At 58.6% G+C, this 57,671-nt stretch carries 45 protein-coding genes (1 of these 45 only partly in view); 27 read left to right on the top strand and 18 right to left on the bottom strand.

All coding sequences use genetic code 11. The features are described 5' to 3' along the window. Positions 1 to 512: 512 nt before the first annotated feature. Positions 513 to 2,315, bottom strand: a complete 1,803-nt coding sequence (locus AC2D8U_RS16385) for a flavocytochrome c (RefSeq protein ID WP_484620152.1) — start codon at positions 2,313 to 2,315, stop codon at positions 513 to 515. A gap of 351 nt (positions 2,316 to 2,666) precedes the next feature. Between AC2D8U_RS16385 and AC2D8U_RS16380 the strand changes: the two genes are divergently transcribed. From AC2D8U_RS16380 to AC2D8U_RS16365, 4 genes are all read left to right on the top strand, one after another. Next, positions 2,667 to 3,710, top strand: coding sequence for a porin (locus tag AC2D8U_RS16380; protein ID WP_484620151.1), 1,044 nt, complete (start codon positions 2,667 to 2,669; stop codon positions 3,708 to 3,710). Positions 3,711 to 3,842: 132 nt separating this feature from the next. Continuing rightward, positions 3,843 to 5,225: a sigma-54-dependent transcriptional regulator gene (locus AC2D8U_RS16375; protein ID WP_484620150.1), complete on the top strand. Its 1,383-nt coding sequence runs from the start codon at positions 3,843 to 3,845 to the stop codon at positions 5,223 to 5,225. A gap of 113 nt (positions 5,226 to 5,338) precedes the next feature. Further along, positions 5,339 to 5,809: an Mpo1 family 2-hydroxy fatty acid dioxygenase gene (locus tag AC2D8U_RS16370; RefSeq protein ID WP_484620149.1), complete on the top strand. Its 471-nt coding sequence runs from the start codon at positions 5,339 to 5,341 to the stop codon at positions 5,807 to 5,809. Between the two features lie 186 nt (positions 5,810 to 5,995). Further along, on the top strand, positions 5,996 to 6,475 hold the full coding sequence (locus AC2D8U_RS16365) for a DUF1097 domain-containing protein (protein ID WP_484620148.1): 480 nt from the start codon (positions 5,996 to 5,998) through the stop codon (positions 6,473 to 6,475). A gap of 76 nt (positions 6,476 to 6,551) precedes the next feature. Here the strand turns inward: AC2D8U_RS16365 and AC2D8U_RS16360 are convergent, their stop codons facing one another. Both AC2D8U_RS16360 and AC2D8U_RS16355 read right to left on the bottom strand, forming a co-directional pair. Continuing rightward, positions 6,552 to 7,346, bottom strand: coding sequence for a phosphotransferase family protein (locus AC2D8U_RS16360; protein ID WP_484620147.1), 795 nt, complete (start codon positions 7,344 to 7,346; stop codon positions 6,552 to 6,554). Positions 7,347 to 7,429: 83 nt separating this feature from the next. Next, a complete protein-coding gene (locus AC2D8U_RS16355; protein WP_484620146.1) occupies positions 7,430 to 7,966 on the bottom strand; it encodes a lipocalin family protein in 537 nt (178 codons plus the stop codon). A 172-nt stretch (positions 7,967 to 8,138) separates the two neighbouring features. On the opposite strand from AC2D8U_RS16355, the gene AC2D8U_RS16350 reads away from it, so the two are divergent. The 7 genes from AC2D8U_RS16350 (at position 8,139) to AC2D8U_RS16320 (ending at position 17,828) form a co-directional block, all read left to right on the top strand. After that, positions 8,139 to 8,987: an endonuclease/exonuclease/phosphatase family protein gene (locus tag AC2D8U_RS16350; RefSeq protein WP_484620145.1), complete on the top strand. Its 849-nt coding sequence runs from the start codon at positions 8,139 to 8,141 to the stop codon at positions 8,985 to 8,987. 50 nt (positions 8,988 to 9,037) lie between these two features. Continuing rightward, complete coding sequence (gene cls / locus AC2D8U_RS16345) at positions 9,038 to 10,498, top strand: cardiolipin synthase (RefSeq protein ID WP_484620144.1); 1,461 nt, start codon at positions 9,038 to 9,040, stop codon at positions 10,496 to 10,498. Positions 10,499 to 10,576: 78 nt separating this feature from the next. Beyond that, positions 10,577 to 11,779, top strand: coding sequence for a histidine kinase (locus tag AC2D8U_RS16340; protein ID WP_484620143.1), 1,203 nt, complete (start codon positions 10,577 to 10,579; stop codon positions 11,777 to 11,779). Between the two features lie 13 nt (positions 11,780 to 11,792). Then, a complete protein-coding gene (locus tag AC2D8U_RS16335; RefSeq protein WP_484620142.1) occupies positions 11,793 to 12,332 on the top strand; it encodes a response regulator transcription factor in 540 nt (179 codons plus the stop codon). An 864-nt stretch (positions 12,333 to 13,196) separates the two neighbouring features. Further along, complete coding sequence (locus AC2D8U_RS16330; protein ID WP_484620141.1) at positions 13,197 to 13,886, top strand: zinc metallopeptidase; 690 nt, start codon at positions 13,197 to 13,199, stop codon at positions 13,884 to 13,886. A 532-nt stretch (positions 13,887 to 14,418) separates the two neighbouring features. Continuing rightward, on the top strand, positions 14,419 to 15,942 hold the full coding sequence (locus tag AC2D8U_RS16325; protein ID WP_484620140.1) for a phospholipase D family protein: 1,524 nt from the start codon (positions 14,419 to 14,421) through the stop codon (positions 15,940 to 15,942). 428 nt (positions 15,943 to 16,370) lie between these two features. Next, the gene (locus AC2D8U_RS16320) at positions 16,371 to 17,828 is read left to right on the top strand and encodes a hypothetical protein (RefSeq protein WP_484620139.1); all 1,458 of its coding nucleotides are present in this window, start codon (positions 16,371 to 16,373) and stop codon (positions 17,826 to 17,828) included. A 126-nt stretch (positions 17,829 to 17,954) separates the two neighbouring features. Here the strand turns inward: AC2D8U_RS16320 and AC2D8U_RS16315 are convergent, their stop codons facing one another. Together AC2D8U_RS16315 and AC2D8U_RS16310 are read right to left on the bottom strand one after the other, a co-directional pair. Next, on the bottom strand, positions 17,955 to 20,018 hold the full coding sequence (locus AC2D8U_RS16315; RefSeq protein WP_484620138.1) for a TonB-dependent receptor: 2,064 nt from the start codon (positions 20,016 to 20,018) through the stop codon (positions 17,955 to 17,957). Positions 20,019 to 20,193: 175 nt separating this feature from the next. Beyond that, positions 20,194 to 20,541 (bottom strand): zinc ribbon domain-containing protein YjdM, encoded by a 348-nt coding sequence (locus tag AC2D8U_RS16310; RefSeq protein WP_484620137.1) that lies wholly within the window; start codon positions 20,539 to 20,541, stop codon positions 20,194 to 20,196. A 622-nt stretch (positions 20,542 to 21,163) separates the two neighbouring features. Here AC2D8U_RS16310 and AC2D8U_RS16305 point away from each other — a divergent pair. Next, complete coding sequence (locus AC2D8U_RS16305; RefSeq protein WP_484620136.1) at positions 21,164 to 22,360, top strand: alginate export family protein; 1,197 nt, start codon at positions 21,164 to 21,166, stop codon at positions 22,358 to 22,360. Positions 22,361 to 22,612: 252 nt separating this feature from the next. On the opposite strand, the gene AC2D8U_RS16300 is transcribed toward AC2D8U_RS16305, so the two are convergent. After that, positions 22,613 to 22,954: a hypothetical protein gene (locus tag AC2D8U_RS16300; RefSeq protein ID WP_484620135.1), complete on the bottom strand. Its 342-nt coding sequence runs from the start codon at positions 22,952 to 22,954 to the stop codon at positions 22,613 to 22,615. A gap of 585 nt (positions 22,955 to 23,539) precedes the next feature. Here AC2D8U_RS16300 and AC2D8U_RS16295 point away from each other — a divergent pair. Continuing rightward, entirely contained in the window at positions 23,540 to 24,682 is a 1,143-nt protein-coding gene (locus tag AC2D8U_RS16295) for an iron-containing alcohol dehydrogenase (protein WP_484620134.1), read from the top strand. An 88-nt stretch (positions 24,683 to 24,770) separates the two neighbouring features. Here AC2D8U_RS16295 and focA read toward each other — a convergent pair whose 3' ends face one another. Then, complete coding sequence (gene focA, locus AC2D8U_RS16290; RefSeq protein ID WP_484620133.1) at positions 24,771 to 26,195, bottom strand: formate transporter FocA; 1,425 nt, start codon at positions 26,193 to 26,195, stop codon at positions 24,771 to 24,773. Positions 26,196 to 26,461: 266 nt separating this feature from the next. On the opposite strand from focA, the gene AC2D8U_RS16285 reads away from it, so the two are divergent. After that, entirely contained in the window at positions 26,462 to 27,376 is a 915-nt protein-coding gene (locus AC2D8U_RS16285; protein ID WP_484620132.1) for a LysR substrate-binding domain-containing protein, read from the top strand. Between the two features lie 216 nt (positions 27,377 to 27,592). Here AC2D8U_RS16285 and AC2D8U_RS16280 read toward each other — a convergent pair whose 3' ends face one another. Next, on the bottom strand, positions 27,593 to 28,066 hold the full coding sequence (locus AC2D8U_RS16280) for a hotdog fold domain-containing protein (RefSeq protein ID WP_484620131.1): 474 nt from the start codon (positions 28,064 to 28,066) through the stop codon (positions 27,593 to 27,595). A gap of 278 nt (positions 28,067 to 28,344) precedes the next feature. Next, positions 28,345 to 29,184 carry a hypothetical protein gene (locus AC2D8U_RS16275; protein ID WP_484620130.1) on the bottom strand — a complete coding sequence of 280 codons (840 nt, stop codon included), beginning with the start codon at positions 29,182 to 29,184 and terminating at the stop codon, positions 28,345 to 28,347. A 248-nt stretch (positions 29,185 to 29,432) separates the two neighbouring features. On the opposite strand from AC2D8U_RS16275, the gene AC2D8U_RS16270 reads away from it, so the two are divergent. Beyond that, a complete protein-coding gene (locus AC2D8U_RS16270; protein ID WP_484620129.1) occupies positions 29,433 to 30,233 on the top strand; it encodes a DODA-type extradiol aromatic ring-opening family dioxygenase in 801 nt (266 codons plus the stop codon). Positions 30,234 to 30,276: 43 nt separating this feature from the next. Here the strand turns inward: AC2D8U_RS16270 and AC2D8U_RS16265 are convergent, their stop codons facing one another. Continuing rightward, on the bottom strand, positions 30,277 to 32,157 hold the full coding sequence (locus tag AC2D8U_RS16265) for a methyl-accepting chemotaxis protein (RefSeq protein ID WP_484620128.1): 1,881 nt from the start codon (positions 32,155 to 32,157) through the stop codon (positions 30,277 to 30,279). A 418-nt stretch (positions 32,158 to 32,575) separates the two neighbouring features. On the opposite strand from AC2D8U_RS16265, the gene AC2D8U_RS16260 reads away from it, so the two are divergent. From AC2D8U_RS16260 to AC2D8U_RS16250, 3 genes are all read left to right on the top strand, one after another. Continuing rightward, on the top strand, positions 32,576 to 33,058 hold the full coding sequence (locus tag AC2D8U_RS16260; RefSeq protein ID WP_484620127.1) for an HU family DNA-binding protein: 483 nt from the start codon (positions 32,576 to 32,578) through the stop codon (positions 33,056 to 33,058). Positions 33,059 to 33,184: 126 nt separating this feature from the next. Further along, positions 33,185 to 35,170, top strand: a complete 1,986-nt coding sequence (locus AC2D8U_RS16255) for a bifunctional 2',3'-cyclic-nucleotide 2'-phosphodiesterase/3'-nucleotidase (RefSeq protein WP_484620126.1) — start codon at positions 33,185 to 33,187, stop codon at positions 35,168 to 35,170. Positions 35,171 to 35,354: 184 nt separating this feature from the next. Continuing rightward, the gene (locus tag AC2D8U_RS16250; protein ID WP_484620125.1) at positions 35,355 to 36,047 is read left to right on the top strand and encodes a hypothetical protein; all 693 of its coding nucleotides are present in this window, start codon (positions 35,355 to 35,357) and stop codon (positions 36,045 to 36,047) included. Positions 36,048 to 36,150: 103 nt separating this feature from the next. Here AC2D8U_RS16250 and AC2D8U_RS16245 read toward each other — a convergent pair whose 3' ends face one another. The 3 genes from AC2D8U_RS16245 to AC2D8U_RS16235 form a co-directional block, all read right to left on the bottom strand. Beyond that, a complete protein-coding gene (locus AC2D8U_RS16245) occupies positions 36,151 to 37,911 on the bottom strand; it encodes a DUF885 domain-containing protein (protein WP_484620124.1) in 1,761 nt (586 codons plus the stop codon). Between the two features lie 169 nt (positions 37,912 to 38,080). Continuing rightward, entirely contained in the window at positions 38,081 to 40,174 is a 2,094-nt protein-coding gene (locus AC2D8U_RS16240; RefSeq protein ID WP_484620123.1) for a glycoside hydrolase family 97 protein, read from the bottom strand. A gap of 278 nt (positions 40,175 to 40,452) precedes the next feature. Next, positions 40,453 to 41,400, bottom strand: coding sequence for a LysR family transcriptional regulator (locus tag AC2D8U_RS16235; protein ID WP_484620122.1), 948 nt, complete (start codon positions 41,398 to 41,400; stop codon positions 40,453 to 40,455). A 230-nt stretch (positions 41,401 to 41,630) separates the two neighbouring features. Between AC2D8U_RS16235 and AC2D8U_RS16230 the strand changes: the two genes are divergently transcribed. Continuing rightward, positions 41,631 to 42,308 (top strand): NAD(P)H-dependent oxidoreductase, encoded by a 678-nt coding sequence (locus tag AC2D8U_RS16230; protein WP_484620121.1) that lies wholly within the window; start codon positions 41,631 to 41,633, stop codon positions 42,306 to 42,308. Between the two features lie 62 nt (positions 42,309 to 42,370). Here AC2D8U_RS16230 and AC2D8U_RS16225 read toward each other — a convergent pair whose 3' ends face one another. The 3 genes from AC2D8U_RS16225 to msrP form a co-directional block, all read right to left on the bottom strand. Continuing rightward, positions 42,371 to 43,828, bottom strand: a complete 1,458-nt coding sequence (locus AC2D8U_RS16225; protein WP_484620120.1) for a sulfatase-like hydrolase/transferase — start codon at positions 43,826 to 43,828, stop codon at positions 42,371 to 42,373. Positions 43,829 to 43,953: 125 nt separating this feature from the next. Beyond that, positions 43,954 to 44,595, bottom strand: a complete 642-nt coding sequence (msrQ, locus tag AC2D8U_RS16220; protein WP_484620119.1) for a protein-methionine-sulfoxide reductase heme-binding subunit MsrQ — start codon at positions 44,593 to 44,595, stop codon at positions 43,954 to 43,956. An 11-nt stretch (positions 44,596 to 44,606) separates the two neighbouring features. Beyond that, positions 44,607 to 45,617 (bottom strand): protein-methionine-sulfoxide reductase catalytic subunit MsrP, encoded by a 1,011-nt coding sequence (gene msrP / locus AC2D8U_RS16215; protein ID WP_484620118.1) that lies wholly within the window; start codon positions 45,615 to 45,617, stop codon positions 44,607 to 44,609. A gap of 256 nt (positions 45,618 to 45,873) precedes the next feature. Here msrP and rmuC point away from each other — a divergent pair, with 256 nt between their 5' ends. The 7 genes from rmuC (at position 45,874) to AC2D8U_RS16180 (ending at position 55,303) form a co-directional block, all read left to right on the top strand. Further along, positions 45,874 to 47,163 carry a DNA recombination protein RmuC gene (rmuC, locus tag AC2D8U_RS16210; RefSeq protein ID WP_484620117.1) on the top strand — a complete coding sequence of 430 codons (1,290 nt, stop codon included), beginning with the start codon at positions 45,874 to 45,876 and terminating at the stop codon, positions 47,161 to 47,163. Between the two features lie 116 nt (positions 47,164 to 47,279). Then, entirely contained in the window at positions 47,280 to 49,193 is a 1,914-nt protein-coding gene (locus tag AC2D8U_RS16205; RefSeq protein WP_484620116.1) for a transglycosylase SLT domain-containing protein, read from the top strand. 66 nt (positions 49,194 to 49,259) lie between these two features. After that, positions 49,260 to 50,627, top strand: coding sequence for an NfeD family protein (locus tag AC2D8U_RS16200; protein ID WP_484620115.1), 1,368 nt, complete (start codon positions 49,260 to 49,262; stop codon positions 50,625 to 50,627). Next, complete coding sequence (locus AC2D8U_RS16195; RefSeq protein WP_484620114.1) at positions 50,624 to 51,391, top strand: slipin family protein; 768 nt, start codon at positions 50,624 to 50,626, stop codon at positions 51,389 to 51,391. The genes AC2D8U_RS16200 and AC2D8U_RS16195 overlap by 4 nt, the downstream gene beginning before the upstream one ends. A 62-nt stretch (positions 51,392 to 51,453) precedes the next feature. Beyond that, positions 51,454 to 52,368, top strand: coding sequence for an AAA family ATPase (locus AC2D8U_RS16190; RefSeq protein WP_484620113.1), 915 nt, complete (start codon positions 51,454 to 51,456; stop codon positions 52,366 to 52,368). Continuing rightward, positions 52,365 to 53,321, top strand: a complete 957-nt coding sequence (locus AC2D8U_RS16185; RefSeq protein ID WP_484620112.1) for a DUF58 domain-containing protein — start codon at positions 52,365 to 52,367, stop codon at positions 53,319 to 53,321. Before AC2D8U_RS16190 ends, AC2D8U_RS16185 begins: the two co-directional genes overlap by 4 nt. Further along, on the top strand, positions 53,315 to 55,303 hold the full coding sequence (locus tag AC2D8U_RS16180; RefSeq protein WP_484620111.1) for a transglutaminase TgpA family protein: 1,989 nt from the start codon (positions 53,315 to 53,317) through the stop codon (positions 55,301 to 55,303). The genes AC2D8U_RS16185 and AC2D8U_RS16180 overlap by 7 nt, the downstream gene beginning before the upstream one ends. Here AC2D8U_RS16180 and AC2D8U_RS16175 read toward each other — a convergent pair. Next, the gene (locus AC2D8U_RS16175) at positions 55,239 to 56,780 is read right to left on the bottom strand and encodes an MltF family protein (RefSeq protein ID WP_484620110.1); all 1,542 of its coding nucleotides are present in this window, start codon (positions 56,778 to 56,780) and stop codon (positions 55,239 to 55,241) included. The two genes, AC2D8U_RS16180 and AC2D8U_RS16175, sit on opposite strands and share 65 nt — an antisense overlap. 203 nt (positions 56,781 to 56,983) lie before the next feature. Here AC2D8U_RS16175 and AC2D8U_RS16170 point away from each other — a divergent pair, with 203 nt between their 5' ends. After that, positions 56,984 to 57,340, top strand: coding sequence for a MaoP family protein (locus AC2D8U_RS16170; protein WP_484620109.1), 357 nt, complete (start codon positions 56,984 to 56,986; stop codon positions 57,338 to 57,340). Positions 57,341 to 57,387: 47 nt separating this feature from the next. On the opposite strand, the gene pgm is transcribed toward AC2D8U_RS16170, so the two are convergent. Continuing rightward, positions 57,388 to 57,671, bottom strand: partial view of a phosphoglucomutase (alpha-D-glucose-1,6-bisphosphate-dependent) gene (gene pgm / locus AC2D8U_RS16165; RefSeq protein WP_484620108.1) — the end only. It continues 1,354 nt past the right edge of the window; the window shows 284 of its 1,638 coding nt (coding positions 1,355-1,638); its start codon lies beyond the right edge, outside the window — the gene reads right to left on this strand; its stop codon occupies positions 57,388 to 57,390.

The following is a 57,671-nucleotide window of genomic DNA, read 5'->3' as shown; positions in this document are numbered from 1 at the left end:
TGATCTCAATGTCAGGTTACGCGAAAAAAGCGCTCGCTAACCTAACCTACAACAAGCGGCTTCTTTATTGGCACGGACCTATCGGTTCGATGGGTGATCTCAATGTCAGGTTACGCGAAAAGAGCGCTCGCTAACCTAACCTACAACAAGCGGCCTCTTTATTGGCACGGACTTATCGGATCGATGGGTGATCTCAATGTCAGGTTACGCGAAAAGAGCGCTCGCTAACCTAACCTACAACAAACGGCTTCTTTATTGGCACGGACCTATCGGTTCGATGGGTGATCTCAATGTCAGGTTACGCGAAAAGAGCGCTCGCTAACCTGATCTACGGCAAGCATTTTTCTCGAACCCAACGACGGCTCCTGGCCCGCCCTCAAGCACGGGCAGATCGCCGAAGAGAAAATAAAAAAGGCAGCCTCTTCAATGAAGAGGCTGCCTTGGGCCGGGGGATCCGGTGGGTACCACCGGACGATTCAGTTGGCTAACTCGCCCCCAACAAAGCGATTGGCTTACTTGCCTTGCTCGGCCACATACTCTGCGGCGCTGGCACCGGCGATACGACCAAAGGTGACGATGTCGGAGATAGCGTTACCCCCCAGGCGGTTGGCGCCGTGTACGCCGCCGGTCACTTCACCCGCAGCAAACAGGCCTGGAATGTCCTTGCCCTGTTCATCTTTCACTTCGGCCTCGGTATCGATCTTCACACCGCCCATGGTGTGGTGCACCGCCGGGGTGATCTCGATCACGTGATACTTGCCGGTATTGAGGGAGCGCGGCAGATCGGGACGGTTAAAGTCGCTGTCCTGACCGGCGGCGACCAGCTCATTGTAACGGGCAAGGGTCGCAGCCAGGTTGGCGCCGTTGAGGCCCGCTGCCTCGGCGGCGGCTTGCGGCGTGTCACCGCTGATCACCACGCCCAGGTTGACATACTTCTTGATGGCCGACAGGGAGTTCTTCACAGAGTCATCAAACACCAGGTAAGCCACATCGCCGGTCTGCTCCAGGATGGCGGCCGCCGCCTTGTCCCGTGTGGTGATCTCGTTGACGAAACGCTTGCCCTCTTTATTCACCAGGATGGCGCCATTACCGCGCACCGCTTCGGTGATCATGACACCGCCCTTGGTGGACAGGGTTGGGTGCGCCTGGACGTACTGCATATCAACCAGATCCGCACCGGCCGCCTGGGCCACATCCAGACCATCACCGGTCGCCCCCGGGTGGTTGGTCGCGGCAAAGCCCTGCAGGGACGGATCCCACTGGGAAACCCGGGCGTTGTTGCGGGCAAAACCGCCGGTGGCCAGGACCACGGACTTGGCCTGGATCACGTAGTAGCCGGTGTGCTCGCCTTTCACCAGAACACCACTGATGGCACCGCTTTGATCTTTGAGGATCTCAACCGCACGGCTGTTAAGGCGCACGTCGACATCACGCTCCTGAACGTTATTCCACAAGACGGTGACCACGTGGTTACCCACAGGCGCGCCCCCGGTCGGACGGTGAGCACGGTTCTGAGAAGCGCCCCCCATACGACCCACATCCCGAGTATCGGCACCCAGCTCAATCAGCCAGTCGATGGAGTCGGAGGAGTTGCCCGCCAGCACCTTCACCAGCTCAGGGTTATTGATGTTGCGACCCCCTTTCATGGTGTCCTCGATCATGCTCTCGACGCTGTCCTCAATGCCCAGTGCGGCCTGAGGCTTGGTTTCGGCGGCATTCATACCACCGGCAGCCAGCTTGGAGTTACCGCCAATTACCGGCTCCTTCTCCAATACAATCACATTGGCACCGGCATCCACGGCGGAGAGGGTGGTGGCCAGGCCTGCGCCCCCGGAGCCGATCACAACGATATCGGTCACTGCACGAGGCGCTGCGGCCAGCGCCTTCTCCCGCTCTGCTTTTTCCAGGGCCAGCTCGGCGATCGTCTTTTCCTTGCGCTGCCACTTGGCGCCGTAGGGCAGATCGTATTCGAAGCTGTGGCAGGCATCACAGTAGTTAACGGACTTGGTGTGGCCCTGGTGACAGCTGGTACAGGCGATCTCCCCCACCAGGTGGGACGCATGGGGGTCTACGTCCAGTGCCGTCACCTCGGCGACATCGGCCAGGGTGCCGTGACAGCTTTGACAACTCTCGTTTTCCTGGCTCAGGTTGTCATCCTGGGGCTTCATGCCCTGGGTGTGACAGGTTTTACAGTTGCCCATTTCACCGTGTTTCTCGGCCAGATTGTCCGGGCCCCCAGCGGCACTCGCATGGGGCACGGCCAGGATGGCGGTAACGGTGACGGCAGCCAGCGTCAGGCGCAGTGAATGTTTCATCGGGATCCTCTCCTTGCATGAATAACTTGGCAGCCATTACAGATCGCCACCTTATACGTTGCCCCAAAGTGTGCGCCGCCCTGCGCCGAGAGAAACGATTTTCCCAGCGAAAAAGGCGGCAGGATCACAAAGCCAATAACTCCTATGCCCGCATGCATGTGGCTATGCAACCGCCATGCATTTTTGCATGGCCGGGAAAAAAGTTTCCCTCACCAAAGAGCAAAAACCGAGACCGTGCGCACCGCTTTGGCACGACAGCTCCACCACAAAAACAAAAGGTTACCGAGATCACACTGAGCCAGACTCTTCGCCTCTAACCTCCTGTTTACAAATCCGAGCATCGAGGTAATGATGAAAAAGACTCTGCTTTGCGCCACTTTGGCCGCACTGACCACGGTTCCAGCCCAAGCCGAAGTGGCTGACTTCTACGGCGCCCTGCGCCTGAGCCTGACCAACGCCGACACCAAATTTGCCTCCAACCCGGGTGGCGGCGCGGGCACTACGGTGGAAAACGATTTCTCCGTGATTGGCGTGCGTGGCAGCTACGCCATTGCTGACAGTGTCGATCTGATCTATCAGGTTGAAGCACGGATCGATGCCTGGGATGCGGGCTCCACCGCCTTCAGCTCACGCCCCACCTTTATCGGTGTCGATACCGAGTATGGTAAGGCCACCTTTGGCCGCCAGTTCCACGCCTTTATGCTGGCCGAAGGCTCGGTGGATCAGTTCAACCTGACCAACACAGATATGAACCGCGTGCTCGCCGGTAACGAGATGGAGAGCGACCAGTTCATGTACTTCAGTCCCAAGCTCGCCGGCTTCCAGGTGATCGGCTCCTACGTGCTGGAGGACGATCTCTATGGTGAAGGCAATGCGCCAGACAATGCGGATCCCTATGCTCTTTCCGTGCTGTACGGAGACAAAACCTTCAAAAACAGCCCGGTGTTCTTTGCCCTGGCCTACAACGCCGGCCTCAAACAGCACGAATCCGTACGCCTGACCGGTCAGACCAAGCTGGGCAAAGTGCGTCTGGGTGCGGTCTACCAGAACACTCAGAGCACTCAGTGGGACAACCTGGATGGCGACGGCTTTATCGTCGATGCCGCCTATGAGCTGACCGACAGCCTCAGCCTCAAGGCCCGTTACGGTCAGGATGACTCCGGCATGGGCGGTTACATCAATAAGGTGGTGGGCTCGTTGGATGAGGTCGCCAAGAGCGATATCAGCGACTCCAAGATCACCAACTACGCCTTCGGTGCGGACTATAAGCTGTCCAAACAGATCAAACTCTTTGCCTTCTACAGCCGCTTCGACACAGAGATCGAAACCGGTGCCGTCACCGCCTATGATGCCGGTGACAACCTCTACACCCTGGGAATGCACTACCGCTTCTGATCCGTCCCCACTCACCGCGTGCTCCCTTGAGGGGGCACGCGCCATCCTCGCGAAATTTGATCGGCCCGACACTTTGTTAACCCTGTGTTGGCTAACATACCCTTTCAACCTTGCCCACTTGTTCGCGAGCCCATGTCGACACAACGCAAAATTCTTCTGGTTGATGACGAGATCAGCTGGTTGCGCAGCATGACCATGACCCTCAACCGCCTGATCAGCACTGCGCATATCGAGACCTGCAGCGACAGCCGCCAGGTGATGGCCCTGCTCGCCTCCACCCCCATCGATCTGGTGCTGCTGGATCTCACCATGCCGCACCTGAGCGGTGAACTCCTGCTGTCCCAGATCCGCCAGTACCATCCCCAGATCCGGGTGATCATCGTTACCGGCGTCAACGAGGTGGACACCGCAGTACGCTGCATGCGCAACGGCGCCTACGACTTCTTTATCAAGACCAGTGAAGTCGAGCAGTTGGCCGCCAGCGTCAGGCGCGCCCTGGAAGTCACCAACCTGGAGCAGGCCTATCTGGATCTCAATGCCCGTTTCCTGGATCAGATGCTGGGCCATCCCGAGGCCTTTGGTGAACTGCTTACCTGCAGCGAATCGATGATGGCGATCTTCCGCTACCTGGAAGCGATCAGCACCAGCCGGGCGCCCATCGCCATCTGTGGCGCCAGCGGCACTGGCAAGGAGCTGTTGGCCCGGGCGATCCACAAACTCACCGCACCCGAAGCGCCACTGGTGATCGCCGATCTGGCCACGGTCCGCAGTGAGCAGATCGATGCCTGCCTGCTGGGCTACCTGCGGGGGGCCTTTCCCCTGGCCGACGCCCCCCGGGCCGGCTGGATCCGCAATGCCGGAGAAGGCACCCTGGTGCTCGATGAGATCGACAAACTCGATCCCCAATCCCAGCTCAAGCTTTTGCGCCTGCTGCAAAATGGCGAGTACACCCCCTTAGGTTCGGATCGCAGCCAGATGGCCCGCTGCCGCATCGTGGTCACCAGCCAGCGCCCCCTGGCCGAGTTGGTCAAGGCCGGCACCCTGCGTCAGGAGCTCTACTACCGGCTGCAGACCCACCAGGTGCAATTGCCTCCCCTGCATCAAAGGCGCGCCGATCTGCCGCTGCTGGCCACCCACTTTATTCACCAGGCTTGTCAGCAGATGGACAAGGCCCCCCTGCCCATCAGCGAGTCCTTGCTATCCCTGCTGGCCCGCCACACCTTTCCCGGCAACGTGCGTGAGCTGCAGGCCCTGTGCACCAATGCCGTCACTCACTCCCACGGTGATGAGCTGTGCCTGCAGCCGTTTTCCGACGCCCTTAAACTCAACGAAGCCCCCGCCGATGCATCAATGCCTGACCGGCTCACCTTCCCGGCCCAATTGCCCAGCCTGGCCCAGACCAATGAAGCATTGATCCTCGAAGCGATGCGCCGTACCGGCGGCAACCAGACCGCCGCCGCCGCCCTGCTGGGCCTCAGTCAGCCCAGCCTGAGCCGACGCCTGGCCAAGCTGTAGCAACGGCTCGGCGTCGTGCGCATGCCTGGCCAGCAAAAGTGTCATTGGATTATTTGCTCTAGCTGCTTTAGGTTGTGATCACCATCACCCATTGGCCTGCAGGGAGCGCGCCCATGATGCACAACACCATTGAACAGTGGCTCGATGCCTACAGCGTCAGCCATCAACACCCGATCAATAAGCTGATCCATTGGATCTGTGTCCCCGCCATCATGTGGACGGTGCTGGCCCTGCTGTGGGGCGTCGCCCTGCCCCAGGCGCCCTACGCCAACCTGGCGATGGTGCTGATCCTGGTGAGTCTGGCCTTCTACTGGCACCTCTCCCCCAGGCTGGCCCTGGGGATGCTGGCCGTAACGGCGATCCAGCTGACGCTGATCCTCTGGCACCAAAGCAGCCTGTCCCTGCCCCTGTGGCAAACGGCCCTGGCCATCTTCCTCCTGGCCTGGATATTCCAGTTTATTGGCCACATGCTCGAGGGCGCCAAGCCCAGCTTCTTCGAAGATGTGCAATTTCTGCTGATCGGCCCTATCTGGCTGCTGAGTTTCCTCTATCAAAAGCTGGGGATCGCCTATCGGCGAGACTAACCGGGCACGGTTCATGGACCGATCGAGTGCCTTTCAGGAGGGTGTGATCTTTGCCTCACTCCGCCCCTGCCCTGCGCCACCACCACTGCTTCCACTCATGAGTTTGTGAGCCACTTCACGCCATCGGCCACCGCAAGTCGTTAGAGTGCGTTCTTTCGCAAGATCGCCAAACGAAGGAAGTTCATCATGAGTACGCTGTTTGCCATCGCATTAACCACGGGGATCCTCTCCGGCGTCTGGGGCTGGCTCTCGGTTTCCCTGGGACTGCTGACCTGGGCGGGCTTCCTCGGCTGTACCAGCTACTTTGCCTCACCCGTTAGCGGGGCCAAGGGCCTGGGACTCAGCCTGGCGGCCAACCTCTCCGGCGTGTTCTGGGCGATGATGATCCTGGCTGGCTCCGGCTTCCTGTCCGGCGAGTTTGATAACTACCTCTTTACCGCCCTCGCCGGTTTCCTGATGTGCATCCAGTCCCGGCAAAAGCTACTGGCCTTTATCCCCGGCACCTTTATCGGCTGTTGTGCCACCTTTGCGGCCAATGGCGACTGGGCCGTGGTGATCCCCTCCCTGCTGATCGGCGGCGTCTTCGGCTACCTGATGCAGACTTCAGGCCTCAAACTCAAACAGTGGAGCCAGCGCCCTGCGGCTCTGAACTCCGCCACCTCCTGAGCACCACCCAGCTCCCGGCGGGATCCGGACCCAAGCGATCCCGCCAGCCCCACGCGCAACCCTGCTCTGGCTTGCCCTAATCCACCCAGTCGGCATTCGCCTTCAACCAGGGCAGATACTCCCTCTCGAAGTACGCCATATACAGCGCCACCCGGCCATTGCCACGACGGTGCAGCAGGTTGACCACCTCGAGTACCAGATAAGCGATCCCCACCAGCACCTGGCGGGTCAGGACGTCCAGGGAGAGTCGAGGCTGAGTCACACACTCCAGGTAACCGGCGCAAAAGTCGCGGATCTCCTGGCCAGGGGGAAAGCCGATGATCAAGGAGGCCAGATCCATGGCCGGCGACGCCAGGCCGAAGCGCTCCCAGTCAAACAGCACCCACTGGCCATCGGCGCGCCGACCCCAGTTGCCGATATTGCTGTCACCGGAAACCGCAGCCAGGGGGGCAAACAGGCCGTGTCGCGCCCGCCAGTAGGGCGCGATAGCCTGGCGCAGCGCGGCGCGCTGGCGGCGGGGAAAATGCCCGATGGCCGCCTCCCGATCCGGTGCGCTCCAGTGAAACGGAAACACTCGACCGGGATCGAGCCGCACCGGGTGCTGATGCAAGGCAGCCAGCGCCCGGCGCAACGCCGGGTCCCGCCACTCCTCCCTGTGCGCTAACTGGGGCAATCGCTCTATCACCAGAGTGTGCGCGTCACAGTGCAGCAGTTTGGGGATCGCCAGGCCACTGTCGTCCAACTGGGGGGCGATCTGCTGGTAGAAGTAGCGCTCCACCGTATCCACCGGCAATTTGCTGATCGCCGCCTGCTGTCCCCATTGCCGGGCCTGTACCACGGCATTGCCCATCTGGGCCAGATCCTCGTCCATGAACTTACCCTTAACAGACTGATAAGATTCACGCTAAAGGCAAAGTGTTGCAGGCACAAGCACCGCAGCACTCGAGGCCAGCGTCAGGGCTCAAGCCAGATCAGCGCCTGGGTATCGAACCCCAGCTCGTCGGCTCGCTCGAGGAAGCGCGCCTTGACCGAGTCGGGGATCTCCGGCGTCCGGGCCAGCAGCCAGAGATAGTCGGTGCTGTTGCCGCTGATAAAGGCGTACTGATAGTGCTCATCCAGTTCAAAAATAATGTAGCTGCCATAGAAGGGACCGAAGAAGGAGACCTTGAGGTGGGCGGTATCCGGCTCGCCAACGAAATAGGCCCGCCCCTCGGCCTCACTCGAGGTGCCTTCGGTGGCATTCAGTCCTCGATTGATCACCCTGACGCCACCGTCCTGCCTCATGCTGTAGGTGGCCGTCACCGAGGTGAGGCCCCGCTCAAAGCTGTGATCCAGCCGGGCCACCTCGTGCCACTGGCCCAGGTAGCGTGCCAACTCAAACCCCTCCACCGGCCGGATCCCATCCGGGATACCGGTACAGCCCGACAGGAGGATCAGGGCAAAACCTATCGCCCCGTTTTGCCTGCCCTTCCAATTTCGGATCCACCCCATCCTGGCCTCCCACTCATTTTGAAATCCTTGACTTCTCAAGCTTAACCATACGAGCCACCAGGAAAAAAGATCAACTCAATCCATGGGCTCAACCTGTCCCCCCTGGGGCGTCGCTTGCGCCGCTCCCCCGGCCAGCGTAATCTGGCTCCCTATCTTCCTGGGAGAGTGCACTATGAGCATTGGCAAGTATTGGCGCCTGATCGTCCCGACCATCATGGTCTCGATGCTCACTGCCTGTCCCAAACCGGTGGCCAGCCCCCAGGTGCAGCAGTTAGGGGATTACGCCCACGACGCGATGGCCAGCCAGCAACTGGTGCTGCTCAACTGGAACATCTACAAACAAACCGATTCCCAGCATTGGCAACAGGAACTGGCCGAGATCCAGGCGCAGTATGCCCCCAACCTGCTCACCCTTCAGGAACTCAACCTCGGCAGCACGCCGCCTTCCCTGGGAGAGGGCTTCGGTATCCAGTTCTCCCCCAACCTCAGGCTGGCCAATAACGAGTACGCCGGGGTCGCCACCGCCAGCCTCAGCATGCCGAGCAACAGCCAGGCCTACCTTTCGGTCGTCAAGGAGCCGGTACTGGGCAGCAGCAAGGTGTTTCTGCTGTCCGAGTTTCCCCTGGACGGTCGGGACGAGACCCTGATGCTCATTAACATCCACGCCATCAACTTCGTGGGTAACAACAACTACCAGATCCAACTGGCCCAGCTAAGAGACAGCGTGCTCGCCCATGATGGCCCCCTGCTGCTGGCCGGTGACTTCAACAGCTGGAATCCAGGTCGGGTATCCCGCTTGCTGCAAGTCGCCGAGCAACTGGGCCTGCGCAGCGTTGACTTCCCTCAGCCCGTTTCGACCTTTATGGGCCAGCCCCTGGATCATGTGCTCTACAGCCCCCACTTCCGGGTCGATGAGGCGCTGACACTGACGGATTACACGGCATCAGATCACCACCCCATGCTGGTGCGCTTTACACTTTCCCTTCCAGAGCACGATTTTCCCCATCGCCCCTTGTCCTAAGCTAAGACATGACTTTAAATTACTGAGCTTTCGGTTTTTCTAAGGTTGAGATGGACAAGTTTTATCAGCTGGCTGGCCTGATCGGTGTCGCCCTGTACTGGCTGGTCGTGGCCGGTGTCTCCCTGCGCGTGATGCTTAAACGCCGAACCGTTGGGGTGTCCGCAGCCTGGCTACTGGTGATCTATATCCTGCCCCTGTTCGGTGTCGGGCTCTACCTGCTGATCGGTGAGCGCAATATCGGCCGGGCCCGGCAGGCACGGGCCGAGTCCATGAGCCCCGATTATCGCCAGTGGTTTGCCGAGTTGGAGCGGCGTCATCGCCAACATCAGGGCAACATGGGCCCCCATGCGCACCCCATCCACAACCTCTGCTTCAAACAACTGGGGATCCCCAGCACCCTGGGGAACGATCTGACACTTCTGCAAACCCCAGAGGCGATCTTCGCCAGCCTGATCGACGATATTCGCCACGCCCAATCCACCATCCAGATGGAGTTCTACATCTGGCACCCAGGCGGACACGCCGATGAGGTGGCCCACCACCTCATCGCCGCGGCACAGCGTGGCATATCGGTCCATGTATTGCTGGATGCCGCCGGCAGCCGGGAGTTTTTTAACAGCCATTGGCCCAAACGCTTCACCGACGTGGGCATCGAACTGCGTCAAGCCCTGTCGGTCAACCCCCTGCGGATGTTCTTCCGCCGTATGGATCTGCGCCAGCATCGCAAGATCCTGGTGATCGATCACCAGATCGGCTACAGCGGCTCCATGAACCTGGTGGATCCCAGCTGTTTCAAGGTCACTGCAGGTGTGGGCCAGTGGGTCGACGTCATGATCCGCCTCACCGGACCGGCCGTCACCTCACTGGCGGCCATCCATGCCTGGGACTGGGAGCTTGAAGGCGGGCAACGGGTCCTGCCCCCGCTTCCCGAAGAGGACCGCCTGCCCGACGAAGCCCATATGCACGATACCCTGCAGGTGATCCCCTCGGGCCCAACTCAACGGGAAGGGGTGATCCAGAAAGTGCTACTGCTGGGGATCTACCACGCCCGGGAGCAGATCACCCTGTGTGCCCCTTACTTCGTCCCCAGTGAGCACCTGCTCGAAGCCTTGATCACCGCGGCAGAGCGTGGGGTGCGGGTGGAGCTGATCCTGCCGGATAAGAACGACTCCTTGATGGTGGGCTGGGCCAGCCGCTCTTTCTTTACCGAGCTGCTGCGCGCCGGCGTGACGATCCACCGCTTCCAGGGCGGGCTGCTCCATACCAAGGCGGTGTTGATCGATGACGATCATTGCCTGGTCGGCTCGGTCAACCTGGATATCCGCAGCCTGCTGCTGAATGACGAGATCACCCTGGCCCTGGACGACGAACAGTTCTGTGGTGAGCTGGCCACCCTGCTGACCCAATACCGCAATGACTCCTATTCACTGGATCTCACCCTGTGGCAACAACGCTCCTTGCGCAAAAAACTCACCGAGCAGTTCTTCTACATGTTCGCCCCACTGCTTTGAAAACATTAGAGTATTTGTACTCATCCGAAGGTCAACAAGGTGTTATGATCGAGTCAACGCACTGAAAAGGAGCCTTCCGTGCCTGTCGATCCAACCCTCGCACCAGCCCACCACCCCCTGTGGTGGCTACGTCTGCTTGGCCTTACGTTTAAGATCCTGCTGATCGCCGGCAGCGGCGTATCCCTGGGCCTGACCCTGACACCGCTTCCCCTGTGGATCTTCATGGGCCTCGAAGCCCTGATGCTGTTGCTGATCTTCCGCAGGGAGCGGGCCGACAGACCCAGCCTTCCGCTGTTTGGCCAACTGGTGATGGACACCCTGCTATGGAGTGGCTGGATCTACTTCTCCGGCGGCGCGACCAATGCCTTTGTCTCCCTGTTGCTGATCCCCGTCACCATCGCCGCCGTCACCCTAAAACCCCGCCCCGCCGTGGTGATCGCCCTGCTGGCCTGCGGCGCCTACAGCCTGATGCTGCTGGCGGTGCCAAGCCAAGGGCATATGCATAGCGACCAAATGACCGCCCACTTCATCGGCATGTGGCTGAACTTTCTGATCAGTTGCCTTGCGGTACTCACGGTCGTGGCCCTGATGGCCCGGCGCCTTCGGCAACAGGAGCGGGAGTTGTCACACCTGCGTGAAGCCCAGTTGCGGCATGAGCAGTTACTGGCACTGGGGACCACCTCGGCCCAGCTGAGTCATCAACTGGCCACCCCACTGGCCACCCTGCAACTGCTGCACGAAGAACTGCACGAGCAGCAGCCGAACGACCCCCTCGTCGCTCAGATGCAGGCCCCACTGCAACTGTGCCAACAAAGCCTGGATGGCCTCAGGGAGACCGCCAGTGCCATCCACTCCCCCATTCAAGAGGGCTCCTTTAGCGCACTGCTGACTCAACTTGGGGATCAGCTTCAACTGCTTCGCCCACAGATCGAACTGGAGCTGGAGCTGCCCGCCATCGACAGCCGATGCAGCCACAATGTGGCGCTCAAGGCCGCCTTGCTGGCAATCGCCGATAATGGCGCCATCGCCACCCTGAAAAACCAACAGACCCGAATGCAGATCCGGGGCGAACAAGCCAACGAGGGGCTGGCCATCGAGATCGAAGATCGAGGCATAGGGCTGGCCAACACCGAACCGGCATCCCAGGGACTGGGGATCGGCCTGATGCTCAGCCAGGCCAGCCTGGAACGCTTCGGCGCCACCCTGGCTCTGCTCCCAGCCGAGCGGGGCGGTGTGATGGCGCGCATCGAACTGCCCTCCCCCATCCCACAACCGGTTTAACAAGGAGATCAGTATGTCTTTAGGCTCAGTGCTACTGATTGAGGATGATCCCCTGTTTTCCCAGGTGCTCAGCCGACGCCTTGCCCGCCAAGGCTTCGACGTCAATCACAGTGACAACGCCAGCGACGCTCTGCTGCTGGCCCGGCGACTTCAGCCCTCCCACCTGCTGATCGACATGAAACTGGGCCAGGACAGTGGCCTGAACCTGATCGCTCCATTACGCCAACTTCTCCCCTCGGCCCGCATCGTCCTGCTCACCGGCTATGCCAGCATCGCCACCGCGGTAGAAGCGATGCGCCACGGCGCCGATAACTACCTGGCCAAACCTGCCGATACCCCGACCCTGATGGCCGCCCTGACCGATAACGCCAACCCCACGGCACAGGAGGCGATCCCCATGCACCCCAAACGGCTGGAGTGGGAACATATCCACCAGGTGCTCCATGCCAATCAGGGCAATGTCTCCGCCACCGCTCGCCAGCTCGGCATGCATCGCCGTACCCTGCAGCGCAAACTGCAGAAGAAACCGGTGGCCGAAAGCCTGTGTCAGTAAAGCGATAACCAGCGCCAGGGAAGCAGACGCAGCTTCCCAGGAGTACGTGAGGCCAACCTCATCGAATGGCCGCAACGGCGCCAAAAGCGGCCATTGAACTTGAATAACAATGTTTGGGGTAGGTTAGATTAGCGAGCGCTCTTTTCGCGTAATCTGACATTGAGATCTCGGATCGGACCGATGATCCCGTGCCAATAGCGATGCCGCTATGTCAGATTACGGCGGATCACCCCTTTTCGTTTTGGCCACTTTGGTGCGCGCCTAATCTAACCTACGTCTGGGTAATGCGTACAGGTGCTCAATGACTGCTCCGGGGCGTCCAGAGTCATTGGTCGTAGCTTGAGCCGCGCGTAATCATTGGCCCATTGAACAGTTCGCAACTCGTATATCGTAACTCCAAAGGGGCGGAAGCAGCCTTAGAACTCGATGCCCCACCGGCTTCTTCGCCGACTTCGAGGACGATGCCAGCACTGGCGTAGCGAATTGCAAGGAGACACTGAAGGAAGCGATTTCGACAGGTTTGGTGTCACGCATCGCCGCAGTGAAGGCAAAGGGGGGTGTTGGGGGGCGAAGCCCCACTCTCTTCAACGAGCTAAGCTGCCGTCGCCAGCGCGACCACCCAAGTTGGTGAACCGCAAAAGCTCCACGGCGTCAGCCGTCCACCACATAGTGAGTGATGGCCCCTTTGTGGCGATTTTTGCCCTTCAAAGCACTGAGTTAATAGGTTTTACTGGTACTGGCCAATCACTGCCACACTTTTGCGCCACATTGTGAAGCAGGACCCTCGTCAGCAAGCATCTGCTGTTCATTTCTATGCGTACAATAGTCAGCAGTCGCACAAATGCTCATTACATAGTGATTTAAATGCTCTGGATAATCCTATTACTCATAATCGCACTCTGCGTCTTCCTGCCGGGTCTGTGGGTCAATCATGTGATGGCAAAGTACAGGCAACCGGAAGACCGTTACCGTAAGCAGGGAAGCGGTGGTGAACTTGCGCGCCACCTGCTGGACCGCTTCGACCTGAAAGACGTCGTGGTAGAGGAGACCCCTGTCGGTGATCATTATGATCCGGTCGCTAAGGCTGTGCGTCTTACGCCGGCAAACTACTCAGGATACTCACTGACAGCAGTGACTGTAGCCGCCCATGAGGTGGGGCATGCCATTCAGGATTCACGTGGCGAATCCTTATTCCTGACGCGACAGAAACTGGTAAAGGCTGCTGTGGTCGGCGAGCGCATTGCCGGTATGATGCTAGTGGCTGCTCCGCTTGTCCTAATGCTAACCCGTCTGCCGCAGGCGGGAGCCTTAACGATACTGATTGGCATTGTTTCAATGGCACTAAGTACCTTGGTGCACCTGACGACCCTTCCTGTAGAGTTCGATGCCAGTTATAGCAAGGCGCTGCCGATCCTGAAGAAAGGCGACTACCTGCATGACGGTGATCTGAAGCATGCGGAGATAATTCTTAAGGCGGCAGCGCTGACCTATGTCGCTGCCTCGCTGACCAGCTTGTTAAACTTGGGGCGATGGGTCGCGGTGCTCCGTCGGTAAGGTTCAAGGGGTTCAAGGGGTCAGAGTCATTAAAATCCCCAGTGACTCCTTTGTGGCAAAACCTGCCCCGGAGAGATCTCGAACCGATCACGTGGTTCCGTGCGATGAGCGCCGTCGTTTCGAACGAAAAAAAGCTGAAGCTTAGAGGTGCAGTTCACCGGGCTGGGTGTGATGGCCCTCCCTGCGCCCTGTGGGGATTTATTCTTAACGCCCAGTTTGGTCATGCCGAAGGAACCTACAATGATCTCGAATCGGCGTTTTCCAATACTTAGGCTGAGGGGCCGCTCAAAAACCAAACGCCCTTGGTTGGTTTTCTCTCAAAGGCGCTTGGCCAGGTTGCGTTAACGACGAGACTCAAGGAGGATCGCGGGTTAGCCTTGGTTCTTTCGTATCGGCCAATTGATCATCCGAGCTCTGGTTCGTACAACGGACAGACTCACTGGGTTTCGGACCAGCTACCGGAAAGGCCAACCCGTTTCAATGCGAACAGCACCAAACCATGTTTATCAACCTCAACAAGGAAATGTAGCCAATGCGTGTGCTACAACGCAGCAGTCTCTTCGCCATCGTCATCGCATTCCTCTCCGGATGTGCATCTTTACCCTCCCAAGTCGACCACCCGAATGGTTCCGCTGCCGCGGCGCCATTGAATACGCTCCTGGAGTCGAAGGATCGCTCGCATCATGATCAGGGAATGAGTTTAGTTGCACTGCAAGATACCGGATGGGATGCGCTCGCACAGCGCCTGGCGTTGATTGAAACTGCCCAGCACAGCATTGATATCCAATATTACATTTGGAACTCCGACCCCTCTGGTCAGTATCTATTTAGTCGACTGATTGCGGCGGCGGATCGGGGGGTTCAGGTTCGACTGCTGCTTGATGACATCAACGTCGACGAACGAGAAGACTTGCTGACAACGCTGGATGCACATCCGAGTATCGAGGTTCGGATCTTTAACCCCATTCCGAGCCGCCGCGGGGTGCTGAAATGGCTCAATGTGCTTGGGGACTTCTCCCGACTCAATCGTCGTATGCACAACAAAACCTTTACCGTGGATGGCACCGCGTCGATTGTGGGTGGGCGTAATATCGGCGATGAATACTTTGACCTGTCCGATGAGATCAACTTTCGGGATCTCGACGCCCTCGTGATTGGCCCTGTGGTTGCGGATGTTCGGGCAAGCTATCTTGAGTACTGGAACAGTCCCTGGTCCTATCCTGTCAATCTACTCGGCGGCACTGCCCATTCAAACCTATCCAAATTGACGCTTACGACTGCGCCGGTCTATAAAAATCATCCCGCTCTACCCGAGGGGAGTGTGGCTGCTAATCGATTCCTAAAAGCGTTAATGGATGACATGACTTGGGTCAAAGCCGATTACGTTTCAGACCGGCCGGTTCCCGTTGATGTAAAAGACAGCGACGAGCCCAAAGCGACGGCCCAGATCTTAGGTAAGCTTGCCCAACAGGCTAAAGACTCGATTTTCATCGAGTCAGCCTATCTGGTTTTGGATGACCGCCAGCTTGATAAGGTGCAGCAGTTAACGAATGGCGGCATTGAGATCAAAGCCCTAACGAATTCGATGGCCTCGAATGATCTGCTCACCAATCACTCGGGCTATGCGGGTCGACGCAAGGCGATCCTTGCCCATGGCATGGCGTTATTTGAATTGAAGCCAGACACAACCCTGTGCGGGCAATCCACCAAAGACGTCGCCAAGTGCGCGCCACTGGCAGCCTATGGGTTACACAGCAAAGCCGTGGTGTACGACGACCAGATCGTGGGTATTGGATCGTTTAACCTTAATCTTCGCTCAACCTATCTGAACACCGAATCCGTATTGCTGATTGAAAGTGAAACACTGGCCATCGACCTTGCTGGAAAGATGGCCGAGGCGATGGATGAAGCGCACAGTTGGCACCTGAAGCTCCAGCACAATCAGTTGCATTGGTATTCGGGAGAGTCAAGCTGGACCAGCGAACCGGAAATAGGACGATGGCCGCGAGCCAAATCGCGCTTGTTACAGCTCTTACCCATAGAAAAGTATCTTTAGGTTCAAGGGGGCAGAGCCTGAGGTATCTCAGTGACTCCTTTGTGGCCAAGGTCATTCAGTTCGAGAAAAATGCCTGCCGTAGGTCAGGCGAGCGCTCTTATCGCGTAACCTGACATTGAGATCTGGGTTCAGCCGCTATATCAGGTTAAGGCGCATCGATTTTTTTCGTCATGGCCAAATAGGTGCGCGCCCTGACCTACGCCGAGGGGTGGTGCACAAAGATCTCGACCCGATCTCGTGGTTCCGTGCGCACTGGTAGTGCGCAAAACGTTGAGCCTCGCAGGTGCTCGCTATCAACGAACTGGGGAGGAGCGTTTCCCTTGCTCAGGCCCCATGAAGCCATTGAGTACAGTAATAAAAGTCAACCAACACAACGTGCTAAACTAGAGTCACGTTCATCGGCTAGCGCTCTGAAGTTTTGAGGTTACGTGTCAAAAATTATCGTTAAGCGAGAGGAAGCACTATCCCTTAAGTTTGTTCACCAGATGAAGACCGGCGATCAACGTCGGCTCGATCTCTACTTCATGTTGCCCAAAGAGATGGGCGTCAATCCGCAAAGTCTGGCCGCCGAAGAGTATGCCCACAGCGCCATTGCCGGACGACGCTCCTATTACTCAACGGGGCTGCACCTGCCCCTGGTACAGGGTCGCTTCGTCAGCCTGAACAAACGCACCGTCGAGGAGTTCCGACTCTACCTGAACCTGTTTGCTTACCAGTTTGCCACCGCCATTGAGACGGACTGCAAGGAGTTAGCGCAGATCAAGGATCTCGACCAATATTACGCTGCACTCACCGAGCTTTGTGACATCGTCGCCCAGTTACTCAAGAAGTTTCGACGCAATGAACCCAGTGAACCGAACTGGAAACACTACTTCGAAAACGCCGACAACTACCTCTCCTGGTTTTGCGAGCAGCGCCTGCTCAAATTACTCTCCCATGCGCCACGCAGCAGTGAATACAACGATGCGGTCGAACAGGCAGTCACGCTCTGCCGCGCCGAGAGTCGCTATCGTGACGGCAAAAACTATAACTCGGAGCAAACCCAAAGTGATCCCAACCGGATCTCCAACAAGATGCTCCTGCTGCGCCGATTGATCCAACAGGGCGTCGTGCTCAAGGAAGAGGTGAAAACCTTAGGGGTGGGGCTGAAAAAACTCACGACAGGGGTCACCACCGGGATCATCATGTTGTTCGTCTCCGCCCTGATCATCAAGGCGCAGGGCGTCCTGAGCGGTTTAACCCTGGCCCTGGTGCTGACGCTGGCAGTGATCTACGCCTTTCGCGAGATCTTCAAAGACGACATTCGTAATGCATTATGGCGGCGGATCCAAAAGGGTCGACCCAGATGGTCTCGATTCCTGAAGGACACCACCAGCCAGGCCATTATCGGTCGCCAGTTGATCTGGATAGACTTTATCAAGAGTAAAGATCTCCCCAACGGCGTCCGTGACATATTGAAGCGTCGCCACAGCCAAAATAAGGTCGATGCCGATATTCTGCACTATGGGATCAGCTCGCGGATCGCCCAAAAAGAGTTCTTAACGGGCTACTCGACCATCCAGGAGCAGGTTAACTTCAGTCTCGTACCCTTTGCCCGCTACCTGGAGCGGGGTAAAGCGAAGATCTATAAAGAGTCCGAGGGGAAGATCAGCAGTGACTCGGTGGAACGCCGCTACCAAATTAACCTGGTACTGATGTTACGAGAGAATCGTCAGCCCCCGCGTTTTGCACGCTATAAGATCACCATGAACCGATCCCAAATTATTGAGATCTCAGAAAGCAAACTCCCGGAAGGGGTTGCCCCGATCGAACCTGAGCCTGAACCACAGGTCGAGCCCGCCCGCCCCCCTGAGCCCCAGAGCGCAGAACCATTGAAACCGGCCTAGTGGCCGCTGCCAGACGCTCGCCCAGGGCAAACTCAGCACGCCGTCAGCTTACGCGGCCTTGCCGCTACGCCAACCAGCGAAGTCCGTTGGCACTGGGGCGGAGCGCCAACACACTCGGCCGCAGGGTTAAAAGCGATAGCTGGCCCCCACCCAGGCGTTGAGCCCGGCCCCGGGCAGGCGTTCACCCAGGTTCAGTTCACTGCCATCTGGGTGCACATCGCTGGCAGGGAGCACCCGGTTATAGCCACTGAGGTGGTCTGCATACTGGCGATCCAGCAGGTTCTCCACCCCCGCCTGCCACTGCCAGCCTTGCCAGCGGTAGCCCAACGTCAGATCCAGCCGTCCATAACCGCTGCTGGTTTGCTCCAGTTGAGTCTGGGACACTCGGTCCTGACCCGCAACGGCAACACCATGCAGGGCCGCACTCCAGGGGCCGTTATGATACTGCAGTCCCATCCGGGCCGAAGCCGGGGCGATGCGATAAAGGTTGTCGTCGATGTCCCGCCGTTTGGCCCGGACGGCATTGGCGTTGCCCTGCAACGACCATTGGGCCGACCACTGCCAGGCAAAGTCCAGATCGACGCCGTAGATCTCGGCATCGGTATTGGCAAACACCAGGGGATTGCTGTCACCCGACATCATGGTGGCCAGCGTGCGGGAAGTGGGATCGCCCAGCGGTACTCCCTGGATGTAGTCGTCGATGCGATGGTAGAACGCCCGCGGCGTCACGCTCAGGTGGTCTAAGAGGAAGTCCAGCCCCAGCTCCAGCTGGTAGGCGGTTTCCAGGTCCAGATCGATCTGCCCCACATAGGTTCGGCCATCGGCCAATCCCCCGGTGGATTGCATCGGGGTCCAGAGGTAACGCTGCTGGTAGCTGGCACCATTTTGCTTATGGCCCAGCTCGGCGATCACGGCCCACCCTGAGTTCAACGGATAACGCCCCTTCACCACAGCGTCCACGCCCCAGTCATTGACGTCGCGATCCGCCAGGTTAAAACGGCGGACCAGTTCAGCGATCTCCGGGTTCATCATCGCCATATGGTGGCTGACCTCACCCGCATCGCTGGCATAGTGCTTGGCACGAAGCCCCCACTGCCACAGCCCGTCGCCCAACCGGCCATCCTGCTCGACAAATACCCCAAAACGCTGATCGCTCACCTCGTTGAAGTTGGTGACATAAAACTTGGGATTGCCCGGCGAGGTAATGGTGCTGTCATGACGGCTGGCGATGCCATCCAGGCCGAAGCGGATCGCGTCCCGGCTCAGCATCAGTTTTAACTGCCAGCTGTCACTGGTGGCGGTGTTGTAGCGGGGGCTTGCGGTCGCCATCAAGGGGCGCATCTGCTCGTTGCCCATGCCATGGCGGGCGTCCGTATAGCCCAACTGCCAGTCAAGTCGCCAGTCCGCCTGTGCCAGATCATGCTGACCATAGAGGTTGATGCTGTCGGTGCGGATATAGTCGATGTCCATCGGCAGGGCGGGCGTGCCTGCATCCCGGGTTTCAAGGTGCTGGTAATCCAAACCCAGGTAACCCTGCCCCAGGCGAATACGGTGATCCATCCCGGCCACCCACTTGTCATAGGCGGTTGGGCGAAGGCGTCGGCCGTCGCCATCCTTGAGATCCTCGCCGCTCAGCCAGTCAGCGTAGAGCAACGACGCCAAACGCTTGCCACCATACTGCACCCGGGCCTGACCATTGAGCCGCTCGCCATTGCCTTGGTACTTCGCGGCCACCTCTCCCTGCACGCCCTGATCGAACTCGGGCCTATGCCACTGTACCGTCACGGCGCCCCCCAGGGTGTCATTCCCCTGGCTGACCGACGCGATCCCTCGGGACAGGGTGATGCCGTGCAGGCGTGACATGGCGGCGTAGCTCAGCGCCGGATCCATGGCATTGGGACCGGCCCCGACCACCTGGCTGCCCCCCAGGCTGACGTGAACCCGATCGCCAAACAGGCCCCGATACTGGACGATGGGCGTTAACGGCCCATTGCCATTGGCAGCTGTGCCCGCCAACTCGGGCAACAGGGCATCGGCACCGACCAAGGGTGCGGTTGGGCTGACCTGCAAAACGCTATCGGGATAGAGGCCGTTGCCCCGCACCTTGATGACATCATCAACGACGGTCTGGGCGGTGGCTGCCCCGGACCCGGCACAGATCAAAGCGATACAAACAGGGGAGATTTTCATTAGGCTGAGTAACAGGTTAACAAGGGTGTCGTCACTACAACCTAATCCATCCTCCCAGCCCAGCCCTCCCAGGCAAACTGCGACACTGTGTCGCATTAACAGGCGAGTCCGTTTACGCCGGACACAACGAAAAAGGGCACCCCTCAGGGTGCCCTTTTCAGCGAAGTACCGGGGTTCAGTCGGCTTTCTTCACAAACTGGGATTTGAGACCCATGGGGCCAAAGCCCGGTACCTTGGCGTCGATGTCGTGATCGCCATCCACCAGGCGAATGTTTTTCACCTTGGTGCCAACCTTAACAACCGAGTTGGTGCCCTTGATCTTGAGATCTTTGGCAATGCTCACGGTATCGCCGTCCTGCAGGATGTTACCGACCGCGTCCTTGACGATCTTCACTTCCTCTTCGTCAGCGTCGGCCGTCGCGTCTTTGGACCACTCGTGGGCACACTCAGGGCAGACGAACATGGTGCCATCTTCATAGGTGTATTCGGAGTTACATTTCGGGCAGTTCGGCAAACCACTCATCTTGATACCTTTCTCTCAATTGGGTCGGCTTCGCACCGGCGAAGCGGATAAGCGCGGCATAATGCCAGAGTCCTGCAAGTATTGTCCATTTCCACGGGGCTGCACTGTGGTCCGGGCCAATAAAGGCTTGGCCTTCACGCCCCTATTGGCCATCACCCAGGCCCTAAAACGGCTTCCTCCCGTATCCCCTGCTCCAGTTTGCCCCATCGCCGCCCCACCAGGGTGCAGCACATCGCCAACACAACCAAACTAAAAGCTACATCTACTTGATTTTAGGTTCTTTTGTCATGTTGGCACGAACCTGGCTGACACAGATGACTCTATGGCGGGACACCCAGGTTACGCATCCAGTGGCTCTGTGGCCTGTTAAACAGACCAAGTGGACTCGGACAATGAACCGAGATCTTTGATCTGCACCGGGTAAACAGGCAAATAATTTACACCTTTCGTGTTGCCAGCTTGTTACCATTTGACCGTTTCCACTGGCAGGCGGGGGGTTGCTCTGGTCCCATCGTCGCCAAGATCAGAGGAGTCAAACAAAAACACTTTCGCACTCGACTGAGTGCGCCGTTTCAATGACAGCTCTGAAGCAGTTTTTTTATACGTTTCAAGGAAATGAAGCATGACAAAACGCAAACTTATCGCCGCGTGTGTAATGGCTGGCCTGGCACCCCAGGCCTTTGCTGAGGTACAAACCCTGGCAGATGCCGTATCTCAGGGAACCACCCAGCTGGATCTGAACCTGCGTTACGAACACGTAAATCAGGATAACGGACTCCAAGATGCCGACGGCCTCACCCTGCGCACCCGCCTGACCTTAGAGACGGCCCCTCTTTATGGCTTGTCGGCGCTGGTGGAGTTTGAAGACTCCCGTAACGCCTTCGGCGTCGACAACTATGACGACAAGATCGGTAAAAATACCGGTATCTACTCGGCGATCGCCGATCCCAATACCACGGAATTGGATCAGTTTGCCCTGAAATACCGCCGCGGTGATTTTGGCTTTACCGCCGGGCGCCAGGTACTCACCTTTGATAACCATCGCTTTGTCGGTCATGTGGGCTGGCGTCAGGATCGCCAGACGTTCGATGGGATCCGCCTCCATGGCACTGTGATGGAAGCGCTGGAGCTCAACTACGCCTACCTGAGTAAGCGCAACCGGATCTTCGCCGAAGCGAAAGACATTGATGCCAAGGATCACCTGATCAACGTCGGTTACGCCCTGCCCTTCGGCAAACTCAGCGGCTACGGCTATCTGCTGGAGCAGGACAGCAAGATCAGCAACAGCCTGGATACGTACGGCATTCGCCTCGATGGCAGCACGGTACTGGGCGACAGCAAGCTGATGTACCAGGCGGAATACGCCACCCAGGATTCCAAACTGGCGGGCACCAGCTTCGATGCCGATTACTATCTGATCGAAGCGGGATATGGGGCCTTTGGCCTCACCGCCAAGCTGGGTTACGAGGTTCTGGGCTCCGATGGGGGTCAATATGGATTCAGTACCCCCCTGGCCACCCTGCACAAGTTTAACGGCTGGAGCGATCAGTTCCTGACCACCCCGGCTCAAGGGCTCACCGATCTCTACATCTCACTGGGTGGCGCATTGCTGCAGGGCAAGTGGGCGGTGATCTACCATGACTTCGATGCCGACAAGGCCAGCAATGGCGTGGATGATCTGGGTGACGAATGGAACCTCTCCTATGTCACCAAGGTGGCCAAGCATTACACCCTGGGGGCCAAGTTCGCCAGCTACAGTGCCGGTGACATTAAGGCCGATACCGACAAGTTCTGGCTCTGGGCCAGCGCCGCCTTCTAGACAGTATAAAAATACATAGAAAAAGGGGCCGGTTGGCCCCTTTTGATTATGCCTTACGGTGTTTAACACAGCGACCCAACGCAGTGTGAGTGGCCAAATCATCAAGGTGTTTTATTTCCTAAGCTTGAGCCCACAGAACCTTTCTGGTTCTAAGCATCAAAAAGACAGATCACCTTGAACTCATAAAAAAAGACTGTAATTCAATCCTTTTTCAGATATCGGAATGCGTTTACCAATATATAAGTACACGCACTATTCGTAGCTTGCTTCTTCATGCTCTGAATAATCCAGCTCTGGCTCTTCAACGGGCAATATTGCGACAACCGCATAGTAATTGCCTTTTTTATCCTCAACCATATCGACATTGGCCTGGGTGCAGATCTCTGCCGCGTTGCCGTCATTGACCGTATCTTTGAGGCGGATCCCTATGTAGTTGGCAATGATCTCACAGTCTGGATTGTAGCCACCAGAAAGGTAGTGCTTCAGAGTGTTGTTGCCGGTGATTTTCTGCTTGGCTGAGTGATACTCCCTCATCAAACTATCCGCAGCTTTAGTGGCCTTTTTCAGCTTTCCGTAATCGATCACAGATCCCATCTCAGTTCTCCTTAACTCAGATCCAATTCGTGTATCTTCCTGCTTCTTTGCAAATGGTTTTCTCGACGAAACTAGGTTCGCACTGGCTGCAAACGGCAACCACGAAGTGAATTTAGTTCACCCCACTTGTTCTGCCAAACATTTTGCCAAAGTCGCAGAAAGTCTCCTTGTCCCCGGCGCCCGAAAGATTCCGCCTCTAGGCCGTTGTCGCCATCTGAATATCTTCTCGCATCCCTACTGACGGATAATCGTAAAAGGGCCAATACCCCTGTGGGTTAGGGCTCCTTGAGTCGATCTCAATCATCGGCCAGAAGCGCCCCTGCCACCGTCTGGCCATACTCCCGCTGCCTGGGCCTGGCACACCTGAAACCGTGCCGTACCCTTCCCCCGATGGCGAAAATTGGTGTAAATCAGAAATCGATTCGAACATAAACGCTAAGAACTACGCATTGTGAAAAAAGCGCCCTGGCTCACTGTATCGAACCACCACAACAGGGCAGGATAAAACAAACCCTTTTTTTGAATGAACTAGGATAGGGATCTTCTCTTCGCATCCTTCCAGTTACAGACCATGGAGTTGTCATCATGCAGTTCACCTTCCATAACCCCACCCGCATCCACTTCGGTAACAACCAGGCTGCCCAGATCAGCAGGGAGATCCCACGGGATGCCAAGGTCCTGCTGCTTTATGGCGGTGGCTCCATCAAGAAAAATGGAGTGTACGACCAAGTGCTCAAGGCGCTGGAGGGATTCCACTGGGGTGAATTTTCCGGGATTGAGCCCAATCCTTCGGTGGAGACCCTGGACAAGGCCGTCGCCTTGATCCGGGCCGAAGGCTACGACTACCTGCTGGCCGTAGGCGGCGGCTCTGTGATCGACGGGGCGAAATACATCGCCGCAGCGGCCCTTTATAACGGTTACGGTTGGGATATTCTGGAGGGCAAATACAAGGTACGCCAGGCCCTGCCCATCGGTGTGGTCCTGACCCTGGCAGCCACCGGATCCGAATCCAATGCCGCCGCCGTGGTCACCCGCACCGCCACCCATGAGAAACGTTCTTTCTACGCCCCGGCCGTTCACCCTCGCTTTGCCATCATGGATCCCGCCGTGCTGGCCTCATTGCCGGATCGCCAGTTGGCCAACGGGATCGTCGATGCCTTCGTCCATGTCTGTGAGCAATACCTGACTTATCCCACAGGCGCCATGGTCCAGGACGGCTACTCCGAGGTACTGCTGCGCAACCTGTGCCAACTGGCCGCCCAGTACGATCGTCGTCACGAATCCCAGTGGCAGGAAAACCTGATGTGGACCGCCAACCAGGCCCTGTCCGGCCTGATCGGCGCCGGCGTTCCCCACGACTGGGCCACCCATGCCATAGGTCACGAATTGACCGCCCTGTTTAACCTGGACCACGCCCAGACCCTGGCCGTGGTTCTGCCCGCCCTGCTCAAGGAACTGAAAGTGGCAAAGCAGGCCAAGTTGGAGCAGATGGGACGCAACGTATTTGGCCTTGAGGGCAGCCACCTGGCCGATCGAACCATCCAGGCGATGGAAGATCTGTTCCACAGCATCGGCGTCAAGACTCGCCTGTCCGAGTACGCCATCCGGCGCAATGATGTGGTAACCCAAATCGTTCCCGCTCTGGAAGACCACGAGATCCTCCCCCTGGGTGAACAACGTGTTATCGATCTGGCTCGATGCGAAGCCATCCTGCTGCGCGCCATCTAAGCGTCCCAACGGCCAGCGACAACGACGCAAAGGATGCGGGCCTGAGGCCCGCATCCTTTATATCGTCACACTCGACTGATTGGCAGGATTAAGCTGCCGCACTTGCCTCCTGCTTGTCCTGAGTCGGGATGACTTCCAGTTTCGGTTTATAGCCTGCCAGGGCCGCCAGTACTCGGCGCTTCTCGACAACCCCCATCACTTCCTTGCCTTCCAACACCAAGGTCAGGGCGTTCCCCTGAGGGGTGGCCTTGCGGGCACGACCAGAGAGGGTCAGATCACTGTAGCGAGTCAGGTAACCGCCATCACTCACCGGGTGCATCTTGTTCTCATCCACCGCCAGGCGTTCGGCCAGCTTGAGGACCGGCTCATCGGCCTTGGCCCGGCTCTGAATGTTCTGCATCACTTCCACCACACACAGGGCATCGTCCCCTTCGGCATCGGCCAGATAGTAGCCGCGCAGCAGATCCTGTTCATCCACCAGGCCCACCGGCTCAGCGCCATCCATCACCAGGGCAGCGCAGCCCCCCTTACCCAGCAGCATTTCTGCCGCTTCGGCTACTGTGGTGTGCGGCGTAACCAGCACAGGCTTGGCATCGATCAGTTCTTTTACGGTCAGGTTCGCAGCGTGATGAGTCATGATTTTCTTCCCCTTGAAGAGTGATTGTGTCGCATTGTTTCTGTCGTGGATCCACCAGTGGCTCAGTCCAACAAAGACCGCCCCACCGAGGACATTCCCCAAAGTCACTGGGATTAAGTTGTTAAAAATGAAGTTGCCAATGGTGAGATCGGCAAACGCCTGGGGCGCGACTTCGATACCGGCCCAAAATTCAGGCTGGGCAAAGCCGTGGATCAAGATCCCCATGGGCACCAGGAACAGGTTGGCAATGCTGTGCTCAAACCCCGCACTGACAAACATGGCCACGGGCAAGACCAGCAACATGGCCTTTGCCAGGGGCTCTTTCGAGCTGTAACTCATCCATATCCCCAGGCACACCAAGAGGTTGCATAGGGCGCCAAGCACCAGTGCCTGGCTAAAGCTGTGATGCAGCTTATGCTGAGCCACCGACATCAGGGTCAAGCCCCATTGACCATCAGCCAGTTGATGTTGCCTGGCCAGCCAGATGAGTCCGACCAGCAGGAGCGCCCCCGTCAGGTTGCCGGCAAAAACCAGTCCCCAGTGGCGCAGCATTCGGCCCGTGCTGATCTGCCGCTTGGCCCAGGGGATCACGGTCAGCACAGTACTGGTAAACAGCTCTGCCCCGCAGATCACCACGAGGATCAGTCCCAGGCTGAATACCGTGCCGCCCAACAGGCGTCCAATGCCCCATGGCAGACCCTCGGCGCCGGTCAGTACGGTCACGTAGAAGGTAAATGCCAGACCGATGTAGAGCCCTGCCAGCATCGACAAGGCAAACTTTGCCGACGGACTGCGATTCAGCTTGCTGTGCCCGCTGCGGATCGCCTGGGCCAGCAAGGGATCCTGAGGGGCCGGCGCATTCACAGCCTTCAACACCCGGACCTCCTTGGCGTGATGCACTGGGCATCAGGTTGCGTTTTCATCAAGTTCCTCCGTTGATAAAGCCCGTCTCGCTGACGAGCAAATCCAGATTAGGGCCTACCGAAGAGAAATAAAAATTGATAATTTTCGCAACACGCATCAGCAAAATTGATGGTTTGCACCCATGCTGTGAAACACGCCGCAGAATCCCTTTGTCGGCTGTGAGAAACTGATAAACGTCCGTTCAACAGTCCCTATTCCAAGCAGAGTTGAGTACCACCATGCGCTATACCCTGAAACAGATGGCCGTGTTTGATGCCATCGCCTCACTGGGCAACGTCAGTGCCGCAGCCGAACAGCTATCCCTGACCCAATCCGCCACCAGCATGTCCCTGTCACAACTAGAGAAAATGCTTGGAAAACCGCTATTTGAGCGGGTTGGTAAGCGTATGGTGCTGACCCACTGGGGCCAATGGCTGCGCCCCAAAGCCAAGGGCTTGCTCAGCGATGCCCGTCAGATTGAGTTTGGCTTTGCTGGCCAACATCTGGTGAGTGGCGAGATCTGCCTGGGCGCCAGCCAGACGGCTGCCCATCATCTGGTGCCGGAACTTATCAGTAAAATTGATAAAGACTTTCCCGAGGTGCGGATCAAGCTGGAAGTGGAGAACACAGAGCATGTGATCGATGGGGTACTGGACCATGAATATCAGCTCGGCGTGATCGAGGGACGTTGCGACGACAGTCGGTTGGCACAACAAACCTGGTGTACGGATCACCTGGTGATCGTGGCGGGTCCGCACCACCCCTATGCCCAGTTGGACAGCATCAGCATGGGACAGTTGGAGCATGCCCAATGGGTGTTACGGGAACAAGGCGCAGGCACCCGGGCGATCTTCGATGCCGCCATCCACAGTCATATCGACGATCTCAACGTACGCCACGAATACGAACAGATCAGCATCCTGAAGACCCTGGTCAAGCAGGGTCCCTACCTGACCTGTCTGCCCGCCCTGGATGTGGCCCGAGCGGTCGACCGTAAAGAGGTGGTGATCCTCAATGTGCCCAACCTCAATATGGCTCGCCGCCTCTCTTTCATCTGGCGCCGAGAAAGCTCGGACAACCCCATACGCAACTGCCTGCTAACCGAGGGAAAACGACTCGAACGTGTCCGTCGGATCGATCATCAATTTGGTTGATAGTAAATGTCATTCAACACTTTTGAGCGCAAGCTTCACAATGGCTGAAAGTTTCAGCAAATATATCGAAAAGGCGACGACTTTTTGCCCGACGGAAGCATGAATTCACATCAATCGGGCAAATATCAAGCGAAGCGCTACAAAAAGCTTCATTCCGAAACGGGGTTCAGCCACGGCTTGGAAAGTGAATTCCATCAATTTCACAGATAAGCCCTGTCAACTTCCCTTCACTGGCTTCTCGCTGATCCAAAGCAGGATCTCCCCCTGAACCACGGGCTTGTCGTCGAGATCATAGGCCACCACACTGACGCTGAGATCGCCGGGCTGCCAGTGACTCGGCTCAACCTTTGCCACGCAGCGAATATCACTGGCGGCCTTACCCACATAGTCCAGACGCATCCCCTTGGGGATCCAGCGCAGATCCCTGGGGATAGATGCTTCGGCCACCACTCCCATGGCCAGCTCCAGGCCGTTACAGATGGCAATCACATGGACAGTGCCGATGTGGTTCTCCAGCCGACGCCGCTTCTTCAAAAGACATTCGCAATGATTGGGCTCCAGGTGGCTTACCCGGGCGGCTATGGTCTTGAAATAGGGGGCTTTCGCAGCGATGGCTCGGGCAAACAACCAGTCTCCCATGGGCAGAGGCCGAAGCCTCCGGTACAGCTTGAGGGCATAGTTCTCACTCATTCGCGTCTCCTTGCACTTCCCTACTGGTCTGACGAGTAGGGTACGGCAAAACGTGAGCCGAGTCACACGTTTGAGTGTATTCAACGTTTGTGGTTCCGGCTGAGAACCGGCCAGATCTGGCTCTCACTCTGAGCACCAATCTCGCCTACTGGACTGCGGCTCCGTTAACGACCGGTAAGGTAGCTTTTTGGGGATCAGAAAGGCCGGGCTCAACCCATGGATCGGCTTGAGCCCGGCCTAACGGGTTTAGATCCGGGAGGCACGGATCCGAGTCGTCGTCAGAAGCGCCGTCCCAGGGAGAGGAACCAGGAGTCCCGCTCGCCAAAGCCCCCTTCGAGGATCACCTCCCACTTCTTGTCGTAGACATACATGGCACCCACCACGGTATTCCAGGGGTCGGAAAGGTGCTGCTCCACTTCGAAGCGACCGTTGGGCGTCACAGTGTTGATGAGATCCCCCAACCCCAGATCGGCAATGTTGCCCTTAAACAGCTGGTCGACATCCTGGTACATGCCCCCGAGCCAGAGGCGCATCTCGTGTACCCCCATGGGCCAGCGATAGCCGGCTCGCGGGGTGGCGGTAAAGGCTCGGATCTCCCCGTCAAGGATATTGAGATCCGTGTAGGTGTAGTTGATGTCGATCAGGCCGAACCAGTTGCCATACCCGCCGGCCAGGGTGGTGCCGGCGCCGTAGCTGGGGCCTTTGAACTCTAGGTTAAACACCGTACTGAAGGGGCTAACATTGGGCAACCGTACCAGAACATCCACCGGCGCCGCACTGTCACCTTCGGTATAGCCGAGGATGGCGTAGGCGTTGAGAAACGGCAGTAGCCAGAGATCGCCGCGCAGGGTGTAGGTCTTAGAGGACTGCTGCGCCAGGTTGGCGTCGATCTGCACTAACTGCTCCAGTGGCAACAGGGGATCGGTCAGCACTATGCTGTCGATCACCAGCGGCTGATCCATGTCGAACATGCTGAGCGTTACACCAAAGGGCAGGGGCAGATCATAGCCCCGCTCATAGGCCTCTTTACCCCAGATGGGGAAGGTACGGTCATACTCCGCCTGGGCTGCTGGCACCAGCGCCAGCAGGCAAAGCGATGCCAGAGGGAATGGCTTCATAGTCCGAACTCCGTTGATAAACATAGTGTTAACATAGTCCCATTTCGCCTCACTCGCGCCGATTTCTTGCCCAACAAAGAAAAAGACGACCCACGGCGATGGGTAAGAGGGAGCCGATGTACCCTGGCGACCCCATTGAGTTCGGATACAGCTCAGAAATTAGAACGTCTCATCGCAATAATGTGACTGTTTTATAAACACTTTTAGCGCAATAATGGCACCAGGAGATCAGTGAAAAGGAGAATACGATGTCCCTTCAGCCTACTTTCTACATCCCCCATGGCGCAGGCCCCTGCTTCTTTATGGACTGGCAGCCCGAGGATACCTGGAAGGCACTGGAACACTACCTGAGAACCCTGCCCGAGCGTCTTTCAAGCCAGCCTAAGGCGGTCCTGGTGATCACCGCTCACTGGCAGGAAGAGGGCTTTATGGTCAGTGACCAGGAAAATCCAACGCTGCTCTACGACTACTCGGGCTTTCCCCCTCACACCTATAGCCTGACCTATCCGGCCAAGGGCGATCCCACCCTGGCTCAGGCCATCGTCGATCGCCTGCAAGCGGCTGGCTTAAAAACCGGCCTGGATCGGCAGCGTGGCTATGATCACGGTGTCTTCATTCCCCTCAAACTCGCCTTTCCCGAGCCGACCATCCCGGTGATCGCCCTCTCCCTCGATGCCAGTCTGGATCCTCAGCTGCACCTGGAGTTAGGCCGGGCACTGGCGCCCCTACGCCAGCAGGGAGTGTTGATCATCGGTAGCGGCATGAGCTACCACAACCTCGGTGCCATGCGTGCCCCGGCACACCATCTGCCGGCGGCCCACGCCTTCCACCACTGGCTGCGCACCGCTTTGCAGTCTGGGCCCGAGCAACGCAATAAGGCCCTGCTCCACTGGGAGCAAGCCCCCCACGCACGCGATGCCCATCCCCAGGAGGAGCACCTGCTGCCCTTGATGGTGGTCGCCGGCGCCGCTGAGAATGACCCCATGACTCATCTCTATGAAGAGACGATCATGAAGTTCCCTCAGTTGGCCGTGCAATTTGGTGGATAACAAAAAGCGCGGCCTTTCGGCCGCGCTTTCCTTGTGTTTCCCGTTACACCGAGAAGGCGGAGATCTTCTCGCCCAGCTCATTTGACTGCTGCCGCAGGGACTGTGCCCGCTGCTGAGCCCCCTCACTGTCCTTCACCAGATCATCGGCAATGGTATTGATGGTCATGGTATTGGCGGTCACCTCGGACGCCACAGCCGTTTGTTCCTGCACCGCCGTGGCGATCTGGGTCACCATCTCGGTGATCTTCTGGGTCGAGGTTCGGATCTGGCCAAGGGCAACCGATGCCTCGCGGGAGTTACCAACCGCCTGCTCCGCCAGGGTCGAACTGCCCTGCATGATCTGCACCGCCTGCCGGGTTGACTGCTGCAGGGTGGAGATCATCTGCTGGATCTCCGACGCCGAGTCCTGAGTCCGCTGAGACAGTACCCGCACCTCATCGGCGACCACGGAGAAGCCACGCCCCGACTCACCGGCCCGGGCCGCTTCGATGGCGGCATTGAGGGCGAGTAAGTTGGTCTGCTCTGCGATCCCCTGAATATTGGAGAGGATGCTGTCGATGGCCTGAGCGTGTTCATTCAGTTCATTGATCACCTTGGTGGCATTGGCCACCTCACCGGACAGACCGGCAATCGATTCACAGCTTTGCTCGACCTTGGCACCGCCCTCCTGGCTTTGGGCCAGGGCGGACTCTACCTCCTGACTGGTGCCTTCCGCATGGTTGGCAATCTCGTCGGTGGCCACGGCCATTTGGCGGATGGCGGTCGCCACCTGGCCGGTCTCATTCTGCTGGCGCTGAAGCTGGCTAACCGAATGATCCGCATCCGCCGCCCCCTGCTCCGCCAACTGCTCCATGGAGCTGGCCTGCTCCTGCAACTGCCGCACCAGACTCTGCAGACTCTCGACGAAGCGGTTGAAATTGTCTGCCAGTCCACCGATCTCATCCCGGCTCTCGATGTTGATCCGCTGGGTCAGATCCCCCCCGCCGGCGGCGATATCCGCCAGGGCCCTAGAGACATGTTGCAGAGGCAGGAACAGATAGTGACATGCCAGGCTAAACAGCACGGTACAGATGGTAACGACCAAGGCGGCCAACATCACGATGGACCACACCATGCTGCGCAAAGGCGCCAGTACGGAATCCCGCTCGACCAGTATCACGGTAGTAAAGCGGGTGCCGTCGATAGGCTGAACATGCAGATAGTAATCCAGCCCCTCAACCGTGACCTGACTTCCGCCACGCTGGGCCAGTCGGCTGTCGGTCAGCACATGGTACTGGTTGATCGCGGGCTGATTCACCAGTTTGCTATCGGCGTGGGCAAAGATCTTGCCCTCCTGAGTCAGGATCATCACACTGCCGCTGCCCGGCAGGACGATACGGTTAAGCTGGGCGATCAGATCCCCCATCTCCACATCGGCACCCAGTACGGACAATCCTTCGGGTCGGGAAACCGTCACCCCCATGGAAACCACACTCGCGCCGGTGGCGGCGGCGATGGTGGGATCTTCCACCACTACGGTTCCGCGACGATTCTGAGCATTGATATACCACTGCCACACACGGGGATCGTTATTGCCCTCGGGCAGGGAGACCCGGTTGGCGTTCTCCTGGCTGCCGTCAGGAAAAGCCATAAATACGTTATCGAAACCACCGGCATCACGAACCTGGCTGAGGTGATCATTCATCACCTCGTTGCTTGCCTGGGCAGGAAAGCTTTGCAGGGCCGCCCCCTTGCCGCGCAGCCAGTCAACGACATAATGGTTATAAGTGGTCGTCACGCCACTGATCTGTTTGGCGATGTCCTCATCGGTTTGCTTAACCGAATTGGTATAGCCGAAGAAGGTGGTCACAAAAGCACACAAAAGGATGGCAAAGGTCGCTGCGGCAGATAACTTAAACTTCAGCGATTGGGTGTTGGGTTTCATCACGTCAACCTGTCATTTGGGGTCTTAGCAATCCGTGCTGGATGAGTTGTTTTTCCTTAATCCCCCGCACGGACGTCAGACGCACTGTATATGTCAATCAACACACTGACAAGTAAAAGGAATATCTCTTATAAACAAGCGGAATCGGTGCAAACCCACGCGACTTCCCTACGCTGACAACTCCTCTTGCTCTCATGCCTTAGTGAGGGACTGAGTGCACACATTTATGAGCACAATCCGTCCTAAAGATCAGTTTCTCCATCGAAACGAAACGACACCAGATCACAACGCACCAAAACCCCTCCACACACGGATCACCAACCCCCCCCCGCGTTGCGACCAGGCTCACAATTAACATTCCCACCAGAAAGTGGATTCAAGAGCCAGTTCACACACAGGAGCCATCCGCCTCCCTAGAATGGCTATTGAGCTTGTCCTTCCCAATCTAACCTGTTTTTGGTTATACATCGGTACCGTTCTTGCGGTACCGATTTTTTTCTGCCCGATGCACCCGAGGGCGACTTACTGCTGCTTCCGTAAGCAATCACGCTTCGACTCATCGCAATTGCATCTCCAAATCGGTATAAAGCCTTCTTTTTGCCGGAAGCTGAACATGACTCGAGCCGAATTGATAAAACGCATCGCCATCTCTGCCGAACTGAGCCAGGCAAGCAGTAAGCATGCACTCACGGTCTTACTGGAGCGTATTACCCAGGCCCTGCATGAAGGAGAGACGGTCTACCTACCCAAGTTCGGTGTGTTCGAAGTGCGTCACCACCTGCCCAGAGTCGGCCGCAATCCTCAAACCGGCGAGCCCCTGCAGATCCCCCTCAAGACCACTGCCGCCTTCAAACCGGCAACGGCGCTCAAACAGGCGGTCAACCCCAACTCGGCGATCTGAGCGGCAAGCTGAGCCACGGCCAGGCATGGCCGGGTCCTCGCTGCCAAATGTTCGAGACAGCTAACATCCTGGTCGGATGAGTTGAGCTATACTCCGTCAACTTTTTTCTCACCCTGCTATCCCGCGATGAAAAAACACCTATCCACGGCAATGGCCCTCTCCCTCCTTGCCCTCTTCGGTTGCAGCCACGAACCGGCGCCCGCCCAATTGGAAGTGAGGATCCTGCAAACGTCGGATCTCCACATGAACGTTCAGGGCTACGACTATTACCGTAACAGCCCCACCGAGCAGTACGGCCTGGCCTATACCGCCGCTCTCATCCATCAGGCTCGAGCCGAACACGCCAATGTCTTCCTGTTCGACAACGGGGATCTGATCCAGGGTGCCCCACTGGGCGACTATGTTTTCCATCGCCAACAGCAGGATAACTACCTGTCCGAGCACACCCATCCTGTCTACAAGGCGATGAACCTGCTGGACTATGATGGGGGCAACCTGGGCAACCATGAGTTTGACTACGGCCTGGAGTTTCTCGGCGCGACCCTGGGTACCGCCAATTTCCCCTACATCAACGCCAACGTGGTGCATAAAGCAAGCCAGGAAAATGCCCCCCATGGCTATTTTGCGCAGCAGGCGCACGCCTTTAAACCCTATCTGCTGTTGGAGCGCTCCGTCACCGACACACAGGGCCAGGCCCATGATCTCACCCTGGGTGTACTGGGTCTGACACCACCCCAGATCATGAGCTGGGGCAAACGCCACCTCTATGGCCGCGTCGATACCCTGGATATGAAGAAAGTGGCCGAACACTATGTGCCACTGCTGCGTGAGCAGGGGGCCGATCTCGTGGTGATCATCGCCCACGCCGGGATCGATACCGCCGACTACCGAAGCCGCATGGAAAACACCGGGTTCCATCTGGCGGGCATGGAGGGGGTCGATGCCCTGCTGCTGGGCCACTCCCATCGCAGATTCCCCGGTGACTACGCCGGGATTGACGGGATCGACAATGAGCAGGGGCTGATCCAGGGAACTCCCACCATCATGCCCGGCGTCTGGGGCAGCCACCTGGGCTTGGTGGATCTCACTCTCGAGCGACACGGAGATGAATGGCAAGTGGTGGGCAGCCGGGCCCACCTGCGCCAGATCGATCCCGCCAAGGAAGATCAGGCCATCCTCGATGCCGTTGCGGCGGATCATGAGGGGACCAACGCCTGGCTGGATCAGGGCCTGGTTGCCCTAAGCAGCCCTATCCACAGCTTCTTTGCCCTGATGCAGGATGATCCCTCGGTACAACTGGTCGCCGATGCCCAGCGCTGGCATGGTGAAAAACTGCAGGCCCAGGGGGAACTGCCCAATCTGCCCCTACTCAGCGCCGCCGCGCCCTTCCGTGGCGGGCGCAACGGACTGACAGATTTTACCTTTATCGACGAGGGTGTCCTCGCACTGCGCGCCATTTCCGATCTCTATGTCTACCCCAACACCCTGAACGTGCTGAAGGTGCCGGGCAGTACCGTCAAAGAGTGGCTGGAGATGTCGGCGGGCCAGTTCAACCAGATCGATCTGACGGACACTTCGGTGCAATCCCTGATCAACAACCGCTTCCCCACCTACAACTTCGACAGCATCGATGGCGTCACCTACCGCATCGATATCAGTCAGCCCGCCCGCTACGGCATCGACGGTACCCTGGTGGATCCCAAGGCCAACCGTATCGCCGAGTTGGCATATCAGGGCAAGCCGGTGGAGCCACAGCAGGAGTTTCTGGTGATCACCAACAATTACCGTGGCAGCGGTGGTGGCAACTTTCCTGGACTAGGAAGCGAGCAGTTGATCTGGGACGATCCGGAGGAGACCCGCAACATCCTCTCGGCCTACCTGCAGCAGATGGCCGAACAGGGCAGTGCCCTCGATCCCAGTGCCGACGGGAACTGGTCCCTGCTCCTGCCGAAGGGAGAAGCCAATGTGGAGTTCACCTCCTCGCCGTCCCCCCATGCCTTGCGGGTCGCCCAGCAAACGGTCGCCTTTGACCATGTCGGCCAGGTCGACGATGAAGCGGATCCCCGCTTTGGCTTCGCCCGCTACCGATTGAACCCGGAGCCGTCCCAATAACCCAGTAAAAACCGCCGACCCTTCGGCGGTTTTTTCATCCTTAGACGGTGGCCAGTCCGAGGTCACCCTTGGGCTCAAGGAATATTAACGTCACGTTTTAGATCACTTTGTTCTTAGCGTCCCCGCAGCAGCTCATATACTCAGCAAAGTCACAGATCGGGCACCCCAGCAAGGAAGGACAGCCATGATCATCATGCTCGGAAGCGATAATGGTGACAGGGAACGAAGCACCCTGGCCCAGGAGTTGGCGGTTTACCTGAGCCAGACATTTCAATACAGAGTGATCCTAGTGGACTGCGATCCCCAAGGGGACACGCAACGCTGGTTGCAGTCCCGCTCCGCGAAACACGCCAACATCCACGGGATCGCCCTTCAAGGCGCACAACGGGAAAACCTCCTTAGCCTGGCGAAACATTATGACGCCGTCGTGATCGATCAAAGCCTGCAAGAGCGTCCGGCCCTGCGCACCGCCTTGTCCATCTCACACTATGCCCTGTTCCCCATCCGGCCCATGCAGCCGGGGCAAAATGCCCTGCTGCAATGGGAGGACCTTCTGGAAAACAGCCGTCTGTTCAACCCAAAACTTCAGGCCACCTTCGTCTTGATCCCAGATCCGGGACACAGCGAACTCCAGGAACCCATTGTGAACATGAAAAATCGCTGTCGCGGCCTCGATCTGGCCATACTCGATATCCAGTTGTTTCGCCAAAGGCCCCCCGCTCCGCCTTTGGGCGAAAGCCTTCAGGAGTATGATCCAAGCTCGCTCAGGGCGAAGGCACTAAGGCGTCTCTTTGCCCAACTTATCTGTTCTGAGGAGTCAGGTTCGAGTTTGCTCTCCTCCCGGAGAAACCTCGCGGTACTGCGCAGCCGAGCCTGAAATCGTCTCGCCTTCTTGGGCGGCTTAGGGGAATGCCCAGGGGACAGATACTGTCCCCTTTTTTTGCTGCTCCAATGACGATCCACCAACCGTCCCCGGCTTTTCAATACAATAATCGAGCCCGGATCTGGCCGATGGGCGCGCTGCCATGGCTCAAGAAGGCTTCATGAAAGGTTTTGAGATCAAAGGCTTCGCCCTGCTGCGCCTTGAGCTGCTCCCGCAGATCGTAGATCTGACGGAAACCGGCGTAGTAAGAGGTCAGCTGGACCTGACTCAGGGTTGCCCGACGCCACTTCTCCAGGGCTTCCTGCTCCTGCTGAAACGCCTGCTCCACCAAGAGCGCCATTCCTTGGGCCTGGGTCATGCCCAGCACATGGACTCCGTAATCCAGCAAAGTGTTGCTGATCACCCTCAGCTTCCACTTCCAATACATCAGCCACAGCTCGGGTTCATATCCCCCATAGCCCTGCTCCAGCATCATCCGCTCGGCATATACGGCCCATCCTTCGATCATCGCTCCATTGCCCAGGATCGCCTTCACCTGGCTCGGCGAACGATTGGCATAGACCAGTTGGGTGTAATGGCCGGGGATCGCCTCATGAATATTGAGGATCGGCAACATCCAGTGGTTGTACTCCCTCAGGGTGCTCTCCGCTGCCGCGTCAGTCAGTTCATCCAGCGGCGTCACGTTGTAGTAGGTGTTCGCCTCGGGCTCAAACGGACCCGGCGCCGAGATAGAGGCCCCGGCAACGCCGCGCATATAGGGTGGGGTTTCCCTGACGATCAAGGGCTTGTCCGGATCCAGGGTCAGCAGATCCTGTTGCCGGACAAACTGGGCCAAGGCCGGGATCTGACGTCGCACCTCCTCCACAAAGGCCTCCCGCGCCACATGCCGGGTGGAGAGGTGATCCACCATCATCCGTACCGCCGCCATGGGCTCCCTTGGCATGGGCGTGCGGGCCAGGTACTTGGGCCAAAGCTGCCGAGTGATGCTGATCATCTGTTTTTGTGCCTGGGCCTGATCGGTCAGCGCCTGCTGGTAGAGCTCGGCAGCCGGGATCCCCGCCTGGATCTCCAGGGCAAACTTCTGCTCATACAGTGCCTCGCCCAAACGAAACGCCCTAGCCGGGCCCGGGGCCGCCAGACGCTGCTCCAGATCGGCCACATAACTTAAGATCGCCTGTCGTGTTTCCAGTACCCGACGCTCAAACAGCGCCTGCTCCGCCTCGCTCAGATCTGAACGGGCCACCCGCTCCAGCAGCGGCTGCTCAAACAGCGACAGTCCCCCCTGGTTTTGCCGGATCGCCAGCTCAAGGTGCTCACGGGTGGGATGATTCAGGTTATGGCGCGCCGCCCGATAGTACTCGGGGACCCCCGCCATCCGCGCCAACACGGTGCGCAGTCGGGTCTCCTCGTCGGCCCAGGACTCGGACAACAAACGACCGAAGGGACCCGCGACATTATAGAGGGCCGGGTTCCACTCCCAGGCCCGGTAGACCGTCAGCCGCCACTGCATTTTCTCCAGTTGATTGAGCAGTAACGCCTGATCGTGCCCGGCATCGATCACCAGCTTGTCGGGATCAAACGCCTTCAGGCGGGGTTGCCACAGAGCGACGAAAGCCAGCAGGCGATCGCGCTGGGCCGGATCCGGGATCGTCAGTTGCCCGGCGCGACGATAGTCTCCCAACGACACGGCCCACTCGGGATCCAGGATCAACAAGCTATCCAGGCACGACTGGGCAAGCGTGGCAAACTGCGCACTGTAGCACTGTGCATCACAGATCGGCTCGGCCACGGGTTCGGGGGCACTCTGACACCCGGCCAGCACCAGCAGCGCCCCCATCCATCCTTTGATCCTTCTCATCCCATTCCATCCTCATGACTACCTGCTCGCAGCTTAACGTTTTTTTCACATACAGTTCAGTCAGATGGAACAATTTCTCGGTACTGACTGCCCGTTTGAGATAAAAAAAGCGCAGCGAACTGGGTCGCTGCGCCAACTGGCCGGGCATAAGCCCGAAGGCAAAAAACGGTTAAAGCGCTTTAAAACGGATGGCGGTGCCACCACCGCTGGCCAGTTTCAGCGTCATCGCCTCCTTACTGGTGACCAGGCGTTTCTCAATCACATAGTCGTAGGGATCATCACGCCAATTGGCCTGCTCCCCATCACGGTAGATCTGCGCCTCATAACGGCGTCCCGGCTCCAGGAAGCTCAGGTTAACCTGGATCTCCCGGGCCGAGTCGTCGGTAATGGCACCCAGGTACCAGTCCTCTCCCCCGCTACGCCCACCGCGCTCCTGACGGGCAAAAACCACGTACTCACCCACCTCTCCGGCCAGCGCCACACTCTGACGCCAGTCGGTGGGCACATCCTTGATAAACTGGAATGCATCGCTGCGCGCCAGGTAGTTACGAGGCAGATCCGCCGCCATCTGAACAGGACTGTAGAGCACCACGTACAGCGCCAACTGCTTGGTCAGTGTGGTCTGCACCCGGTTCTGTGCATCCAGCCCCTCAGGGGCCAGATCGAAGATCCCCGGGGTGAAATCCATGGGGCCCGCCAGCATACGGGTGTAGGCCAAAGTCGTGGTGTGCTCCGGTGGATTGGGCGGCGTGCCCCAGGCATTAAACTCCTGACCCCGGGCCCCTTCACGGCTCAGCCAGTTGGGGTAGGTGCGACGCAGTCCGGTATCCTTGATCGGCTCATGGGTGTTGATGCTGATCCCGTATTCGGCGGCCTTGCGGACATTGTCGAGGTACTCGTTGACCATAAACTGGCCATCATGCCACTCGTAACGGGTGATCCCCTGATCATCGACCCGCTTGATGTTACCGCCATCCTGCACATAGCCGGTCTTCACCTGGGCCACCCCGTGATCACGATACAGGGTAAAAGCGTCGTCCATCTGTTTGCGGTAATGGGTGACCGAGCCCGAGGTTTCGTGATGACCGATCAGCCGAACCCCCTTGGCCAGGCCATGATCTGTGGCTGCCTTGATATCAAAGTCAGGGTAGGACTCGGTGAAACTGAACAGATCGCCATTATGGAACCAGCTACCGTCCCAGCCGATGTTCCAGCCCTCCACCAGGACCCCGGCAAAACCGTGCTCGGCGGCAAAGTCCATATAACGCTGAGTTTCTGCCGTGGTGGCACCATGCTTATCGCCGGAGCCCCAGGTGTTCTCATTGATGTGCATCCCCCACCAGATCCCGATGTACTTACTCGGCTTCACCCAAGAGACGTCACCCAGGGCATTGGGCTCATTGAGGTTGAGGATCAGATCGGAGTTGAGCAGGCCGGTCGCCCCATCGGCGATCTGCACCGTCCGCCACGGCGTCTTGAATCCCGCCTGAGTCTTCACCCGCACGCCATCGGACCAGGGGGTCAGATCCGCCTTCAGGGTGCCATCGCGACGCTGATCCAGGGTCATGGCGGCGTAATCCGTCAAGGCCGCCTCATGAATGCTCAGGTGGGTGCCGCTCGCCATGCGAAAGGTCACCGGCGTATGCACCCGGTCAAACTCGCTGACCTGAGTATGCTTATAGATGTACTCGTAGCGGTTCCAGCCCCGGGCCGGGATCCACCAGGCCTCGGTACCATGGGGATCCGGCAGGGCGAATTCGGTCAGTTCATCGGTGATCGCCAAAGGCCCCAGGGTCCCCTGCTTGGGCACCTCGTAACGAAAGCCGATGCCGTCGTTGAACGCCTTGAATGCGATCACGAACTCGTGCTCACCGTCACTCAATCGCGCTGTCATCAGATTATGATGATCGACCACCCATTCGCGCTCTCCCCAGGGCTGCTGCCAAGTCTCGCCACCGGCTTGGGTTGTCACCTCACCAATCTCAAACCCTTGGCCAAACTCGCCCACCGAGCGAAACGTCAGGCCCAGGCGGGACGGCGCGATCACCGGCTCACCATTGAAATGAACGTGGTATTCAGGACGCCCATTGTCGTCGCTGAGGGTGATTTCTATGCGTTGATCCGGTGACTGGAGGGTCACCGTCTTTGCCCAGGCCGTCGTCGGCAGTGCCAGGGCAAGCGAGACGCCCAGCGCCGTCAGCGTCAAACGCCCGGCATAGGTGAATGAAGCAAGGGATGAAGTCAGGGGGGAACCAGTGGCCACGAAGATTTCCTTTTTCTTTTCAAGCGGACAGGCTCATGCTATCTATCCCCCTGACGCCAGGACAATCCTCTACATACGTATTCATCACCGGGACAAGCATCAACAAAGGGTGGAAATTGGCCTCGCAGTCCGTTAGGTCAAGTGCGTCCCCCCGCCGACAGAGCGCGAGCACCCTGCCCGTGGCATGAAGAGGGGAGGAAGCCGACTCACCGAGCAGCAGAAAATGCCTGCCAACCATCTTTCGGCTCACCGATCACGAACGATTACCCCCTCCCTCGTCACTGATCATGACTCGAGTAATCCGGCATATATTTTGTCCAGATGGGCGGCGAACCGATGGCGTCCTGCACAGCCTGAATTAAGTCACTGGCCAGCTTGGCCTGACGGCGGTGTGGATAGAGCGCATAGATCCGAGTCTCCATGGTGGATAAGCGGTGATCGGTCAGCAAAGGCACCAGATCCAGCCCTTCGATGGGTTGATCCAGGTAAAACAGATCGATCAGGCTGTAGCCCACGCCATCTTTGACCGCCGCCATCAGGCTCGCGACATCACTCACCTTATAGTGTCCCCGCATGCGATAGGTCTTGAGATCCTGACCATGGGGTGTCTCACTCAACAAGAGGCGATCCAGGGTGACATCCGGGTTGCTGTAGATCACCGCAGGCAGGGCGACCAGTTGCTCCGGTGTCGCCGGCGTACCGTGGCGAGCAATAAAGTCCTTGGAGGCGACCAAAACATAGCGTGTATCGGCGATCTTCCTGGCAATCAGGTTGGACTGGGAGGGCTTGCCGATACGAAAGGCCAGATCAAAATGATCGGCGATCAGATCTGAGAGTCGATCATCCAGACTCAGGTTGATCTTCACCTGAGGGTGGCGTCTCAGGTACCGGGAGATCACGGGTTGCAGGTAGCGCTGACCAAAATAGACCGGGGCGCTGATCCGCAAGGTACCGGTGGGCTCCGCCTGGTAGGCATCGGCAATGGCCTGGATCTGTGACAGGGTGTTCGACAGTACTTTGGCCTGGACCAGGATCTCTTCACCCGCCGAGGTCAGTGAGAAGGAGCGGGTTGAGCGATTGAGTAGCTGAACCCCAAGGCTGGCCTCTAGCTTTTTTATTTGCTTGGACAACAACGAGTTATCCATATCATGCAGGGCTGCCGCTCGAGTAAAGGAACCTTGCTGGACCACATCCATAAAGAGTAACAGTTGGTTGGCTCGGGACATCGTCGCTCCTTGTGCGAAAGCGCTTCATCAGGCCTGGTGATCAGATCTGGGATTGCCCTCTATTATGGACATTTTTATCCAAAGTAATTGGACATTAACGTCATTTTCTTCGCCCCTGCCCCTGGGTAACCTGCTCCCGCTGCCGAGCCCAATGCCAGCCCGGTTTAACTATGTTGCTGTGTTGAACAGCGGGAGTATGAGAAATGACAGTATCCAGTGAAAACTCAACCATGCAAAATAAGCTTCTTGACGCTTTTGAATTTCGCCATGCCACCAAGGCGTTTGATCCCAACCGCAAGATCGGAGACAGCGAATTCAACACCCTCGTGGAGGCTGCTCGACTCTCTCCCAGTTCCTTCGGCTTTGAGCCCTGGCAACTGATGGTGGTGCAGTCTCCGCAAAAACGGGAGCTACTCAAAGAGTTCAGTTGGGGAGCGAACGGTGCCTTCAACGGGACAGCGGGTCAATTGGATACCGCCAGCCACTTCCTAATCTTTCTGGCCCACACCGATGTGACCATGAAACACAACTCTGACTATCAACAACGCTTTATGAAAGAGGTGAAACAGCTGCCCGATGAGGTGATCGGCTTTATCAACCAGGCGTTTGAGAAGTTTCAGGAGCACGACTTCAAGATCCATGGCGAGCGCCAGATCACCGACTGGTCCGCCAAACAAGCCTACATCGCCATGGCCAACGTGATGACCTCAGCCGCCCTGCTGGGGATCGACTCCTGCCCTATCGAGGGGTTTGAGATGGACAAAACCAGTGAGGTATTGGAGCAGCACTTTGGCATCGATCCCAAGCGCTACCGGCCTGCGGCAATGGTTGCACTGGGATACCGTGCCGATGAGCCTCAATTTCCCAAGACCCGACGCTCACAGGAACAGCTCCTCTTCTGGTACTGAGTCCCCCTTATGAACAACGCGCCCTGATGGCGCGTTGTTCTGTTTAAGCGAGGAACTCGCCCTTACTCGATCACCCCACCCTTGTCGGTCCAGCGGAACTTCTTGCCCTTATTGAAGGCATCCAGATCCCGTTTGCAGGGGCCATTATAGGGGGTGGCGACCCCGATCTCCCGCTCGGCTGGGATCCCGACGGCGGTGGCCTTACGCCAGTCAAACGCGGCGTTGACCATCTCATGAAGCAGCTCCTGATGCGCTTCCTGTCGAGCCAGGTTGGTGGTCTCCCTAGGATCCTCCGCCAGGTTATACAGCTCAGGGCTCTCTTTATGGAAGATCAGCTTCCAGTCGCCCCGGCGCATGGCCAGCTTATGGGTGTGCTGCCAGAACATGTCCCGCTCGGCCAGGGGCTTGCCTTGGAGCAGGGCCTGGCTCAGATCCACCCCGTCCAGGGTGGCATCCATCGCCTGGCCCGTTAAGTTGGCGATGGTGGGCGTCAGATCATGGGTGATCATCAGATCATCATGAGTCTGACCCGGCGCAATGGTGCCTTTCCAGTAGGCCAGGGCCGGCACCTTGATCCCCCCTTCGTGGAAGCTGTTCTTATGGCCCCGATGGAGTCCGTTGACCTGGCCATGGCGAACCCCGGTGCGCTCACCACCGTTATCCGAAGTGAAGATCACCAGGGTGTTCTCCTCCAGCCCGTGCTCACGGAGTTTCTCCATGATCATCCCCACCCCCTCATCCATTGAGGTCAGCATATCGGAATAGCGGCGCATATATTCCGCCTTGGGATACTGCCCCTGCACCGTGTAGGTGTAGAACGCCTCAGTACGCAATGGCGGATCCGTCGGCCCCTGCAACGGTACATGGGGCGCAGGCTCGGCAAAATAGATAAAGAAGGGGTTCTCGTGTTCCCGCTCGATAAAGTCCACCACGGCCTCGTTGAGCAGTTCGGTGATGTATCCCTCCTGATCCATCCGCTCATGATGGACGTACCAGTCCACCTCACTTTCGGTGTTCATCTTGGACTGGAAATCGATATTGCCATCGAGGAAACCGACAAAGTCATCGAAGCCATGGGCCTTGGGCTGATTTTCTGGGGCCGAGCCCAGGTGCCACTTGCCGAAGATCCCGGTGCGATACCCCTGAGCCTTGAGGTGCTGTGGCAACGAGGGGTAGTCGGTAGGACTCAACCCCTCCTCGGCGGCGCAGTAGTGGTAGATATGATCCAGTCCGGTGCGCTGGGGGTACAGACCGGTCATCAGGCCGATGCGGGTCGGGGTGCAGACGGTGCTGGTGGCATAGAAGTTGGTCAGCTTCATGCCATTTACCGCCAGCTGATCCAGATTCGGCGTATGGATCCCTTCACCACCAAAACTGGAGAGACCGGCATAGCCCAGATCGTCTGCCAGGATCACTATCACATTGGGCTGAGGGTTGTCCGCCCGTTTTACCGGCTCGGCCCAGGCCGGCGCCGCCAGGGCGGCACCGACGGCCAGGGACACAAATATGGGTTTCGCCATGGGAACTCTTTCTTATTGTTGGTTATTTGTTCCCAAATTAATGCTGGCTCGACCGACGTACAAGGCACCCTTTGGCAAAGAACCGTAAAGCAGCCGGCATCGACCACAAGCAGCGCGCCCGTGCTTCAGCCTCGCCCACCGCCGACGGGCTTAACCGATTTAGCCCTGACTGACCCAACCCACAATGTCGCCATCCTCTGGCGGATCCAGGGCCGGCACAGCAGTAACGCCACAAACCCCAACAGGTAGAGGGCGGGCTCCAGGTTGCCGGACTTCACCGACCACCAGAAATGCACCGGAGCCAGCAGGGCCACCAGGTAGATCCCGCGGTGAAGCGTGCTCCAGCGACGGCCCAGCCTACGCTGCGCCGCCCTGGGTGAGGTCACTGCCAGCGCCAGCAAGAGCACAAAGCCGGTCATCCCCACGGTGATATAGGGACGCTTGACGATCTCCCCCAGCAGTAGCGCCCAGTCAAACAGCAGATCAAAGGCCAGGAAGGCCCCAAGATGTGCCAGGGCATAGGTGAAACACCAGAGTCCCAGCAGCCGCCGAACCCGTACCAACCAGCCCAGCCTGAGTCCGCGGGCCAGCGGCGAGATCAGCAGGGTCGCCATCAGAGTGTGGAGCGTGCCCATGCCAAGGAAATGGATAATGTACTGAACCGGATCGCCACCGGCCGCGCCGCCTTGCACCGCCAGCAACAGGTACAGCAGAGGCAGGGCACACCCCAGGTGCAACAAGGCTTTGAGCAAAACCAGCTTCTTCATCCCTGCTCCCCTCAGTAGTTGCGCCGTAGATCGAGGCCGTCATACAGATCGCCGACAAACTCGCCATAACCATTAAAGGGCTCCGTCGGGATCCGTTTGGCCGACAGCAAGCCCCCTTCGCCAATCCGCCGTTCGCTGGCCTGGGACCAACGGGGATGATCCACGTCGGGATTCACATTGGCGTAGAAGCCATACTCGTGGGCGGCCAGCTGATTCCAGGTGGTCGGTGGCTGCCGGTCGGTCAGGTGGATCCGCACAATGGACTTAATGCTTTTGAACCCGTATTTCCAGGGCACCACCAGGCGAATGGGCGCGCCGTTTTGCGGCGGCAGGGTTTTGCCATACAGCCCCAGGGAGAGAAGGGTCAGTGGGTGCATCGCCTCATCCAGCCTCAGACCCTCGACATAGGGGTAGTCGATCCCCCCACCTATGCCCCGGGAGCGCTGGCCACGCATCTGCTGGGGATCGTACAGGGTCTCAAAGGCGACATAGCGTGCCCTGCTATTGGGTTGCGCCAACTCCAGCAGCGCCGCCAGGGGAAATCCCAGCCAGGGGATCACCATGGACCAGGCTTCGACACAGCGCAGCCGGTAGATCCGCTCCTCCAGGGGAAAGCGCTCCAACAGCTGAGCCACAGACCAGACACCAGGCTTGTCCACTTCGCCACTGATCTCCAGTTGCCAGGGATCGGTCACCAGATCCTGGGCGTAGCGCTGGGGATCCGTTTTGGCGGTGCCAAACTCGTAGAAGTTGTTGTGGCTGATCACCTTCTCCTCCGGTGTCAGGGGATCGGCGATGCCAAAGCGCTGGCTGCCATCGAACGCCAAAGGAGAGCGACGGGCCGTTTCGGCCGGTTTGCCCAGCCAATCCAGCAGACCTGCCTGAACGCCAAGGGGGACGCTGGCGCCTATGGCCGAGAGGCCCAGGGCCTGGACGATATGTCGTCGCTGACGAAAAACCGGTTCCGGTGTCACCGACTCTGTGTCCATCTGCCAACGGTTTCTTCCCTTTCTGAGACTCATGGTCACTCCTGCTGCATCCACCAACACAAGAAAAAGAACGCCTTGGCGCCCACTCTCTTTCACCTTACCGATACGCTGGATTCAAGCCAAGGGATCGCAAGCAATCTGCACAGGCGACGCCAGCATGGTTTTTCGCTGCAAAAAAACGCAATCGACGCCCCTTCACGCCACGATGAGATCCCCCCCCTTGCAGGGTCGACGCTAGGATGCCAAGCTCGAAGCCATTCTCTTATCAATCAAAGATGTAGATCTGGCCATGACGATCGAATTCTGGATTGCCAGTGCCCTGGCAGGAACCCTGGTACTGCTGTGCCTGAGCCTTTTCCTACGCAGCCAACACCTGACTCAGGCCCGCCTGGTGGCCGAACAAGTGGCGCAACAGGGACAAAATCGTTGTGACGAGTTGGAGCAGCGCCTGGCGGCCAAGGAGCAGGAGCTTAACCGCCTCCATGGCGCCCTGGGCCAGTTGCGCAGTCAGGAGAAGCACCTGCGTGCCCAGCTGAGCGAGTTCCAAGACAATGAGGCCCGCTTGGGCAGTCAGTTTGAAAATCTGGCCAACCGGATCTTCGAGCAGAAACAGCAACACTTCCTTCAGCAGAGCAACAAGGATCTGGATGCAGTGCTGGCTCCGCTCAAACTGCAGATGGAGCAGTTCCGCGCCCAGGTACAGCACACCCACACCGAAGAGGCCAAGCAACGCCATGCCCTGGAGCAGCAGTTGCGAGATCTCAAGTCCCTCAACCTGCAGATGAGTGAAGATGCCCTCAACCTGACCCGCGCACTGAAAGGCGACAACAAGGCCCAGGGCAACTGGGGGGAAGTGGTCTTGGCTCGCCTGCTGGAGCAAAGCGGTCTGACCGCAGGACGGGAGTATGAGATCCAGGCCAGCCTGCAACAGGCCGATGGCAAACGCTATCAGCCCGATGTGATCGTACGCCTGCCCGATGGCAAGGACGTGATCATCGATGCCAAGATGTCCCTGCGCGCCTTCGAACGCTACTTCAACAGCGAAGAGGAGGCGATACGCCAGCAGGCCCTAACGGAGCACGTCGCCTCGGTACGTGCCCACATCAAGGGACTGGGGCAGAAGGACTATCACAAGCTGGAGGGGATCCGCAGCCTGGATTATGTGCTGATGTTTATCCCGGTGGAGCCGGCCTTCCTGACCGCAGTGGAACAGGATCCCTCCCTGATCAGCGATGCCCTGGCCCACAATATCCTGCTGGTGAGCCCGACCAATCTGCTGGTGGCGCTGCGCACCATTCAAAACCTGTGGCGCTACGAACATCAAAGCCAGAACGCCCTCAAGATCGCCCAACAGGCCGGCAAACTGTACGACAAGCTGGTGGGCTTTGGCGACGACCTGCAAAAACTGGGACGTGCCCTGGATACCGCCCACAACACCTACCAGAGCGCCATGGGCAAATTTGCCACGGGCCGCGGCAACCTGCTGCGACAGGGTGAGCAGGTCCGGGCCCTGGGCATTGAAAACGCCAAAGAGGCCGATCCCGCCCTCCTCAAACAGGCACTGCAACACGACCCATGAACGCCTTCCTCCTTCAACTATTTTGTGGCACGACAAACACCCCGACTAAGCTATACAGATTGTCTGATGCAGCCATTCGATGGCGCAACACACTCAAACCAAAAAGAGGTGGGCAATTGTCTTTGGGGAGCATCAAGTGCCAGTCCTGGCTCATGCTGGCGATATTGTCTCTACCGGTACAGGCGGCCTCCGTCGACCAGCAGCGGGCCTGGTACCAACAAGCCGATGAGGCCCTCGCACAGGGACGTCATCAGCGCTACTACCCGTTACGACAAAAGCTCGACGGGTACCCGCTAGCACCTTACCTGGATTATCAATATCACCGCAGTCAGATCCCCAAGCTAACCTCCCTGGAGGCGATGGCGGTCCTCGAAGATCTTGCAGACACGCCCCTGAAGCTCCCTTTCAAACACCACTACCTCACGGAAAAGGGGAAACGCAGAGACTGGGCTCCCTTCCTCGCCATCAGCCCAGAGCCCCCCAACAGCGAAGCTCTGCGCTGCTACTACTACCGTGCCCATCTGGCCCAGGGCAATACGGCGCAAGCCTGGGAGGGGGCCAGACTGATGTGGTTGTCCGGCCGCAGCCGGAACAAGGTCTGTGATCCCCTGTTCAAGGCCTGGGACAAGGCAGGCCAACGAACGGATGAGCAGGTCTGGCAGCGCATGCTGTTGGCTTACCAGGCAAGCCAATATGCCTTGCTGCGCTACCTCAACAGCTTGCTCGATGCGCCCTATCGTAGCCAAGGGGATCTCCTCGTACGCCTCTATCGTTATCCCAGCGATCTGAAGAAAAACCATAAAGAACTGAACAAACTGGGGGATGCTGGTGCCGAGATCGCCAGCCTGACCATTCGCCGCCAGACAGGGAAGTCACTTAGCCAAGCCTGGCGCCAGTGGCAACGGTGGGAAGAACAGCTAGGCAAACACAGAGAACAAACCGCCCACGATCTGCTGTTTAAGGCCCTACTGGAGCGCGAGTGGGACGCTGAGAAAGAGCAACTGATGCGCCTGACGCCCAGGGATGATGTGCTCTTCCTTCGGCTGCGCCGTGCCATCTTCGATGGAGACTGGACAGGGATCCAGGATTACCTCAGTCTTCTGAGCCCGCTGGCACAGGCCAAGGCCGAGTGGCGTTTCTGGCACGCCTACAGTGCCGAACAATTGGGCCTGCATGACACCGCTCAAAAGGCCTTCGCCAGCCTGGCGACACAACGCAACTTCTATGGCTTTATGGCGGCACAAAGGCTGAAGGTGCCCTACGCCCTCGACAGCGATCTGCCCTACTACACGTCCAATGATCTCCAGGACACCCTGGCACTGGAGGGCACCGCTCGCCTTGAGGAGCTCATGATGCTGGGCAAGCTCGAAGACGCCCGCAGGGAGATCCGCTGGCAACTTCCGCGCCTCTCCCCACAACAACAAAGTGCCCTGATCGCCATTGCCTACGACAAGCAGTGGTACTTCCTCACGGTGGAAGGCACCATCGCGGCCAAACTCTGGGATGCACTGCCCTGGCGATTTCCCAATGCCTACGATGAGCACTTTGTTCATTTTGCCGAGCTGCGCCAGTTGGACATCGCCCTGCTGCAAGCCGTGGCCCGACGCGAAAGCGCGCTCTACCCGAGGGCCCGCTCCCATGCCAACGCCTACGGCCTGATGCAACTGTTGCCCAGCACCGCGCAAAGCACTGCCGAGAAGATCGGTGCGTCCTATCACGGACCCAATGATCTCTATCAACCCCGGCGCAATATTCAGCTTGGCTCAGCTTACTATCGCCAGCTGCACCAAAGGTATGACGGCAATCGGCTGCTCGCCAGTGCCGCCTACAATGCCGGGCCTCACCGGGTCAGCCGCTGGCTGAAACGCTCCAGCGGGACGCTCGATGCCCCGCGTTTTGTCGCCACGGTGCCCTTTCGTGAAACCCGTGAATACATCGAGGCGATCCTCAGCTACCAGTTGATCTACGCCAGCCTGGCCGAGCGGGAGATCCCTCTCATGACCCAGGAGGAAAAGAAACGCCGCTATTGAACACGTCCGCTTTAGGCACACTGAGCCATACTTAGGGCACTGAAAAGCCGACATAGGGAATACCGCATGCGGGCCCTGCTGCTTTGCGTCATGCTCTGTCTCACCTGCGCCCCGTTAAGTGCCCAGATCTGGCTTGTGCCCCTCAAGGGGGGGATAGGTCCAGCCAGTGCCGATTACCTGGAGCAGGAACTGGCCCTTGCCGCCGAGGCCCAGGCCAGCCTGGTGGTGATCCAGCTGGATACGCCCGGCGGCCTGGACACGGCGATGCGGCAGATGATCCAGGCCGTGATCCAGTCCCCGGTTCCGGTCGCGACCTATGTTTCCCCCAGCGGGGCCCGGGCTGCCAGTGCGGGCACCTACCTGATGCTGGCTTCCCACATCGCCGCCATGGCACCGGGCACCAATATCGGTGCCGCCGCCCCCGTATCCCTGGGTCCCATGCCCGGGACGCAACCCACAGCCCCGACGCCCTCGGAAGGTGAGAGCGAAGAGGGTGCCTCTCCGGCCGATCCGGATAAAGTGGTGGCCGGTACCACCATGGAAAAGAAAGTCCTTAACGATGCCATCGCCTATATCCGTGCCCTTGCCGAGCTGCATGGCCGCAATGCCGACTGGGCCGAGACCGCCGTCAGCAAAGCCGCCAGCCTGCCCGCCTCGGAGGCACTTGAACTGGGGGTGATCGATCTGATGGCCGAAGACCTTCCGGATCTGCTGGCACAGATCGACGGACGCACCGTCAAGGTGTCCGGTAAACCTCTGGTGGTCGCCGCCACGGGCCCGCTCCTCGAGCGGCAACCGAACTGGCGCCATAAACTCCTCTCGGTGATCACGAACCCCAACGTGGCATACGTGCTGATGCTGATCGGCCTCTATGGCCTGATCCTCGAATTTTACAGCCCGGGCGTTGGCCTTCCCGGCGTACTGGGCGGGATCTGCCTGCTACTGGCGATGTACGCCCTACAGATGCTGCCGATCAACTACGCCGGGCTGGGCCTCATGCTGCTGGGGATCCTGCTGATGATCACCGAAGCTCTCAGTCCCAGCTTCGGGCTCTTCGGAATTGGTGGCGTGATCGCCTTCGCCTTGGGATCCACCCTGCTGATGGACTCCGAACTGCCCGGCTACCAGATCGCCCTGCCCTTGATCCTCGGTGTTTCCCTCACCTCCCTGGGCCTGTTCACCCTGGTGCTGTCCATGTTGCTGAAGATCAGGCGTAAGCCCGCCAGTACCGGGGACAGCCAGTTTCAACAAAGTGAGGCGGTCAGCCTCGACGGATTCCCCGGTGACGGCCGGGTACGTTTTGCCGGAGAGATCTGGCAGGCACGCAGTGATATCCCCATCAGGCCGGGTCAGCCGGTCGAGATCACCGGACGTGACGGCATGGTACTGCTGATCAAGCCCGCTCCAACATCGCCGAATAAGGAGAACCCATGATCCCTACATATACCCTGATGAGCCTGGTCGTGCTGGTCCTCTTCATCCTGATCAGCATGTTCCGTATCCTGCGCGAATATGAGCGGGCCGTGGTGTTCCTGCTTGGCCGCTTCCAGCGGGTCAAGGGCCCGGGCCTGATCATCATCATTCCCGTGATCCAACAGATGGTGCGGGTCGATCTGCGCACCATAGTGCTGGATGTCCCGACCCAGGATCTGATCACCCGGGACAATGTCTCAGTGCGGGTCAATGCCGTGGTCTATTTCCGGGTGCTCGACCCCCAGATGGCGATCAACAACGTGGAGAACTACCTCGAAGCCACCAGCCAGTTGGCACAAACCACCCTGCGCAGCGTACTGGGGCAGCACGAGCTGGATGAACTCCTGTCAGAGCGGGAGACCCTGAATCGGGATCTGCAGACGATCCTGGATCAGCACACGGACAACTGGGGGATCAAGATCGCCAACGTGGAGATCAAACACGTCGATATCTCAGAATCCATGGTCCGCGCCATGGCCCGCCAGGCAGAAGCCGAGCGAATGCGCCGCGCCAAGGTGATCCACGCCAGTGGCGAGCTGGAAGCGTCGAAAAAACTGGCCGATGCCGCACAGGTCCTGGCGAAGCAGCCTAGCGCCCTGCAATTACGCTACCTGCAAACCTTGACCGAAGTGGCGACGGATCGCACCAACACCATCGTCTTCCCCGTTCCCATGGATCTGATCAACAAGTTTGCCGAGCAGAAGGATGGCTCAAAAGAGGAGTAAACGACTGGCACATGGTCAAAAACTGGCCAATAGTTTGCCCCTGACACTAAACCAAGGAAAGATTGATGGCGAACGAGATCAACGCGATCCTGGAACAGCTTAATCAGGTGCTGCTCGACAAGCCGCAACCACTCAAGCTGGCGCTCTCCTGCCTGTTGGCCGGCGGCCATCTGTTGCTGGAGGACCTGCCCGGCATGGGCAAAACCACCCTATCTGGCGCACTGGCCCGGACCTTGGGACTCAGTCACCAGCGGGTCCAGTTTACCGCGGATATGCTGCCCGCAGATCTTATCGGGGTCTCCATTTTCGATCCCAATGAGCAGGCCTTTCGCTTCCATCAGGGGCCACTGTTTTGCCAGCTATTGCTGGCCGATGAGATCAACCGGGCCAGCCCCAAGACTCAGAGTGCCCTGCTCGAAGCGATGGCAGAAGAGCAGATCAGCATCGATGGGACCACCCATCGACTGCACTCTCCCTTTTTCGTTATCGCCACGCAAAACCCGAGTGAACAGTCCGGGACGTTTCCTCTGCCCGAATCCCAACTCGACCGCTTCATGATGCGCCTGAGCCTGGGTTACCCAGGCGAAGACGCAGAGCGCCGCCTGCTCAAGGGGGACCACCGGGCCGATGATCTCGACCAACTTGAGCCCTGCCTCACCCCCAATAGCCTGCTTTCACTTCAGCAAGCGGTCCAGGCCGTGCGGGTCTCGGATGCAGTGCTGGACTATTTGCTGGCGCTGGTTCGTTACTCCCGGCGTCAGGAGCGACGTGGTGCTCCCCTGTCCCCCAGGGCGAGCCGAGCCCTGTTGGCCGCCGCCAAGGCTTGGGCCTTCCTCGAACGGCGCCAGTTCATCGTCCCCGATGATATTCAGGCGGTATTTCCAGCAGTGGCCGAGCACCGGCTCAGAGCGGGTCAACCCAGTGATGGCAGCCTGCACGCCAGCCACATCCTTTCCCAAATCAATCCAATCCAATGAACAGCCACCATTCCTGGCTGCGCAGACTCTACCACCGCTGGCTACATCGCCGACTGCCCCCTGCACCACGCCAGATCCTCAGCCATCGCAGCATCTTTATCCTGCCCAGCATCGGTGGCTGGGTGTTTCTCGCTGCCGCCGCGCTCCTCTTCCTGCTGGGAACCAACTATCAAAACAACCTGATCCTGGCATTGGCCTTCCTCCTACTGAGTCTGTTCAACACCAGCATACTTATGGGGTTTCGTAACCTGGCCGGGCTGGAATTGGCCGCCGGCGATGGTCATCATCGCCACGCAGGCGACCCCGTTCCCTTCGACATCAGTGTGCGCAGCGCCCGTCCTCTCTATCAGATAGCCCTGCGTTATGCCCGGGGTCCAACCCGCCGCCTGGAACGGGTATTGGCCCAGGAAAGCACCATCCAACTGCTCCACCCAAGTGAGCACCGGGGCGTCCTCAAGCCGGGCAGGATCCGAATAGAGAGCCGCTATCCTATGGGCCTGTGCCGAGTGTGGTCCCACCTGGACCTTGCGCAAAGTGCCCTGGTCTGGCCCCGCCCCATCGTCGGACCGGTTCAACGTCGGCATGAGGGCGACGCTCCCGGGGCCGCCGCTCACCCTTCTCAGAGTGGCCTGGAAGACTTTCACGGATTGGCACGCTGGCAACCGGGCCAGAGTCGTAGCCGTATCGCCTGGAAACAGCTGGCACAAAATGGTCAATGGCAGAGCAAAGATTTTGTCAGTCCCCAGGGCACCCCCATACGGGTCGCCCCCCAAGGCCAACTGGAGACCGAAGCCGCACTGGCCGCCATGGCCGCCGAGCTAACCACCTTGGCCAAACGGGAGCAGCCCTTCGCCCTGGAGCTAAGCACCGTCCGGACGCCGATGGACAGCGGTCCGGCCCACTTGCGTCACTGCCTCGACGCCCTGGCCCGCCACAGGGGAAACACATGCTAGTCTCGCGCCCGGCCCAAGGCTGGCTGCTGCTGTGCCAGTGCGCCATCGTCCTGCCACTGCTGGATAGGATCACCCCCTGGACCCTGGCGATCTTCACACTGTGTCTGCTATGGCGGGTGGGGATCTATTACGGCAAGGTGGCACGCCCCCCTCGCCTTCTCATCAACCTGTTGGGGCTGGGCACCGCCGTGACCCTGGCATTGATCGCGACCGGCATGGGGATCATGAATACCCTGTTGAACCTGCTGGTACTGGCGTATGGGCTAAAGGCGATTGAGACCCGCAGCAGTGGCGATCTGATCGCCGTCGTGGTCACGGGATTTTTCCTCATCGCCCTGCAACTGCTGAGTCATTCCGGCCCCTCCATGGTGCTGTACCTGATCGGACTCAGTGCCCTCAACTGCACCCCTTTACTGGTGAGCTATCGCCCCGAAGCGGCAATCACCACCGCCAGCCATGCCCTGAAGCTGGTCTTGCTGAGCCTGCCGCTGACGCTCTGTCTGTTCCTGCTACTTCCCCGTTTAGAACCCTTCTGGCAACTCCGCTCCCCCACCATTGCCCACACAGGTCTGTCCGATAGCCTGGCCCTGGGTCAGATCGCCAGGTTGAGCCGTTCGGACGCCCTGGTGATGCGAGCCGACTTTAGCGCAGGGGTACCCGATACCGATGAACTATACTGGCGCGCCCTGGTCTTGGAGGGCTATGACGGCCAACGCTGGTATCAGGAACCGTCCATCCATCCTGAGATCCCGAGGCAAGGAGCGCTCCAACAAAATTACCGGCTCTATATCGAGCCCGCGAGCACCCCCTGGCTGGCGACCCTGAATACCAGCCGTTCGGACGACCCCAGGGTGAGGGCACTCGGCGATAACCGCCTCGGCTGGCGGCTACCACCCGCTGGCCGAACCGAGATCCAGCTGGCCTACCTACTCCCTGCATCCCATAAAAACAGTGAACTAGCACCTGACCAGCGACAACAGGCACTGCAACTGCCCCCCGGAACCAACCCACGCAGCCGGGCCTGGGCCACCGAGTTGGCCAGCGAACCACCGGCAAAGAGGCTCGAGCAGATACTGGACCGCTTCCACCAGCAACCCTTTCGCTATACCCTCACGCCGCCACCTCTGGGCCAAGATCAAATCGACAGCTTCCTGTTCGATAACCAGGCCGGTTTCTGTGGCCACTACGCCACTGCCTTCGTCTTTCTGGCCAGAGCCAGTGGCTTACCGGCGCGACTCGTCACCGGTTACCAGGGAGGGGAGGTAAGCCCGGGGGGACGCTTGGTTTCTGTCTACCAATACAACGCCCATGCCTGGGCGGAAGTGTGGTTAACCGGTGTTGGTTGGCAACGGTACGATCCCACCGCCGCCGTAGCTCCCCAAAGAATAGAGCTGGGCCCAAGGGCGGCACTGGCAGGCCAATGGGGCTTCCTAACCGATGCCTCCTGGCTGAATGGACAACACAATCCCCTATTGACGCATCTGCGAGGCTGGGTGGCCCGGCTGGATCACCATTGGAATACCTTTGTCATGGGATCCGACAGCGGCAGGCAGTTGGAACTCTGGCTGGGTAAACGTTCGATGCTCAAGGCTCTGGGAGTGCTGGCGGTAGGCACATTACTGGTCTCTCTGGTGCCGATCGCCCTGGGCGCACGCCCCCCCATCAACAGGCGCCCCTGTCCGGCTCTTCGTCTCTACCAACAGACTTTAACGCGCCTGGAGAAGCGAGGATTGGGCCCGTATCCTGGCGAAGCCCCACTGGCCCACTTGGCCAGGTTGGAACAGCAGGCGCCGGCGCTCGCCCCCCTGTTCGCCCCGATCTGCCACCACTATCTCCGGCTGCGATACGATCCGGATTGTGATCGCCCGGCCCACCTGGCCAAGCTGCGTCGCAGCAGTGTCATGCTCAGGCACTACCTCACTCCCCTTTGGGCAACTCCTCGAGCCGCTCACGCAAGATCGCCCGCTCCTCCCGCTCATTGAGGATCCGTTTGTAGATGATGAAATAACGGTAGATATTGGCCACATAGTTAACCGGCTCACTGCCTACCTGTGCTGCCACCAGATCTTCGACATTATTGAACCAGATATTGGGATCCAGTCCCCGTTTGGCCGCTTCCCGCCGCAGTCGGTTGATCCGGTTGGGCCCGGCGTTATACGCCGCCATGGCGAAGATCATCCGGTTAAAGTCCGTCAGCGCCTCGTCAGCAAAGTAGCTCGAGCGCAGCAGTGCCAAGTACTTGGTTCCCGCATGAATGTTGTTTTCCGGTATGCTGATCTCCTTGATGTTCACTCGCTTATCTCGCGCCGTCGCGGGCATCACCTGCATGATACCGATGGCGCCAACTGGGCTTCTGGCTTTGGGATTGAAGCGGGACTCCTGAAACGCAAAGGACATCAGCAAGACCCAGTCAAAATCGTACTGCTCGCCATACTTTTGAAATAGGGGAACCAAAGCTTCGGCACTGTGGAAGGGATCCCGCTCCCGGGCAGATGCGATCCAGCCGTGCTGCTTCAGATAGCGATTCAGTAGAATATTGATGGTCTTGCTGCCCACCGGGTGCGCCTGAACATAGTCATCCACCAGGGCTTTGAGGGCCGGCGTATCCGGTCGCATGGCGATCGCCAACTGACCTCCTTCACGCAAAGGCAGCCGCTCCTGCGCCACTAAGTGAGGCAAAGCCTGGAGCCAGGCCTGCAACTTGTGCTCATCCATCACAGTGGCTTCAATCAGGCCGCTGGCCACCATTTCAAGCAGATCTTCATCCTCCAGACGCGGATCTGCACGCTGCACCTTGATCTGGGCCTCGCCCCCCTGGCGTCGCTTCTGATTGAGCGCTTTCAGGCTCTGGTAATAACTCGACTCCTGCCGCACCGTGATGACGGTATCGCCCAACTGTGACCAATCCTGGAGCTGTGTACTGCCCTCGCCGGTCACGATCAACTCACGTACTTCATCGGTAAAGGGGCGGGAAAAGGCCACCTGCTCCTGGCGCTCGGGAGTAATGGTCATGTTGGCAAAGATAAGATCCCCATGACCCCGGAGCAGGTATGGGATCAACTGGTCACGACGCACAGGGATCACGGTGATCTTCAAACGCTTTGCTTCAGGTCCCAGCGTTTTTCGGGCAAAAGCCTCAAACAACTGTGTGGTTTCATGGGTCAGGCCTGTGGGTTGGCCTTTATCTATGTAGTACCAGCCAAGGGTAAAACTGGTGAGAATGCGGATCTCGCCCCGCGTTAACATCTCCGGCAAGTCCCCCCCCCAGGGCTGACTCAATACCGGCCACACGTCGGTCAGTGCATGGTGTTGATCCCACATCGCGTCAGGATGCTGATCCACAGGCTCGATGATGCCTTCGTCACCCAAGATAGGCTCAGGTGGCTCAGTTTCGGAGGGTGAGCAGGCCAACAGGGCCAAACCCAGAACAAGACTAACAAATGGGAAACGGGTCGTCATGGCGACTCCACAGCGGTCCGACTGGCATGAAACAGTGACGGTTTCTCAACAGTGTAGACCGCTTTCCAGCCGACTTTCCCATCCGCTGCGCACGGTGAACAAACCTAAAGATTTTTTTATCGCCACGAACGATTTTTTTCGCTGGCATCGGCGCGATGTCCGGCTATAGTTCGCGAAAATCCTCTTTGAGAAGGACGCTCGTCGTGAGTATCGCAATCCAAAATCAAGAAACCAGCTTCGCTGGAACTGGCCTGTTTACCGATCCCCGTTATCCCCGTGGCTTGGCCCGCAGTGGCAGTTTTACCATCAGTGAGGCCGCCCGACTCGAACAACACGGTCGGGCCTATCAAGCTCTTTCCAGTGGCGCTCAGGATCCCGCCAACGAGGAGGAACGCCGATTCGTCGAAGTCGCCCATGGTCGAGCCGAAGCGCAGACGCCCCATGAGAAGGTCTGGCTGAAATATCAGGCCAGCCTCAAGCGACGCAGTTATACCCTGACTTCCAAGCCCAGCAGCGACAGCATCCCGGATGACGAGCCGGTTGAACTGGACGACGACTGAACATGAAAAAGGCGCCCGATGGGCGCCTTTCTCTTAGGTCACGGCTATCAACCAGTGATCCCGGCCACCAGAGCCTGGGCGTCCTCAATCAGCCGCTCCAGGTGCGCCTGACTTTGACTGCTCTCCGCGTAGATCTTGTAAATCGCTTCGGTACCGGACGGGCGGGCGGCAAACCAGCCATGCTCGGTTACCACCTTCAAGCCCCCGATCCGGGCCCCGTTGCCTGGCGCCTCCGTCAGTACCGCTGTGATCGGCTCCCCGGCCAGTTGATCCGATCCCAGTGCTTCGGGGGAAAGCGCCTTGAGGGCAGCCTTGATCTTGTCGCTGGCTG

The organism is Ferrimonas sp. YIN67 (assembly GCF_057219095.1).
This window is presented reverse-complemented; position numbering and strand designations above follow the sequence as displayed.

What these genes read in the sequence shown, in the direction of transcription:
- AC2D8U_RS16385 (WP_484620152.1), bottom strand. Translation starts at nt 2,315, where the DNA reads ATGAAACATTCACTGCGCCTGACGCTGGCTGCCGTCACCGTTACCGCC.
- AC2D8U_RS16380 (WP_484620151.1), top strand. Translation starts at nt 2,667, where the DNA reads ATGAAAAAGACTCTGCTTTGCGCCACTTTGGCCGCACTGACCACGGTT.
- AC2D8U_RS16375 (WP_484620150.1), top strand. Translation starts at nt 3,843, where the DNA reads ATGTCGACACAACGCAAAATTCTTCTGGTTGATGACGAGATCAGCTGG.
- AC2D8U_RS16370 (WP_484620149.1), top strand. Translation starts at nt 5,339, where the DNA reads ATGATGCACAACACCATTGAACAGTGGCTCGATGCCTACAGCGTCAGC.
- AC2D8U_RS16365 (WP_484620148.1), top strand. Translation starts at nt 5,996, where the DNA reads ATGAGTACGCTGTTTGCCATCGCATTAACCACGGGGATCCTCTCCGGC.
- AC2D8U_RS16360 (WP_484620147.1), bottom strand. Translation starts at nt 7,346, where the DNA reads ATGGACGAGGATCTGGCCCAGATGGGCAATGCCGTGGTACAGGCCCGG.
- AC2D8U_RS16355 (WP_484620146.1), bottom strand. Translation starts at nt 7,966, where the DNA reads ATGGGGTGGATCCGAAATTGGAAGGGCAGGCAAAACGGGGCGATAGGT.
- AC2D8U_RS16350 (WP_484620145.1), top strand. Translation starts at nt 8,139, where the DNA reads ATGAGCATTGGCAAGTATTGGCGCCTGATCGTCCCGACCATCATGGTC.
- cls (WP_484620144.1), top strand. Translation starts at nt 9,038, where the DNA reads ATGGACAAGTTTTATCAGCTGGCTGGCCTGATCGGTGTCGCCCTGTAC.
- AC2D8U_RS16335 (WP_484620142.1), top strand. Translation starts at nt 11,793, where the DNA reads ATGTCTTTAGGCTCAGTGCTACTGATTGAGGATGATCCCCTGTTTTCC.
- AC2D8U_RS16330 (WP_484620141.1), top strand. Translation starts at nt 13,197, where the DNA reads ATGCTCTGGATAATCCTATTACTCATAATCGCACTCTGCGTCTTCCTG.
- AC2D8U_RS16325 (WP_484620140.1), top strand. Translation starts at nt 14,419, where the DNA reads ATGCGTGTGCTACAACGCAGCAGTCTCTTCGCCATCGTCATCGCATTC.
- AC2D8U_RS16315 (WP_484620138.1), bottom strand. Translation starts at nt 20,018, where the DNA reads ATGAAAATCTCCCCTGTTTGTATCGCTTTGATCTGTGCCGGGTCCGGG.
- AC2D8U_RS16310 (WP_484620137.1), bottom strand. Translation starts at nt 20,541, where the DNA reads ATGAGTGGTTTGCCGAACTGCCCGAAATGTAACTCCGAATACACCTAT.
- AC2D8U_RS16305 (WP_484620136.1), top strand. Translation starts at nt 21,164, where the DNA reads ATGACAAAACGCAAACTTATCGCCGCGTGTGTAATGGCTGGCCTGGCA.
- AC2D8U_RS16300 (WP_484620135.1), bottom strand. Translation starts at nt 22,954, where the DNA reads ATGGGATCTGTGATCGATTACGGAAAGCTGAAAAAGGCCACTAAAGCT.
- AC2D8U_RS16295 (WP_484620134.1), top strand. Translation starts at nt 23,540, where the DNA reads ATGCAGTTCACCTTCCATAACCCCACCCGCATCCACTTCGGTAACAAC.
- AC2D8U_RS16285 (WP_484620132.1), top strand. Translation starts at nt 26,462, where the DNA reads ATGCGCTATACCCTGAAACAGATGGCCGTGTTTGATGCCATCGCCTCA.
- AC2D8U_RS16280 (WP_484620131.1), bottom strand. Translation starts at nt 28,066, where the DNA reads ATGAGTGAGAACTATGCCCTCAAGCTGTACCGGAGGCTTCGGCCTCTG.
- AC2D8U_RS16275 (WP_484620130.1), bottom strand. Translation starts at nt 29,184, where the DNA reads ATGAAGCCATTCCCTCTGGCATCGCTTTGCCTGCTGGCGCTGGTGCCA.
- AC2D8U_RS16270 (WP_484620129.1), top strand. Translation starts at nt 29,433, where the DNA reads ATGTCCCTTCAGCCTACTTTCTACATCCCCCATGGCGCAGGCCCCTGC.
- AC2D8U_RS16265 (WP_484620128.1), bottom strand. Translation starts at nt 32,157, where the DNA reads ATGAAACCCAACACCCAATCGCTGAAGTTTAAGTTATCTGCCGCAGCG.
- AC2D8U_RS16260 (WP_484620127.1), top strand. Translation starts at nt 32,576, where the DNA reads ATGGCTATTGAGCTTGTCCTTCCCAATCTAACCTGTTTTTGGTTATAC.
- AC2D8U_RS16255 (WP_484620126.1), top strand. Translation starts at nt 33,185, where the DNA reads ATGAAAAAACACCTATCCACGGCAATGGCCCTCTCCCTCCTTGCCCTC.
- AC2D8U_RS16250 (WP_484620125.1), top strand. Translation starts at nt 35,355, where the DNA reads ATGATCATCATGCTCGGAAGCGATAATGGTGACAGGGAACGAAGCACC.
- AC2D8U_RS16245 (WP_484620124.1), bottom strand. Translation starts at nt 37,911, where the DNA reads ATGAGAAGGATCAAAGGATGGATGGGGGCGCTGCTGGTGCTGGCCGGG.
- AC2D8U_RS16235 (WP_484620122.1), bottom strand. Translation starts at nt 41,400, where the DNA reads ATGTCCCGAGCCAACCAACTGTTACTCTTTATGGATGTGGTCCAGCAA.
- AC2D8U_RS16230 (WP_484620121.1), top strand. Translation starts at nt 41,631, where the DNA reads ATGCAAAATAAGCTTCTTGACGCTTTTGAATTTCGCCATGCCACCAAG.
- AC2D8U_RS16225 (WP_484620120.1), bottom strand. Translation starts at nt 43,828, where the DNA reads ATGGCGAAACCCATATTTGTGTCCCTGGCCGTCGGTGCCGCCCTGGCG.
- msrQ (WP_484620119.1), bottom strand. Translation starts at nt 44,595, where the DNA reads ATGAAGAAGCTGGTTTTGCTCAAAGCCTTGTTGCACCTGGGGTGTGCC.
- msrP (WP_484620118.1), bottom strand. Translation starts at nt 45,617, where the DNA reads ATGAGTCTCAGAAAGGGAAGAAACCGTTGGCAGATGGACACAGAGTCG.
- rmuC (WP_484620117.1), top strand. Translation starts at nt 45,874, where the DNA reads ATGACGATCGAATTCTGGATTGCCAGTGCCCTGGCAGGAACCCTGGTA.
- AC2D8U_RS16200 (WP_484620115.1), top strand. Translation starts at nt 49,260, where the DNA reads ATGCGGGCCCTGCTGCTTTGCGTCATGCTCTGTCTCACCTGCGCCCCG.
- AC2D8U_RS16195 (WP_484620114.1), top strand. Translation starts at nt 50,624, where the DNA reads ATGATCCCTACATATACCCTGATGAGCCTGGTCGTGCTGGTCCTCTTC.
- AC2D8U_RS16185 (WP_484620112.1), top strand. Translation starts at nt 52,365, where the DNA reads ATGAACAGCCACCATTCCTGGCTGCGCAGACTCTACCACCGCTGGCTA.
- AC2D8U_RS16180 (WP_484620111.1), top strand. Translation starts at nt 53,315, where the DNA reads ATGCTAGTCTCGCGCCCGGCCCAAGGCTGGCTGCTGCTGTGCCAGTGC.
- AC2D8U_RS16175 (WP_484620110.1), bottom strand. Translation starts at nt 56,780, where the DNA reads ATGACGACCCGTTTCCCATTTGTTAGTCTTGTTCTGGGTTTGGCCCTG.